52 protein-coding genes (1 of these 52 cut by a window edge) are annotated in these 57,187 nt (G+C 64.1%); 23 read left to right on the top strand and 29 right to left on the bottom strand.

The window, feature by feature from the left end; genetic code table 11:
* The 4 genes in view from ACK8OU_RS08780 to ACK8OU_RS08765 are tightly spaced (at most 58 nt apart) and all read right to left on the bottom strand, a layout consistent with a single transcriptional unit that may run on beyond the window.
* A protein-coding gene (locus ACK8OU_RS08780) for a glycine betaine ABC transporter substrate-binding protein (protein WP_410303000.1) crosses the window boundary here: on the bottom strand, nt 1-781 show its 5' portion. The gene continues 104 nt to the left of window position 1, outside the view; only the first 781 of its 885 coding nucleotides appear in the window; its start codon is at nt 779-781; its stop codon lies off the left edge, out of view.
* A 58-nt stretch (nt 782-839) separates the two neighbouring features.
* Nucleotides 840-1,550: an ABC transporter permease gene (locus ACK8OU_RS08775; RefSeq protein ID WP_410302999.1), complete on the bottom strand. Its 711-nt coding sequence runs from the start codon at nt 1,548-1,550 to the stop codon at nt 840-842.
* A 27-nt stretch (nt 1,551-1,577) separates the two neighbouring features.
* The gene (locus tag ACK8OU_RS08770) at nt 1,578-2,705 is read right to left on the bottom strand and encodes an ABC transporter ATP-binding protein (protein WP_410302998.1); all 1,128 of its coding nucleotides are present in this window, start codon (nt 2,703-2,705) and stop codon (nt 1,578-1,580) included.
* Between the two features lie 32 nt (nt 2,706-2,737).
* A complete protein-coding gene (locus tag ACK8OU_RS08765; protein ID WP_410302997.1) occupies nt 2,738-3,391 on the bottom strand; it encodes an ABC transporter permease in 654 nt (217 codons plus the stop codon).
* Between the two features lie 675 nt (nt 3,392-4,066).
* Between ACK8OU_RS08765 and glnH the strand changes: the two genes are divergently transcribed.
* The 5 genes from glnH (at nt 4,067) to ACK8OU_RS08740 (ending at nt 8,166) form a co-directional block, all read left to right on the top strand.
* Entirely contained in the window at nt 4,067-4,804 is a 738-nt protein-coding gene (gene glnH / locus ACK8OU_RS08760; RefSeq protein WP_410302996.1) for a glutamine ABC transporter substrate-binding protein GlnH, read from the top strand.
* A 70-nt stretch (nt 4,805-4,874) separates the two neighbouring features.
* Nucleotides 4,875-5,531, top strand: a complete 657-nt coding sequence (gene glnP / locus ACK8OU_RS08755) for a glutamine ABC transporter permease GlnP (protein ID WP_410302995.1) — start codon at nt 4,875-4,877, stop codon at nt 5,529-5,531.
* Entirely contained in the window at nt 5,528-6,256 is a 729-nt protein-coding gene (gene glnQ / locus ACK8OU_RS08750; RefSeq protein ID WP_458524350.1) for a glutamine ABC transporter ATP-binding protein GlnQ, read from the top strand. The genes glnP and glnQ overlap by 4 nt, the downstream gene beginning before the upstream one ends.
* Nucleotides 6,246-7,271, top strand: coding sequence for a C45 family autoproteolytic acyltransferase/hydolase (locus ACK8OU_RS08745; protein ID WP_410302994.1), 1,026 nt, complete (start codon nt 6,246-6,248; stop codon nt 7,269-7,271). The genes glnQ and ACK8OU_RS08745 overlap by 11 nt, the downstream gene beginning before the upstream one ends.
* Entirely contained in the window at nt 7,222-8,166 is a 945-nt protein-coding gene (locus tag ACK8OU_RS08740) for a MurR/RpiR family transcriptional regulator (protein ID WP_410302993.1), read from the top strand. Before ACK8OU_RS08745 ends, ACK8OU_RS08740 begins: the two co-directional genes overlap by 50 nt.
* A 53-nt stretch (nt 8,167-8,219) precedes the next feature.
* On the opposite strand, the gene ACK8OU_RS08735 is transcribed toward ACK8OU_RS08740, so the two are convergent.
* From ACK8OU_RS08735 to ACK8OU_RS08690, 10 genes are all read right to left on the bottom strand, one after another.
* Entirely contained in the window at nt 8,220-9,902 is a 1,683-nt protein-coding gene (locus ACK8OU_RS08735; RefSeq protein ID WP_410302992.1) for a chloride channel protein, read from the bottom strand.
* Between the two features lie 173 nt (nt 9,903-10,075).
* A complete protein-coding gene (locus tag ACK8OU_RS08730; protein WP_410303113.1) occupies nt 10,076-11,506 on the bottom strand; it encodes an aldehyde dehydrogenase family protein in 1,431 nt (476 codons plus the stop codon).
* Between the two features lie 87 nt (nt 11,507-11,593).
* Entirely contained in the window at nt 11,594-13,135 is a 1,542-nt protein-coding gene (locus ACK8OU_RS08725) for a tripartite tricarboxylate transporter permease (RefSeq protein ID WP_410302991.1), read from the bottom strand.
* 17 nt (nt 13,136-13,152) lie between these two features.
* Nucleotides 13,153-13,608, bottom strand: coding sequence for a tripartite tricarboxylate transporter TctB family protein (locus tag ACK8OU_RS08720; protein ID WP_410302990.1), 456 nt, complete (start codon nt 13,606-13,608; stop codon nt 13,153-13,155).
* 53 nt (nt 13,609-13,661) lie between these two features.
* The gene (locus ACK8OU_RS08715) at nt 13,662-14,600 is read right to left on the bottom strand and encodes a tripartite tricarboxylate transporter substrate binding protein (protein WP_410302989.1); all 939 of its coding nucleotides are present in this window, start codon (nt 14,598-14,600) and stop codon (nt 13,662-13,664) included.
* A 23-nt stretch (nt 14,601-14,623) separates the two neighbouring features.
* Nucleotides 14,624-15,529 (bottom strand): NAD-dependent epimerase/dehydratase family protein, encoded by a 906-nt coding sequence (locus tag ACK8OU_RS08710; RefSeq protein WP_410302988.1) that lies wholly within the window; start codon nt 15,527-15,529, stop codon nt 14,624-14,626.
* Entirely contained in the window at nt 15,526-16,293 is a 768-nt protein-coding gene (locus tag ACK8OU_RS08705; RefSeq protein ID WP_410302987.1) for an SDR family NAD(P)-dependent oxidoreductase, read from the bottom strand. The genes ACK8OU_RS08710 and ACK8OU_RS08705 overlap by 4 nt, the downstream gene beginning before the upstream one ends.
* Nucleotides 16,294-16,296: 3 nt before the next feature.
* Complete coding sequence (locus tag ACK8OU_RS08700) at nt 16,297-17,985, bottom strand: alkyl sulfatase dimerization domain-containing protein (protein WP_410302986.1); 1,689 nt, start codon at nt 17,983-17,985, stop codon at nt 16,297-16,299.
* Between the two features lie 14 nt (nt 17,986-17,999).
* A complete protein-coding gene (locus tag ACK8OU_RS08695; protein WP_410302985.1) occupies nt 18,000-18,836 on the bottom strand; it encodes an alpha/beta fold hydrolase in 837 nt (278 codons plus the stop codon).
* Nucleotides 18,829-20,472: a GMC family oxidoreductase gene (locus ACK8OU_RS08690; protein ID WP_410302984.1), complete on the bottom strand. Its 1,644-nt coding sequence runs from the start codon at nt 20,470-20,472 to the stop codon at nt 18,829-18,831. The genes ACK8OU_RS08695 and ACK8OU_RS08690 overlap by 8 nt, the downstream gene beginning before the upstream one ends.
* Before the next feature lie 155 nt (nt 20,473-20,627).
* On the opposite strand from ACK8OU_RS08690, the gene ACK8OU_RS08685 reads away from it, so the two are divergent.
* Complete coding sequence (locus ACK8OU_RS08685; RefSeq protein ID WP_410302983.1) at nt 20,628-21,326, top strand: GntR family transcriptional regulator; 699 nt, start codon at nt 20,628-20,630, stop codon at nt 21,324-21,326.
* Here the strand turns inward: ACK8OU_RS08685 and ACK8OU_RS08680 are convergent.
* Nucleotides 21,308-22,246: a LysR family transcriptional regulator gene (locus ACK8OU_RS08680; protein WP_410302982.1), complete on the bottom strand. Its 939-nt coding sequence runs from the start codon at nt 22,244-22,246 to the stop codon at nt 21,308-21,310. The genes ACK8OU_RS08685 and ACK8OU_RS08680 overlap by 19 nt on opposite strands.
* 66 nt (nt 22,247-22,312) lie before the next feature.
* Between ACK8OU_RS08680 and ACK8OU_RS08675 the strand changes: the two genes are divergently transcribed.
* On the top strand, nt 22,313-25,159 hold the full coding sequence (locus ACK8OU_RS08675; RefSeq protein ID WP_410302981.1) for an FAD-binding and (Fe-S)-binding domain-containing protein: 2,847 nt from the start codon (nt 22,313-22,315) through the stop codon (nt 25,157-25,159).
* 173 nt (nt 25,160-25,332) lie between these two features.
* On the opposite strand, the gene ACK8OU_RS08670 is transcribed toward ACK8OU_RS08675, so the two are convergent.
* From ACK8OU_RS08670 to ACK8OU_RS08620, 11 genes are all read right to left on the bottom strand, one after another.
* Nucleotides 25,333-26,310, bottom strand: a complete 978-nt coding sequence (locus ACK8OU_RS08670) for an acyl-CoA dehydrogenase family protein (RefSeq protein ID WP_410302980.1) — start codon at nt 26,308-26,310, stop codon at nt 25,333-25,335.
* 5 nt (nt 26,311-26,315) lie between these two features.
* Nucleotides 26,316-27,440 carry an acyl-CoA dehydrogenase family protein gene (locus tag ACK8OU_RS08665; RefSeq protein ID WP_410302979.1) on the bottom strand — a complete coding sequence of 375 codons (1,125 nt, stop codon included), beginning with the start codon at nt 27,438-27,440 and terminating at the stop codon, nt 26,316-26,318.
* A complete protein-coding gene (locus ACK8OU_RS08660; protein WP_410302978.1) occupies nt 27,440-28,651 on the bottom strand; it encodes a CaiB/BaiF CoA transferase family protein in 1,212 nt (403 codons plus the stop codon). Before ACK8OU_RS08660 ends, ACK8OU_RS08665 begins: the two co-directional genes overlap by 1 nt.
* 11 nt (nt 28,652-28,662) lie before the next feature.
* A complete protein-coding gene (locus ACK8OU_RS08655) occupies nt 28,663-29,955 on the bottom strand; it encodes a TRAP transporter large permease (RefSeq protein ID WP_410302977.1) in 1,293 nt (430 codons plus the stop codon).
* A gap of 3 nt (nt 29,956-29,958) precedes the next feature.
* The gene (locus ACK8OU_RS08650; RefSeq protein WP_410302976.1) at nt 29,959-30,516 is read right to left on the bottom strand and encodes a TRAP transporter small permease; all 558 of its coding nucleotides are present in this window, start codon (nt 30,514-30,516) and stop codon (nt 29,959-29,961) included.
* Nucleotides 30,517-30,531: 15 nt separating this feature from the next.
* Complete coding sequence (gene dctP, locus ACK8OU_RS08645) at nt 30,532-31,527, bottom strand: TRAP transporter substrate-binding protein DctP (RefSeq protein WP_410302975.1); 996 nt, start codon at nt 31,525-31,527, stop codon at nt 30,532-30,534.
* A 64-nt stretch (nt 31,528-31,591) separates the two neighbouring features.
* Nucleotides 31,592-33,250 carry a urocanate hydratase gene (locus tag ACK8OU_RS08640; RefSeq protein WP_410302974.1) on the bottom strand — a complete coding sequence of 553 codons (1,659 nt, stop codon included), beginning with the start codon at nt 33,248-33,250 and terminating at the stop codon, nt 31,592-31,594.
* On the bottom strand, nt 33,243-34,343 hold the full coding sequence (locus ACK8OU_RS08635) for a DUF917 domain-containing protein (RefSeq protein ID WP_410302973.1): 1,101 nt from the start codon (nt 34,341-34,343) through the stop codon (nt 33,243-33,245). The genes ACK8OU_RS08640 and ACK8OU_RS08635 overlap by 8 nt, the downstream gene beginning before the upstream one ends.
* A gap of 13 nt (nt 34,344-34,356) precedes the next feature.
* Nucleotides 34,357-35,580 carry a Zn-dependent hydrolase gene (locus tag ACK8OU_RS08630; RefSeq protein ID WP_410302972.1) on the bottom strand — a complete coding sequence of 408 codons (1,224 nt, stop codon included), beginning with the start codon at nt 35,578-35,580 and terminating at the stop codon, nt 34,357-34,359.
* Complete coding sequence (locus ACK8OU_RS08625; RefSeq protein WP_410302971.1) at nt 35,580-36,962, bottom strand: dihydroorotase; 1,383 nt, start codon at nt 36,960-36,962, stop codon at nt 35,580-35,582. Before ACK8OU_RS08625 ends, ACK8OU_RS08630 begins: the two co-directional genes overlap by 1 nt.
* Nucleotides 36,963-37,122: 160 nt before the next feature.
* Nucleotides 37,123-38,124 (bottom strand): LysR family transcriptional regulator, encoded by a 1,002-nt coding sequence (locus ACK8OU_RS08620; RefSeq protein ID WP_410302970.1) that lies wholly within the window; start codon nt 38,122-38,124, stop codon nt 37,123-37,125.
* 285 nt (nt 38,125-38,409) lie between these two features.
* Between ACK8OU_RS08620 and ACK8OU_RS08615 the strand changes: the two genes are divergently transcribed.
* The 3 genes from ACK8OU_RS08615 (at nt 38,410) to ACK8OU_RS08605 (ending at nt 42,221) form a co-directional block, all read left to right on the top strand.
* A complete protein-coding gene (locus ACK8OU_RS08615; RefSeq protein ID WP_410302969.1) occupies nt 38,410-38,562 on the top strand; it encodes a hypothetical protein in 153 nt (50 codons plus the stop codon).
* A 394-nt stretch (nt 38,563-38,956) separates the two neighbouring features.
* Nucleotides 38,957-39,937, top strand: coding sequence for a TAXI family TRAP transporter solute-binding subunit (locus ACK8OU_RS08610; RefSeq protein ID WP_410302968.1), 981 nt, complete (start codon nt 38,957-38,959; stop codon nt 39,935-39,937).
* 58 nt (nt 39,938-39,995) lie between these two features.
* A complete protein-coding gene (locus ACK8OU_RS08605; protein WP_410302967.1) occupies nt 39,996-42,221 on the top strand; it encodes a TRAP transporter permease in 2,226 nt (741 codons plus the stop codon).
* Nucleotides 42,222-42,298: 77 nt separating this feature from the next.
* Here ACK8OU_RS08605 and ACK8OU_RS08600 read toward each other — a convergent pair whose 3' ends face one another.
* From ACK8OU_RS08600 to ACK8OU_RS08590, 3 genes are all read right to left on the bottom strand, one after another.
* Nucleotides 42,299-43,468: a CaiB/BaiF CoA transferase family protein gene (locus tag ACK8OU_RS08600; protein WP_410302966.1), complete on the bottom strand. Its 1,170-nt coding sequence runs from the start codon at nt 43,466-43,468 to the stop codon at nt 42,299-42,301.
* Nucleotides 43,461-44,669 (bottom strand): 3-sulfinopropanoyl-CoA desulfinase, encoded by a 1,209-nt coding sequence (gene acdA, locus ACK8OU_RS08595; RefSeq protein ID WP_410302965.1) that lies wholly within the window; start codon nt 44,667-44,669, stop codon nt 43,461-43,463. The genes ACK8OU_RS08600 and acdA overlap by 8 nt, the downstream gene beginning before the upstream one ends.
* Before the next feature lie 91 nt (nt 44,670-44,760).
* Complete coding sequence (locus ACK8OU_RS08590) at nt 44,761-45,615, bottom strand: nitroreductase family protein (RefSeq protein ID WP_410302964.1); 855 nt, start codon at nt 45,613-45,615, stop codon at nt 44,761-44,763.
* A 202-nt stretch (nt 45,616-45,817) separates the two neighbouring features.
* Here ACK8OU_RS08590 and ACK8OU_RS08585 point away from each other — a divergent pair, with 202 nt between their 5' ends.
* The 13 genes from ACK8OU_RS08585 to ACK8OU_RS08525 all read left to right on the top strand — a co-directional run bounded on the left by ACK8OU_RS08585 (nt 45,818) and on the right by ACK8OU_RS08525 (nt 56,979).
* Nucleotides 45,818-46,549, top strand: coding sequence for a succinate dehydrogenase/fumarate reductase iron-sulfur subunit (locus ACK8OU_RS08585; RefSeq protein ID WP_410302963.1), 732 nt, complete (start codon nt 45,818-45,820; stop codon nt 46,547-46,549).
* Nucleotides 46,549-46,881 (top strand): succinate dehydrogenase, encoded by a 333-nt coding sequence (locus ACK8OU_RS08580; RefSeq protein WP_410303112.1) that lies wholly within the window; start codon nt 46,549-46,551, stop codon nt 46,879-46,881. Before ACK8OU_RS08585 ends, ACK8OU_RS08580 begins: the two co-directional genes overlap by 1 nt.
* Nucleotides 46,878-47,219: a succinate dehydrogenase, cytochrome b556 subunit gene (locus ACK8OU_RS08575; RefSeq protein ID WP_410302962.1), complete on the top strand. Its 342-nt coding sequence runs from the start codon at nt 46,878-46,880 to the stop codon at nt 47,217-47,219. Before ACK8OU_RS08580 ends, ACK8OU_RS08575 begins: the two co-directional genes overlap by 4 nt.
* A gap of 2 nt (nt 47,220-47,221) precedes the next feature.
* On the top strand, nt 47,222-48,988 hold the full coding sequence (locus tag ACK8OU_RS08570) for an L-aspartate oxidase (RefSeq protein WP_410302961.1): 1,767 nt from the start codon (nt 47,222-47,224) through the stop codon (nt 48,986-48,988).
* A gap of 25 nt (nt 48,989-49,013) precedes the next feature.
* Nucleotides 49,014-49,970 carry a fumarate hydratase gene (locus tag ACK8OU_RS08565; RefSeq protein WP_410302960.1) on the top strand — a complete coding sequence of 319 codons (957 nt, stop codon included), beginning with the start codon at nt 49,014-49,016 and terminating at the stop codon, nt 49,968-49,970.
* Complete coding sequence (locus ACK8OU_RS08560; RefSeq protein ID WP_410302959.1) at nt 49,967-50,635, top strand: fumarate hydratase C-terminal domain-containing protein; 669 nt, start codon at nt 49,967-49,969, stop codon at nt 50,633-50,635. The genes ACK8OU_RS08565 and ACK8OU_RS08560 overlap by 4 nt, the downstream gene beginning before the upstream one ends.
* A 14-nt stretch (nt 50,636-50,649) precedes the next feature.
* Nucleotides 50,650-51,675, top strand: a complete 1,026-nt coding sequence (locus ACK8OU_RS08555) for a YeiH family protein (RefSeq protein ID WP_410303111.1) — start codon at nt 50,650-50,652, stop codon at nt 51,673-51,675.
* 38 nt (nt 51,676-51,713) lie between these two features.
* Nucleotides 51,714-52,028, top strand: a complete 315-nt coding sequence (locus tag ACK8OU_RS08550) for an NIPSNAP family protein (protein ID WP_410302958.1) — start codon at nt 51,714-51,716, stop codon at nt 52,026-52,028.
* A 243-nt stretch (nt 52,029-52,271) separates the two neighbouring features.
* Nucleotides 52,272-53,180 carry a LysR family transcriptional regulator gene (locus ACK8OU_RS08545; protein ID WP_410302957.1) on the top strand — a complete coding sequence of 303 codons (909 nt, stop codon included), beginning with the start codon at nt 52,272-52,274 and terminating at the stop codon, nt 53,178-53,180.
* A complete protein-coding gene (locus ACK8OU_RS08540) occupies nt 53,180-53,947 on the top strand; it encodes a sulfite exporter TauE/SafE family protein (RefSeq protein ID WP_410302956.1) in 768 nt (255 codons plus the stop codon). The genes ACK8OU_RS08545 and ACK8OU_RS08540 overlap by 1 nt, the downstream gene beginning before the upstream one ends.
* A gap of 95 nt (nt 53,948-54,042) precedes the next feature.
* Nucleotides 54,043-54,210, top strand: a complete 168-nt coding sequence (locus ACK8OU_RS08535) for a hypothetical protein (protein WP_410302955.1) — start codon at nt 54,043-54,045, stop codon at nt 54,208-54,210.
* 268 nt (nt 54,211-54,478) lie between these two features.
* Nucleotides 54,479-55,612, top strand: coding sequence for an HPP family protein (locus ACK8OU_RS08530; protein WP_410302954.1), 1,134 nt, complete (start codon nt 54,479-54,481; stop codon nt 55,610-55,612).
* Nucleotides 55,613-55,827: 215 nt separating this feature from the next.
* Entirely contained in the window at nt 55,828-56,979 is a 1,152-nt protein-coding gene (locus tag ACK8OU_RS08525; RefSeq protein WP_410302953.1) for a cytochrome c3 family protein, read from the top strand.
* Nucleotides 56,980-57,187 lie beyond the last annotated feature (208 nt).

The following is a 57,187-nucleotide window of genomic DNA, read 5'->3' as shown; positions in this document are numbered from 1 at the left end:
GCCTGGCAGAAACAGCATTCAGCAGTTCACCCACTTCCGGATGGGCGTCGAGGATTTCCTTGCGGATCACCGGGGCAAGCGCATAGGCGGGGAAGTAGCCTTTGTTATCCTTGAGCACCACGAAATCGAAGGCAGGGATACGACCGTCGGTCGCAAAGACCAGTCCCACATCGACCTGCGCATCGCGCAGCGCCTGATAGACGAGGCCAGAGTCCATGCGCTTGATCGCGGCGCGGGCGAACTCGAAGCCATAGGCTTCCTGCAGCGGCTTGAGGCCATCGGGACGCGCATAGAACTCGGCGTTGGAACCGAAGCTGAGCGGCTCGCCGGCATTCACCTTGGCCGCCAGATCGGAAAGGGTCACGATGCCCTGGTCTTCAGCCTGCGACTTGCGCATTGCGAATGCATAGGTGTTGTTCGCTTTCGATGCGTCGAGCCAGACGATACCTTTCCCGGCGTCAAGTTCCTTGACCTTCGCATAGGTCTGATCGGCATCCAGCTTTTCCTCGACCTTGTTGTAGGTGATCAGCGAGGTGCCGGTATATTCCCAGTAAACATCGACCTGCCCGCTTTCCATTGCCTGGCGCACCGCAGCCGAACCCATGCCCGCACGGTTATCGACGGTAAGGCCCTTGGCTTCAAGAAGCTGCTCGGTGATCGAGGACAGCAACTGCTGTTCGGTGAAGTTCTTGCCGCCGACGACAACGTCGGCAGCCTGGGCGCCAGTGGCCATCCCGATCAGGGCAAGACCAGCAAGCGTCGCCTTGAAGGAATTCATCATGATTTAGGTTGCTCCGTGTTGGATTGTTCTAGTGTTGGATTGTTCTGGTTTGCCGCGTTCAGCGCAGCGGGTTCACGCCTTTGGGGACGAGACGAAGTTGTGCCTGGCCGGTCAGGAAATCGACGAAAACGGCAAGGAATGCGGTCGGGATGGCCCCAGCCAGCAGCATGCCGGTTTCCATCAGATCGATGCCGGTAAAGATAAGCTCGCCCAGCCCGCCGCCACCGATCAGAAAGGCCAGCGGCGTGGTGCCGACATTGATCGCAAGCGCGGTGCGTACGCCGGAAAAGATGACGTAGAGCGCATTGGGCAATTCAACCCGAAACAGGATCTGCGCCGGGGTCATGCCCATGCCGGTCGCGGCCTCCCTCAGGTGCGCGGGAACCGCAAGCAGGCCAGTGTAGGTATTGCGCACGATCGGCAGCAGAGAGGCGACGAATAGCCCGAAGAACGCCGGCGTAAAGCCAATGCCCAGAAACGTCATGGACAGAGCGATCACCGCAAGTGTGGGGATCGTGGTGCCGATGTTGAACACTTGCATGAAGGTCTCGGCATAACGTTCCATCGACGGACGTGACAGCCAGATACCAGTCGGAATGCCTACCGCAATCGCCGCCCCGCCCGAAGCGGCAACGAGTATGATGTGTTGGCGCGACAGGTAAACCATGTCGCCCCAGTATTCCGCCATCTGTCCCGGCAGTCCCGAAGCGCATAGCCAGATCCCCAGGCCGAAAGCCAGCAGCAGCGAAAGATAGCGGCGCAGTCCCATCTTGTTTTGCATCGCCCGCCTCCGGTTTCAGTTCGCTCGTGGCTGGCCGCCGCTCTGCCCGAGCGCGGCCGTCACGGCGGGTTGTGTCACCACTCCGGCAAAACGGCCTTTATCGTCAGTGCAGGCCAGCCACATGATGTCATGAGCAAACATTTCAGAGACGACAGCACGCAGATCGGCGCGCGCCGGCACCGTTGCCGGCAGAGGATGCGCGAAATCCGCAACCGCGCCGCCCGCACCGCTTAGCTCGTCGGCGGTCACATAGCCGACAGGCCTGTGATCCGCGTCGATGACGATCACGATCCGGCTGCCGTGCGCGCGCGCCGCCTGCACCGCGTCTTGCGGCCTTGCGCTGCGCGCCACCACAGGCGCTGCGTGATCGGCGACCTCTTCAGCGGTCACGAGGCGCAGACGCTTCAGCGTACGGTCGGCGCCGACGAAATCGGCGACAAACGCGTTCACCGGGTGGGCAAGGATACGGTCGGGCGAGTCGTACTGCTCGATTTTGCCACTGCGGAAGATGGCGATCTTGTCACCCATCTTGACAGCCTCATCGATGTCATGGCTGACGAACATGATCGTCTTCTTCAACGCCGCCTGCATCTTGAGGAATTCGTTCTGGATGATTTCGCGGTTGATCGGGTCGATCGCGCCGAACGGTTCATCCATGAGCATGACCGGAGGATCAGCCGCGAGCGCACGGATCACGCCGATGCGCTGCTGCTGCCCGCCCGAGAGTTCTTTGGGATAACGCCGCAGGAAAAGATGCGGATCGAGCCCGACCAGGTCGATCAGTTCGGCCGCACGCGCCGTGGCGCGCTTGGCATCCCAGCCCAGCATCCGCGGCACGACACAGATATTTTCCTCGACCGTCATGTTCGGGAACAGACCGATCTGCTGGATCACATAGCCGATATTGCGGCGCAGTTCGATCGTGTCGATCTGCGTCGTATCCTCACCATTGATCAGGATACGGCCGCTGCTCGGCTGAATGAGGCGATTGATCATTTTGAGCGCGGTGGTCTTGCCGCAACCCGACGGCCCAAGCAGGATACAGATTTCACCGGTCGGGACCGTCATGTTCACCTTGTCCGCCGCCACGATCTGACCTTGGGGCGTATCAAAGGTTTTCGTGAGATTTTCGAGCTGGATCATAAGAGACTCCGCAAAGTTTGACGGCGCCGAACTCAGCGCGTGAGGCCGCTGGGGGTCAGGAGCTTTTGCACCCGCAGCAATCCCCAGTCGGCCAGAATGGCGAGAAGTGAGACGGCAAGCGCCCCGGTGATCAGCTGCCGGGGATCGGTCTGGCTGATCCCGCGCGAGATAAGGACACCCAACCCACCCGCACCGATATAGGCGGCAATGGCCGCAACGCCGATATTCATGACAACGGCCGTACGCACACCCGCCATGATGACCGGGATGGCTATCGGAATCTCGACCCGGAACAGCCGCTGGAACGAAGTCATACCCATACCGCGGGCGGCCTCGCGCAGGGCAGGATCGACATTGGTGATAGCCGTGTATGTATTACGGATGATCGGCAATTGCGAGTATAGCAGGATGGCGATCACCGCCGGCAACCATCCGATGCCCTGCCCGATCTTCGAAAGAACAGGGATCATCAGACCAAAAAGCGCAATGGACGGGATGGTGACGATGATCGACGCAACATAAAGCACGACGTTCGCGACCGACTTGTTTTGCGTGATCGCGATGCCTATTGGGACGCCGGTCAAGATGGCAAGACCAACGGCCACACCAACGATTGTCACATGTTCGACCGCCATCCCTGCAATCGAGACCCAATTCCCCAGAATGAACCGGATGACGTCCATCATCTCCCCCTCTTGTGAAACTCTGGCCAAGCCCTCCTGCTACGCCGTAGTTCCTGTATACTTGTAGAGGATGCCGGGGGCCTCGACCTTTCATATGTTCGCCATTTTCTATCATCATTCCGCCATATGTGGAAAACAGGCTTCTGGCACTGCTTTGGCGGATTTCTCGCAGGGTACTCTGCGATGTGTCTTGCACAATAAGGGCAGCGTATTGGTGGCGATCTTGCGAATGCGTCAGGAATGGCTTGCCTGAGGGCGGGCAGCAGAATGTGACCACCGCGCTGGCCATCGATGCCGCCGCCCGTCGGAGAGCGGATCAGCCCGGATTCGAAAGCCGCAGCCTTGATCCGAGCATGCAGCCTGCGCGCCGGATCGAAAGCGGCCTTGGCCGCCCGGACATCGGGGTCGGGATGACCAAGGCAGGACACCGCCCCCCCCACCGGCCCCGTCGGGAAGCGTTTTCCTGTGCTGTCAATCAAATAGCCGGCGTTGCCGCGGACTGCGCGGTTGGCAAGGCTCCATTGGTGAGCGTCAGAAAATATGACCGGGCATCGGGTTCTTCCGCTATGCGACAAGGAGTTCGCAAAATAATTGCATTGTACTTCTTTATGTGCAAATATTTTTGCATGGCTGGACAGTCGCAGAACCGGCCTTCGACAAACCAACAGGAGAACCACCATGAAATCCCTTGTCCGGCTTGCCGGCGCCGCCGTCTTTGCGCTGAGCGCCTCTTTCGCCTCTGCCGAAGGGCTGATCGTTGCCACAGACACGGCCTTCGTCCCCTTCGAGTTCAAGGAAGGCGACAAATATGTAGGCTTCGACATCGACATGTGGGAGGCGATCGCAACGGAACTCGGGCTGACCTACGAACTGCGCCCGATGGACTTTGCCGGCATCATCCCCGCACTGCAGACCGGACAGGTCGACGTGGCGCTGGCCGGGATCACCATCAAGCCCGAGCGTCAGGAAGTGATCGACTTTTCGGACGGCTATTATGACAGTGGCCTGCTGCTGATGGTCCCCACCGACAGCACGATCACGGGCGCCGCGGATCTGGCCGGCAAGAAGCTGTCGGTGAAGACCGGCACCTCGTCCTCGGATTATGCCGAAGAAAACTTCAAGGACACCGAGCTGCGCAAATTCCCCAATATCGACAACGCCTATCTTGAGCTGCGCGCCGGCGGCGTGGATGCGGCAATGCACGACACGCCCAATGTGCTGTATTATATCGCAACCGCCGGTCAGGGTCAGGTCAGGGCCGTGGGCGAACAGATGATGGCGCATGAATACGGCATCGGCTTTCCCAAGGGCAGCGAGCTGACCCCGAAGGTCAACGAGGCGCTTGCCAGGATGAAGGCCGACGGACGCTATGACGCGATCTATGAAAAGTGGTTTGGCAGCAAGCCCGCCAAGTGATCCGATCCGGGCCGGGCGGCGGTTTGCCCCAGCCCGGCCCCCGTTTCGTCCCTAGCATGAGGAGGCCGATGTGCAGACCGACTGGTCCGTTGTCCTGACCTTTCTTCCACAGCTGATCGCCGGTGCCAGGATCACTGTGCAGATCACCATCATCGGCCTTCTGGGCGGCATCCTTCTGGGCACCATTGCCGGGCTGATGCGCGCCTATGGCGGCCGTGTTCTGAACGCCATCGCCTTTGTCTATATCGAATTGATCCGCGGCACACCCATCGTGGTGCAGGTGATGTTTCTTTACTTTGCCATGCCGGTGCTGACCGGGCTTCGGGTCGATCCGATGGCGGCTGCGGTGGTGGCGATCGTGGTCAATGCCGGCGCCTATATTGCCGAGATTGTGCGCGGTGCCTTTTTGTCCATCTCCAGGGGGCTGAGCGAGGCGGGGCTGGCGCTGGGTCTGCCCCAGTGGAAAGTTCTGGTCTATATCCTCGGGCCGCTGGCCTTCCGCCGGCTGATCCCGCCCCTGGGCAACCAGTTCATCGTCAGCCTCAAGGACACCTCGCTGTTCATCGTGATCGGTGTGGGTGAACTGACCCGGACCGGACAGGAAATCATGGCCTCGAACTTTCGCGCGGTGGAGATCTGGGCTGCCGTCGCCGTGATCTACCTGCTTTTGACCGGCAGCATGACGGTTGCCCTGCGCGCCATCGAAAAACGCATGAGGATCTTGTGAGCATCATCGAATTCCGCAAGACGTCAAAGCACTTCGGCGATCTGAAGGTGCTGGACGGGGTAGATCTTTCCATCGACACCGGCGAGGTGGTCGTGCTGATCGGGCCGTCCGGCTCGGGCAAGTCCACATTGCTGCGATGCATCAACGGGCTGGAGCAGATCACCGGCGGCGATCTGATCATGGACGGGATCAGCGTACGCGAGGGCAAGAAGCAGCTGCGCCTGATCCGGCAGGAAGCCGGGATGGTGTTCCAGCAGTTCAACCTGTTCCCACAGATGAGCGCCTTGCAGAACGTGGCCTTCGGTCCGCGCAAGGTGCGGGGGCTTGGTCGCGCCGAAGCCGAGGCGCAGGCGCTGGTGCTGCTGGAAAAGGTGGGGCTGAAGGACAAGGCCGGGCATTACCCGTCGGAACTGTCGGGCGGCCAACAGCAGCGCGTGGCGATCGCCCGGGCGCTGGCCGTGCGGCCCAAGGTCATGCTGTTTGACGAACCAACCAGCGCCCTTGACCCCGAATTGAAGCAGGAAGTGCTGAACGTCATGCGCCAGTTGGCCCGCGAGGGCATGACCATGGTCGTTGTCACCCACGAGATGGCCTTTGCCAAGCAGGTCGGCACGCGGCTGATCTTCATGGAACACGGCAAGATCTCGGTCGATGGCGACCCGCGCGAGGTGATCGAAAATCCGCCCAGCGAGCGGTTGAAGGACTTTCTGCAACATGTCGAATAAGAAGAACGACCTCGGCTGGCACACGGCTGGTGGCAGCCCGCGCGATATCGGCCGGGCGCTGGGACAGGCAGGGCGTGCGGCGGTCAATCGTCATCTTTTGCCCGCCCCGATCTGGCAACTGGTCACCGCCCCGGCACATGCCGGCCGCGTGGCGCGGATGGCCGGGGCGGTGCAGCAGCGTTTTCCGGCGATCTGGGCCGAGATCGAGGGGCTGGCCGAAGGGCTGGGCCTGCCGGTGACGGACGTCTTCGCCTGGAACTGCCGCGGCGATCTGCTGGCATCCACCCCGGACGGCTGCACCACCGTGCTTTTGCCGGGCGGTGTGCCGGTTCTGGGCCATAATGAAGACGGCCTGCCGTTCTTTCGTGGCCACGCCTTCATCGCCGATATTCGCCCGGATGGCGCGCCGGGCTTTCGGGCCTTCTGTTATCCCGGCTCGATCCCCGGCCATACCTTTGCCTTTACCGATGCCGGGCTGGTCCAGACGGTCAACAACCTGCGCTTGACCGGGGTTGAACCCGGCCTGCCACGCATGGTGCTGGGGCGGGCGGTGCTGGGTGCGGAAACGCTGGACATGGCAATTACGATCCTGCGCGACCGGCCCGACAGCGGCGGCTTCCATTTCGCCCTGAGCCATCAGCGTGACCGGCGCATCCTGTCGGTCGAATACGGGGCCAGCGAGATTTCGGTGCGGGAAATCACCGCCCCTGCGGTCCATGCCAACCACGCGCTGCATCATGTCTACGGCTTGGGTCATCAGATCATCACACAATCCTCAGGCGACCGGCAAAGGCGCGGTAATGCCCTGATCGCCGCGGGTGTGACCGATCCACTCAGCATCCTGCGCGACGAGGATGGGCCGGGCCTGCCGATCCGCCGCGATGCCGCCGACGACCCGGATGATGAAAACACCCTTGCCACGGCCATCTTGCGTGTTGAAAAGATGGGGATCGACTGGAGGATCCATGACCGCCGATCCGGAGACGCCACCTATACCGGCATCACCCCCCGCTGATGCCCCCCCCACCACGGTGGCCGAACTACGCCGCCTGATGATCGCCATCGCGCGTGGCGAAGTGACGGTATCACTGGGGGCCAAGACACGGGCGGCGCTGGAACGCATCCTTGATCTGCAGGGCAGCCCGGCGCTCTTGTCGATCACCGCGCTTGCCGAGGTGCTGGAGGTCAACCCCTCAACCCTGACGCGGCTGGCACACAGTCTGGGTTATTCGGGTTTCCCGGCCTTCCAGCGCGTGCTGCTCTCGCCGGGTGCTGAGGGCCCCGGCCAGTTCTACACCCGCCGCGCTTCGCTGGCGCTGGAGGGGGGCGAAGGCACCCCGATGGCGCGGGCGGCGCGGCTGTGCCGCGAAAATCAGGACAATATCGAGCGTTTTCTGACCGAGCTTGATCCCGAGGCGTTCGCGGCCGCAGTCGAATGCATCATGTCCGCGCCCCGTGTCGCGGTCTATGGCATCCGCCAGTTTCACGCGCTGGCAAGTTTTCTGGTCTATGGGCTGCGGATGATCCGTTCGGATGTGACCCTGGTCGACGCCAACAGCCTTGGCACCGCCGAAGGGCTGGCATTGCTGACGCGCGGCGACGTGCTGATTTCGGCCAGTTGCGCCCCCTATTCGGCGCAGGTGGTGCAGGTGGCCGAGGCCGCGCGACGGATCGGGCTTTCGACAGTGGCCATCACCGATCGCGCCAGCTCTCCCTTGATCGAAAGCTCGCAGGCCGCACTGCTGGTTCCGCATGATTCAAGCTTTCTGTCCAACAGTCTTGGCGCCTTCATCGTGGCGGCAGAATGCCTGATCAATGCCTGCGCAGCCGCCCGCCCAGAGCAGGCCCGCCAGGCCCTGCGCATACGCGACCGGATGATCGACCTGCTGGATATCGAACTGCCGGGCTGAGGCCGGCGGCTGCGGATCACGCCACGCTGGCAGGCGGACCTGCAGCGCCGCAATCAGTCTGCGCCCTCAAGCAGGGTCTGCCTTTGCCTTTCCAGTTCTTCGCTGTAACGGCGCAGAGTGTGCGCCTCGGACAGCAGGCCCAGCACGCGGCGTTCGATCCGGTCGCTGACTACCGCGAGCGCGTCGGCCCTGGCCTTTTCAAACAGCCCTGCCGCCTGGCGGGCATTCATGTTGGGTAACAGGATTTCGCTCTTTTGCCGATAAAAGCTGCTCAGATCTGATTGTGGTGCAATCTCAAGCGCATCGGCATGAACCTCGGCAACCGAAATCATGGCCTGATAGCGGTTTTCCGCATCGACGACGACGACGCTTTGGGTTGAGCCCAGTGGAAACGCCTTGCGAAATTCATCCGGGCTGAGGCCCGCTGTCGCCTTGCGTAAATCGTGGCGCATCAGGCGACCGACGGTAAGGTTCTGTATCCAGCCGACGTCATGCGCACTGCGGATGGTTTGGCCCCGCAGGTGGAAACGCCAGGTCGAGAAGGAATAGCCAAAGGTTTGCCGCGCCACCACCGAGGCGGTGATGGAGGCCGCCAGCACCAGGGCAGCAATCGAGAATTGCCCGGTCAGCTCCAAAGCCAGAAACGTCATCGCCAGCGGACAACCGATCACCGCAACGCCAAAGGCGCTCATGCCGATCAGGGCAAGGGTTGTGGGGGCCAAGGTGCCGGGCAAAAGCCATTCGACCGGCACCGCCAGCGCCTTGCCGATCAGCCCCCCAAGCAACAGCGAGGCAAAGAACAGACCGCCCCGAAACCCGGAACCGATGGTCAGCGCAGAACTGGCCGCCTTGAGCAGGAACAGCGTCAGTAACGCAACAAGCGGAACATCCTGTTCCAGGTTCAGGTGCATCGCCCCATGCCCCGCCGACAATACCTGCGGATTGGCCAGCGCAATGCAGCCCACCAACAACCCGCCAACCGCCGGTCGAAGCACCTGGGGAATGCGGCTGGCCGAGACCAGGCGTTCAGTCTGCACCACGGCTTTCATCACGACAATGCCCAAGAGGGCACAGATCATGCCGACCGCGATCGCAGGAATGAAATCCTGCGTGGAAATTGCATCAACCGCGGTAACCTCCAGTGCGAATTGCTGGCCGCTTAGGGCGCAGGAAACCAGCGCCCCGGCTATGGCTGCCGCGATCACCGGCGCAAGCGAGGCCGAAGTATAGGTCCCGATGATCACCTCGAACGCATAAAAGGCGCCGGTCAGCGGCCCGCCGAACGCCGCGGCGATGGCGCCTGCCGAACCGCATCCGACAAGAACGCGCATGTCTTCACGCCGCAGCTTCAGCCGGATTCCGAGGGTGGATGCCAAGCCCGCGGACAACTGCGTGTAGGCCGCCTCAAGCCCTGCCGAAAGACCGAAACCGTTCGAGGCAAGGTTCTGGATTGTCAGCCACAAACTGTCCGTCAGCGACATCCGGCCGCCATAAAGGGCGTTCGCCTCGATCGGGTCTATGATGCCCCCCCGACGGCGGCGCACAAGCACCAGAACCCCGGTCAGCAGCCCCCCGGCAACAGGTACGATGACAAGAAGCTCTGATGCGCCAATCTGCGAACCGCTCAGTCCGGCGGCAAAGGGCACCGAGAAAAGCAGATAATGCAACAGATGCGCCGCAGCAGCAATCGCGCTGACTGTCGCCCCCGCCAGCGCACCAACGGCGATGGCAAGCAACAGAAATCCAATGGCATTCCCGCGCGCAAATATACGTTGGCGCAGCAGGGTGATACGCGCGGACGCAGCCAGGCCGTGACGTCGAACGGTGGACATGGGGGACTCGGACAAAGGTGCTTGCACGACAGGTGCCGCGCAAGCCGATGGATTGGGATAAACGGGAAAACGCCGGGTCAACCGGCAGAGAGATAGGCGGTCTTGACCGAGGTGTAGAACTCCATCGCCATGGGCCCCTGTTCTCGCGCGCCAAGGCTGGACCCCTTATTGCCGCCAAACGGAACGTGATAGTCGACGCCCGCCGTCGGAAGGTTGACCATCACCATGCCCGCGCGCGATTTGCGGCGGAACTGTGTGGCATGACGCAGCGAGCCAGTGCAGATGCCCGATGACAGGCCGAAGGGCGTATCATTCGCGGTTGCCAGCGCCTCATCGAAATCCGACACCCGGATGACCGAGGCGCAGGGCCCGAAGATCTCTTCGCGCGAACTGCGCATCGCATTCGTGGCGTTGAGAAACAGCGCGGGCACCTGAAAATTACCTGGCCGGTTCAGCCGTTCGCCGCCGCGCACCTCGCAGCCTTCGGACGCCGCAAGCGCGACATAGGACATGTTGCCCTCAAGCTGGGCCGCGGAAACGACCGGCCCCATCTGGCTGGCCGCATCCAGAGGGTCGCCCACGATCATCGCGGCACGGGCCTTGTCCAGCTTTTCGACAAAGGCATCGTGAATCGCGTCCTCGACGATGATCCGGGACGAGGCTGTACACCGCTGCCCTGTCGAAAAGAATGCCCCGTCCAGGCAGACCCGCACCGCAAGATCAAGGTCGGCGTCCGCCATCACCACCATCGGGTTCTTGCCGCCCATTTCCAGCTGCACCTTTTTCATGCCCTGTGCCGCCGCCACCGCAATTCGCTGCCCGACACCGACCGACCCCGTGAAGGACACCGCCCGTACATCGGGGTGGTCGACAATCCGGTTGCCAACGGTTGAGCCCGAGCCCATCACAAGATTGACCACACCCGGCGGCAGGCCCGCCTCCTCAAGGATGCGAACCAGTGCCACCGCCGAGGCCGGAGTAATTTCGGCCGGCTTCATGACTACGGAATTCCCGGCTGCCAGAGCAGGGGCCATTTTCCAGGCCGGAATGGCAATCGGAAAGTTCCACGGCGTAATCAGCCCGACAACCCCGACGGGTTCGCGCGTAACCTCGACCTCGCAGCCGGGACGGACCGAGGCAAGCTTTTCACCGCCAAGGCGCAGGGCTTCGCCGGCAAAGAAGCGCAAGACATGGGCGGCGCGCGTGACTTCGCCCTCGGCCTCACGGCGCAGCTTGCCTTCTTCGCGGGCCAGCAACTCGCCCAGCGGCCCAATGCGGTCAAAAATCAGCTGCGCCGCACGGTGCAGAACGTTCCCGCGCCCTTCGGGCGACAGCTCTGCCCATGCGGGTTGTGCCGCGCGGGCGGCTTCGACCGCCTGGTCCACATCATCGGCGGTACCGCGCGCATAAAGGCCGATCACCTCATCGGGGCGCGCGGGGTTTCTGTTCTCGCTTGCCTCGGTGGCCGGTCGCCACGCCCCGCCGATATAATTCCCGACGATTTCCATCATCTTGCTTCTCCGTGTCTTGCATCAGGGAAAACGGGGCCCGGCCCCCGGCCTGCGGCGGCGGAACAGATTCCCCGAAATCCCGTTTCAGTGTTTGGGTCCCGCAGGATTCCCAGAGGCCCCAGCACTATCGTCCTGGCTCGTTTTTCGTAGCAGCCCCATGATGGACAGCCCCGCTGCGACCAGCACGATCAGTATGGTGAACGACAGCAGTGCAGCCGCGATCGGCCGACTGAAAAATCCTGACAGGTCGCCATCGGTCAGGATCAACCCCTGTCGCAGACTTTCCTCGACAAAGGGTCCCAGAACCATGCCGATCACCACGGGCGCAGCCGGTATCGCCGCCAGCCGCATCAGGTAACCGACCACCCCGGCGATGACCATCACATAGAGGTCGAAGACATTGCCACGCACCCCATAGGCACCCAGCACCGACAGGATCAGCACCAGTGCCGCAATGATCGAATCCGGCAGATGCAGGATACGGCTGAAGATACGCCCGAAGGGGCCGGCGGCAAAAAACATGACCACGTTGATAACCAGCAGGGCTATGAAGCAGGCATAGATCAGTTCGGGCGTTTCGACGAATAGCCGGGTACCCGGCTGAATGCCATGAATCACCAGCGCCGACATCATCACCGCCGTGACCGGATCGCCCGGAATGCCCAACGCAAGCGTCGGAACCAACGCCCCACCAGTAACGGCGTTGTTTGCAGCCTCAGAGGCCACGATGCCTTCGGGTTCGCCATCGCCGATATTCTTGCGGAACCTGCCGGTGCGCTTGGCCACGGCATAAGAGATGAACGAGGCCGTGGCAGCGCCGGTGCCCGGCAGAACCCCGACGAAAGAGCCGATCACGCTGCTTTTCAGCAATGTGCCGGACCGTGCCACCCAGTCACGCATCGGCGCGATACGAAACCCGGCGGCGATCTTTTCGACAGGTTCGCCGTCGACCGGCCCAACCGAGGTCGCCCGCGCAAACACCTCGGCGATGGCAAAGATGCCGATCAGTACCGGAATCAGCTCAACCCCCGAAGACAGGTTGAAGAATCCAAAGGTCATGCGCGTTTCACCCGACAGCGGGTCAACACCAACCGACGCAATGAACAGCCCGATCAGCCCGGCAATGATGCCCAGGACAAAGTTGCGGCCGGCAACACCCGCAATGCAGGTCAGCGCAAGACAGGTCAGCGCAAAGTTCTCGATTGGCCCGAAGCTGAGCGCAACACGCGCCAGCGGCGCCGCAAAGAACAGCAGGACCAGCGTTGAAAAAAGCCCGCCGATCACCGATGCCCCGGTGGCCCAGCCTAGCGCCAGATCGGCCTTGCCGCGCCGCGCCATGGCATAGCCATCCAACACCGTCGCCGCCGATTGGGGTGTGCCCGGCGTATTCAGCAAAATCGCGGAATAGGATCCGCCAAAGACCGAACAGCAATACACCGCCAGGATCAGGCAGATTGCCGGAACGGTATCCATGGTAAAGCTGAACGGCAATACCAGCGTGATTGCCACTACCGAACCAAGTCCGGGCAAGGCGCCAACCACCAGTCCGATCACCGTGCCGGCAAGAATTGCCAGCAGCGCCGCCGGCGTAAAGACAAGAGACGGGGCCGTCAGAAGATATTCCATGTCTTACCTCGCGCCTTTCAAAACAGCGTGGGTTGTGGCAGGGGAATGCCAAAGACAAACTCGAACATTGCCCAGGATGTGACCGCCAGGACCGTGCCCCAGACGACCGGCATCGCGGTGATGCGGCGGTTCGAAATCCACTGGATCGTGATACACAGCAGGATGCTGTCGAGCAGAAATCCCAGCGGCTTCAGCAATAGCAAGAAGGCGATCAACGCCAGGGTCATGGCGACCGCAGGGCCGTGGCGCCGCTGTTCCGCGATGGCTTCGCGCAGGGCATCCGGGATCACGATGACCGACAGAACCGCCAAGGCGATCCAGCTGTACAGCATCAGTTGCGGGAAAAAGACCGGGCCCACATTAAGCCCCGCCATGGTTTCCGCATATTGTGGATCGAACGTATGGATCAGCAACGCCATGGCGATCACCAGCAGTACGATGCCCGGCAATCTGATCTTCAGAGCAGTCCGCATCCAAACCTCCTTTTGATACCCCCGCCGGGTAGGCCGACGGGGGCGGATTGCGTTCATTCGATCTTGGCGTTCGCCAACAATTCAGACAGTGCTACGTCCTGACCCTTGACGAAAGCATCCAGTTCGGCCCCGGTCAGGATATCGACTTTGCTGTTCATGTTCTCGAACGCGGTCGCTACAGCCGGGTCCGACAACGCCGTGGTGCAGGCATTGGCCAGTTTGGCGCGCACGTCGTCCGGGGCGCCCTTGGGCATGTAGATCGCCTGCCAGTTGGATTGCACCAGATCGACCCCCAGTTCGCGGAAAGTCGGCACATCGGGCAACCCCTGCGAACGCTCTTCCGACGCAATGGCCAAGACGCGCACGTCAAAGCGGGCGGCGTGGTCCTCGGTTTCAGGGGCCGCGCTTACGATATTGCCCAGCAGGTTCTTCATGGCATCCGCCGCACCCTTGGCCGGCAGGTGTTTCAACTGAATCCCATAGCCATGCGAAACCCCAAGCCCGACCAGATGCGGAATGGTGCCAACACCAGCGGTGGCATAGCTGAGCTTGCCCGGCGCGGCCTTGGCGTCATCGACAAATTGCTGCATGGTCTTGTAGGGCGAATCCTGCGCCACCATGAAGATCAGCGGCACCAGATCCATCCGGCAAACAAAGTCGAAATTGTCCAGCCCATAGGGCAGGTCGCGCAGATGGGGCTGGATCACGGTCGGCCCAGCCGGCGTCAATAGCAGGGTATAGCCATCGGGTTTTGCATTGGCGACTTCATTGGTGCCAATGGTCCCTGCGGCCCCTGCGACGTTGCGCACAACGACGCTCTGGCCCAGGATTTCCTCGAATTTCGGTGCCAGAACGCGGGCACGCGCATCGGTCGAGCCCCCCGCAGTCCATGGAACGACGAACTCGATACGCTTTTCAGGATATTCGGCGATGGCCGGCCCTGCGATCACCCCCAGAGCGGTCATTGCCAAAACGGCAGCTTTCATGGTCATGGTTTCCTCCCTTTTGATCATGTTCAGATTGTTGTTGCCCGGCTTAAGCCCGTGATGGTGCGCCGGACGCCCTCTGGCAGAGGGATGCGCAGCCAGTCACCCAGAAGGTCGATCAGGCCGCTGTTATCGAGATTTCCGGGCGCCGAACGCAGGTTGACCGATGCGGCAATATCAGCGCCCGGCACAGCAGCGCGGATCGCCGCGATCAATTCATCCATGGTCACGGTGTCAGTCGTGATGTCGGAAACGATCGCCGCCCGGGGCCGGCTGTGCAGTGCCCGGACCAGCACATCGACAACCTCGTCGACATGCTGCAGGCACATCCGACCGCTGAACGGCAACTGATAGGCCTCGCCCCGTGCGGCCGCGGCGATTGCCGCGGACACAAACGCCGTCTCGCCCACTGTGCGGCCCGGGCCATAGACCACGTTGGGCCGCAGCCCGACCGAAGCGATGCCATGATCCAGGTGATAGACCTTGGCGATTTCCTCGCAGCAGTGCTTGTAGACTCCATACAGGTTGACCGGGGTGTCATGCGGCGGGCGCGGTTTGGCGGCAATGGTGCTGGTATAGACAATCCTGTCTATGCCATTGCGGCGGGCCGCTTCGAAGGCATTGATATGACCAAGAATATTGACCTGTGCCCCCAGAACCGGATTGGCCTTGCAGGCCGGGATAATCAGCGCCGCAAGGTTGATAATGGCACGCACGCCATGGCGTGCGCAGGCATCGTCCAGCGTTTCGGGGCGGGTGATGTCCCCTGCGACGGGCGTCACCCGATCGGTCCATCCGCGACGGTCGGCCAGCGGCACCAGATCCAGGGCGATCACATCTTCGCCCCCGGCCCGCAACCGTTCGATCAGGGCGCGTCCCAGAAAACCTTCGCTGCCAGTGACCAGAACCGGGCCGATCATGTGCGTGCCGGTCATGACGACATCCCCTGACCGCCGTTGATGTCCAGCATCTGCCCGGTGACAAAACCGGCCTCTTCCGAGGCAAGAAACGCAACCGCCGCCGCAACATCCTCGACCTCGCCATGGCGCCGCATGGGAATTGATGCCTCGACCGCCGCGCGCTCTTCGGGCGACATGCGCTGCGCCAACAACCCGCGCAGCCGTTCCGTCAGGATCGCACCGGGGCAAACCGAATTGCATGTCACCCCGTAGGGGCCGAACTCTTGCGCAAATTGCAGCGTCATGGCGTTCACGGCGCCTTTCGCCGCAACATAGTTGCTGCCGGTGAACAGGCTGCCATAGCGCGCAGCCTTCGACCCCATGTTGACAATACGGCCATAGCCCCGCGCGCACATTCCGGGAACGACGGCGCGCGTCACCCGCATCGTGGTCAGTACGTTGATTTCCAGAACGCGCGCCCAGTCGTCTTCTGTTTCGTTGGCCAGCAGTTGCGGTGTACCCAAAGAACCGCCCGCGTTGTTCACCAGAACGTCAAAGCCGCGCCCATCTTTCAACAGATCGGTCAGGATCGCCTCGGTCGGGCTGCGTTCAGCCAGATCGGCCTGATGGAACCGGATTCCCGCCGACCGGGGATCCGCCTTTGCGATCTTCAACGATTCCGGCGAGCGACCGATCACCGTCACCTCGGCCCCCTCAGCCGCAAGCCGCTGAGCGATACCCAGGCCGATGCCTTTGCTGGCCGCAGTAACCAGCGCGCGCCTGTTGTTGAAACGTTTCATTCCTCAAACCTCAAGGCTACGGTTGTCAAAGACCGACAGCACCTCGCGCACAACCTGCGCGTCGCCCGTGATCCGGGCGCGACCGGCCGCCAGCAGATCGTGCAAACACCCGTCACCCCCGATCACCTCGGCCCAGTCCGCGAAGGCCATCAAGAGGGTTGGGGCATCTTGTGCCGCAGGGGCGGGCGTGATGCGCGCAACCGTATTGGCAAGTTCGATCATGTAGCCGCGCGAAAGATCATCGAACTGTATCAGCATCCTGCCGCGTTTGCCCGCCGCGCGGGTCGGATCGACCTCATAGCGCAACAGTTCGACATAGGTGCCGGGATCGCTTTCCAGCACCTTGCCGACCGAACGATGCGGCACCTTGAAAGTATCGGCCTTGCCTTCCAGTTCGCGCGCCTGAGTCAGATAGTAGTTGCGTGTGATCGAGGAACGCTGCCGCTGCCCCATATGGCGCAACGCATCCGCTTTGAATTGCCGATAGTCGGCATTCTCGGGGTCACAGCGCAGCAGATAGGTTACCAGTTGCGCCGCCCAGGACGCATCGCCCTTATCCAGCCAGTGCCGGGCATCCTGAAACACGGCTTCCGGCCCGCCCATACGCTCGACAAGGCGCGCGGCCTCGACCTTGCGGGGCACCGGCTTCAACTGCGCGGTATCGGTGCCATACCACCCCATGATGCCATTGTAGACGCCCCGAATGCCAAACTGAAACTCGCCGTAATGTTCCTGAAGAACGGGGTTGTCACGCAGGCTGTCAGGCAGCCGGATACGTTCGACCATCTCATCGGCATCAAGCCCCAGATTGATGCCCCGGATCGTCTGGTCATAGAGGTACAGGATGGCGTCGCGATAGTCCGACAGCATTTCCTGGATCTTGTCCTCACCCGAATAGGGAATGCCGTGGCAACCCAGGATATGTTCGGGGTGTAGCTGGCGAATTTCCTCGACGCTTTGCGCCCACAGCACGGGCTTGCGATAGAATTCGCCGCGGATTGCACCAAAATTCGGATAGAGACGCCAGAAGATATTCTCGATCACGACGCGCTGCCCAGGCAACCAGATCGTCAGGCAATCATCGGTATCCGAGATCGACGGGATCAGGCGGAACTCTACCCCGTCGATGGTGACATCCGTCGGCTCTGACACAGTATGCGTGGGACTGACATAGCCATAGCGCCCCGCCGATGTATGATATTCTCCGCCCAGCCCCGCATTTGGCGGTGCATCGGGTCCCTCGGGCGGACAATGGTTGCCCATCTGGGTCGAGATCTTGCGCACATAGGTCGGAAATATCTCGGGCCGGCCGTGCTTGTAATTGTGGTCAACTTTTTCATGGCCCCAGATCTGTACGGCCCCGGGATTGTCCGCAGGAAGATAGGCCGAGGCACCACGGCAATAATGCGAATGGGTGTACAGCACCGCGACGATCGGTTTGTCCGTAATCTTGCGGAACTCGGACACGAAGGCTTCGGCATCATCAATGGAAGAGCCGCTGTCGACAAGGATGATGCCGGTTTCACCCTCGATCATCGTACAGTTCGCGATGCTGCGAACACCGACCAGGTGCCATACATTTTCGGCAATATGGCTCAGCTTGGGCGCGAATTGTTCGCCGTGCCGCAACAGATCGGGATGTGCGATTTCGCCTTTGGGGCCGGTCGCAACCTGAATGGGGGTATCAGTCATCGTATCTTGCCCGCTTACTTGAGAAATTCTAGGATCAGCCAGTTGACGTGATCCGGTCGGTCAAGCGGCACCCAATGGCCCGCCCCATCCACGCGTTCGTACTGCCAGCCGTTTTCGACCCATTTGTCCGAGCCGATCATGCGGATTTCCTGCAACAGCACGTCATCCTTGCCAAAGATACCCAACGCCGGCCCCTTCACCGATCCGACGTCCATTGGCAACGCAAAGCCGTTGGCCGGGGAATAGTTGGCCCGATACCAGTTCATCGCCGAGGTCAGCGCACCCGGACGGGCAAGATCGGCAATCCAGCGCGACGTTTCGGGATGGTTGCGAACCAGTTGCCGGAACAGCGAAAAGTTGTTCCGCGCGATCGCCTCTTCGGCAACGCCGGCGAACTGGAAGAAGAAAACGTACCAGCTTTTCTCATTGCCTTCGATGGTGCGGTTGAACTTGGGATGCCCCGATGAGATGGGAACGAAACGATCCACCCGCTCAGGGTGGCTGGAGGCCAGTGCCCACCCCACGTTCGCGCCCCAGTCGTGGCACACGACATGCGCCTTTTCGATGCCAAGGTGATCCAGCACACCGATCGCGTCACCGACAAGGGTCTGCATCAGATAGGCTTCGACCTCTTGTGGTCTGTCGCTGTCGCCAAAACCGCGCTGATCGAAGGCGACGACACGAAAGCCGGCGGCAGCCAGTGTCTGCATCTGATGACGCCACAGTTCCCACCCATCGGGAAATCCGTGTAGAAACAACACCGCAGGACCTGTCCCGCCGCCATCGACCAGATTGATTTCGATATCTCCGATGCGGACTTTTTTCTGAAGAGACTGAAAATGTTCAAACATGTGCCGGCTCCTCCCGGTGACGGGGTGTACAGTTCGCCGCCCTGCGATCCTCCTGGATCAGGTCGGCCGCCTTTTCGGCGATCATGAAGACCGCGTTCTGGATATTACCCGAAATGATGTCCGGCATGACTGAGGCATCCACCACGCGCAGCCCGTCGATCCCCTGCACACGCAGGCGCGGGTCGACGACCGCCTGATCATCGCTGCCCATGCGGCAGGTGCCGCAGGCATGATAGATTGTCTGGCCATCGCGCCGCGCGAACTCCAGCCACTCGGCGTCACTTTGAATCGCGGCGCCGGGGCTCAGTTCCTGTGCACGAAAGGCGTTCATGGCTGGTTGTTCCATGACGGTACGGGTGATCTTCATGCCCGCCACCATGCAGGTGCGATCGTATTCCGTGTCCAGGAAATTGGGCCTGATCGCAGGCATGTCGCCAATATCGCCCGACCGGATATGCACCGTTCCGCGCGACGTGGGTCGCATCTGGCTGACACCAACGGTCATGCCCGGTTCCCGGTCCAGCTTGCGTTCGGAAGCATCGGCATAACTGGCATGCATGAAGAACAGCTGCGTATCGGGATGTACCGCCCGGGGATGCGCGGCAAAGAAGCCATGCGCCAGGCCCGTCGCATAGGTCAGGATTCCGCGCCGGGCGATCGCGTATTGTGCCACCGCAGCCGCCAGTCGTAACCCGCGCGTCTGTTCGTTCAGCGTCACCGGCTGACTGACACGCCAGTTCATGCGGGTGCAATAATGGTCGATGTAATTTGCACCAACACCCGGCAGCGCATGGCGCACCTCGACCCCCCGCGCGGTCAGGATCGCCGGATCGCCGATGCCCGACAGTTCAAGGATCTGCGGGCTGTGAAGCGCACCAGCCGCCAGGATAACCTCTGCGGCGCAGAAATGTTGTTCCGCCTGGCCACCCCGGCGCAAGGCAACGCCGACGGCACGACCGTCACGCAACAGAATCTGGTCGACCAGCGCGCCGGTGATGACCTTGAGATTGGGCCGTGACAACGCTGGCTTTAGATAGGCATCTGCGGCGCTGACCCGGCGACCCGCCTTCTGGTTGACCTGATACCAGCCGAACCCGTTCTGGTCGGCGCCGTTGTAATCGGGATTCAGCGGATAGCCGGCATCCTGACCCGCCCGGATGAAGGCTTGTGCGATTTCGGGTCGGTCGGCCACCGGCATCACCGGCAGCGGCCCGGCCTGCCCGCGCAGCCCGTCGGGATCATCGTCGGCAAAGGTTTCGACCCGCCGGAAATATGGCAGAACATCCTGCCAGCCCCAGCCCGAGGCCCCCAGGTTGCGCCAGTTGTCATAATCTTGCGGCTGGCCGCGCACCATTATCATCCCATTGATAAGCGTCGAACCGCCCAGCCCCTTGCCCTTTGGAATGGAGATGACACGGCCCAGGGTGCCTTCCTCTGGTTCGGTTGCCAGGCGCCAGTTGTGGCGCGTATTGACCAGCAATTTGGTAAACCCGGCAGGAATGCGCACCCAGGGGCTTTCGCGCCCGGGACCCGCCTCGATCACAAGTACCCGGCAGGCCGGATTTTCGGTCAGCCGCGCCGCCAGGATGCAACCGGCAGTTCCGCCTCCGACGATGATGTAATCAGGTTTGCTCATGCGGCCACTTTCTGTGATTCAGATAGCATCGAGATTGGGGGGTGATCGGGTGCGATCAGATCAGGAACATGTGCGCAAAAGACCGGAACAGCGTTGCGCACCGCGCTGGTTTGAGTTATTTGTTATAACACATAAAACACAACAAGGACGATCCAATGTCAAGTGCCGATGATGGAAATAATGGCGAACGCCATGGCGGCCAGGATTGGCGGCAGCCGCTTCAGCGCGAAAACCTGAGCGACATGGCATATTTGGCTGTCCGCGATGCGCTGATGCGCGGGCTGCTGAAGCCAGGCGAAAAGTTGCGGCTGCGACCGCTTTCGGAACAGTTTGGCATCAGCATGACGCCGATGCGCGAAGCCCTGTTGATGCTGGTTTCAAAGGATGTACTGGCACTGGATTCGCGGGGCACGGTGATTGTGCCCTTCCTGTCACGCAAAGGCCTGGCCGAAATCCACGAAGTTCGCGTGTTACTGGAAGGGCACGCCGCAGCAACCGCCGCGCTTGTGGCCGAACCGGACGCCATCGCTGAACTGGAGAGTATTCACGAAAGCCTGACCGCCGCGCAAGAGAACGGCGATTTCGAGCTGGCGGTAAAGATGAACACCGATTTTCATCTGACCCTGTGCCGGGCGGCGGGCCTGACGATCATCACCGAAGTGGTAGAGATGATGTGGATGCGTTGCGGCCCGATCCTGTCACATCTGTACGATGGCGGGTCGCCCTTTGACGGCGTGCACCCCCATGTCATGCTGATTGAAGCCCTGCGCCAGAAAAACGCCGATGGCGCGCGCAAGGCGATGGAGGAAGACATCATCCGCGGCGGCGAGAAGCTTTATCGCATGGTCCGCTGATCGTCTCTGCCATCTGGCAGATGCCGTTCCAGCGCGTCGCGGAAAGCCTGCGCCGCAACGGAAAGCGGTCGGCGCGCCGATTGCACAAGGAACAACGTGCGCCATAGCGGCAGGTCATCGATCGGGCGAAAGCAGATCGTGGGGTCGCGGAACAGCAAGACCGCATCGCGCGGCAAAAGCGCCACACCCATGCCGGCGCGGATCATGCTCAGCTGGGCAACCGTGGAATAGGCGCGCAGCCTGGGGGCCAGCATCTCTGGTGGTAGCAGGCCGCTGTTGTGCAGCAACCGGGTGGTGCCGGTGTTCGCATCCAGTCCGATCAGGGTTTCGGCGGGAATGTCGTACAGGTGCAGCCGCTGTTGACGCAGCAGCGGGTGATCGGCGCGGCAGGCCAGACCAAACGGATCGTGCGTGATCGTGCGCTGTGTCAGTTCATTGGTCTGTTCGGCACGGCCGGCAACCGCCAGATCCAGCCGCCCGTCGGCCACCATGGCCGCCAGATTCTCGGCAAGGTCATCGTGCAAAACGCAGGCGATCCCCGGATGGGCCGACAGGAACTGCGCAAGGACCGGCGCAACCAGCCCGGAAATCGCCGAGGGCGCCGCACCCACCGCCAGCGAACCGCGTTCCATGCCGGCACTTTGACGCAAACGGGTGATCGCGCGGTCCATGCCATCAAGGAACGGTTCGGTGTCGGCCAGGAATTCACGCCCCAGGGGGGTGATCGCAGGCGGCCGCGTGGCGCGATCGAACAGCGGCGCGCCGATCTGCGCCTCCAGCTGGCGAATCACTTCGGACAGGGCCGACGGCACGATTCCCAGCGCCGAGGCCGCCGCACTGAAGCTGCCGTGCTGCACGATGCTGTGCAGCGCCCGGACGTGGCGCAGGTTTATATTCAGATTTTCAGAATTTACCTTCATTTCTTTGTATTATTATGAACTTTCTGAATGTGGTTCAATACCGGGATCGAACCACAGGAGATTTCGATGCTGGACACCCCGGTCGCCGCCCTTGCCCCCGATCTGGTCACGCGCCTTGCGGGGGCTTTGCACCAAGCCGGATTCGGCGGCGAGGTTGAGACCGACAGCGCGCTGCGCGCAGCTATGGCGACCGACAATTCGGTGTACCGGCTGATGCCCGACCTGATCGTGGCGCCGCGCGACAGCGATGATCTGGTTACCTTGTTATCGGTGCTGGAGCGGCAGGACTTTGCGGAAATTCCACTGACAGCGCGTGGGGGAGGCACGGGGACCAACGGCCAAAGCCTGAATAGGGGTATCATCGTCGATCTGCGACGGCACATGAACGGCCTGATCGCACTGAATGCCGAAGAGGGCTGGGCGGATGTTCAGCCGGGCATGGTGCTGGACGACCTGAACGACCGTATTCGTGATACCGGCTGGTTCTTTGCGCCCGAGGCGTCGTCCTCGACGCGCTGCACCATTGGCGGCATGGTGTCGACGGACGCATCGGGCAAGGGCTCGCGCATATACGGCAAGACTTCGGACAATATACTGGGGCTGGAGATCGCGCGGCCCGAGGGGCTGCTGTCAAGCCTGGCGCCGACGCCCGACTGGGCATTGCCGATGCTGCACAAGGCCGAGGCCGCTGCCAGAAGTGGCCGACAGGCGTTCATCGACAACACTCCGCAGCTGAACCGGCGCTTCACCGGCTATGATCTGGAACGCGCCTGCGGCGATGACGGGCGCTTTGACTGGTGGCGCCTGTTCCCGGGGGCCGAAGGCACGCTGGGCCTTGTCAGTCGTATCCGCGTAAAGCTGCGCCGGATAGAAGCGGAAAAGCGGTTGATTGTGGCCTGCTTTGACAGTTTTCGCGCGGCGCTGGCGGCGGCTGTGCCGTTGGTCGCGGCCGATCCGACGGCGATCGAGGTCATGGATGAAACCGTGCATGCCATCGCGGATGCGGCGGGCATTCTGAATCGCCTGCCGGCGCCGCTGCGCGTGTCGGACGGCCAGCGGGTCGCGCTGGTCTTTATCGAGATCAACGGCAGCACTCCCGCCGCAGTGGATGCGCGTGTGCGGCATTGCCGCCAGATCCTGTCGGAGTTACCCGGCGCGGGGGCCCTGCATATCGCCGCCGATCTGGCCGAAATCCGCGAACTATGGGCCATACGGTCTGCCGGCGTCGGGCTGCTGGCCAAGATCGACGGCACCGCCAGGCCGGTCGCCTTTGTCGAGGATACAGTGGTTCCGCCCGAAAACCTGCTGGCCTTCGTCGATGAATTCCTGGAAGTTCTGTCGCGGCATGGGCTGGGCTTTGGCATCTACGGCCATGTAGACGTGGGGTGTCTGCACATCCGGCCTGCACTGAACCTGGACAGCGATGGCGACCGCCAGCGGCTGTCGGACATTTCGGACAGCATCTTTGCGCTGACCCGCAAACACGGTGGCATTCTGTGGGGCGAACACGGCAAGGGCGTGCGCGGCGCTTATCTGCAAGACTGGATCGGCCCCGAAGCCTATCGCGCCTTGCAGGAGGTCAAGGCCGCTTTTGACCCGCGCGGCCGCTGCAACCCCGGCAAGCTGGTCAGTTCGGGCCGACCCGTCATGGGAATCCTGACAACGCCGTTCCGGGCCTTCAACGCGCCCGATGACGACCCGCTGGTCAGGGCTTTCCGCTGCAATGGCAACGCGCAATGCCTGAGCTATCGCAAAACAACCCCGATGTGCCCCAGTTTCAAGGCAACCGCCGACCTGCGCCACAGCCCCAAGGGCCGGGCCGATGCCCTGCGCGACTGGCACGCGGCAAGGCGTGGCGATGCGCCGGATCTGGCCGCATGCGAAGCCGATCTGATGCGGGTTCTGGATAGCTGCCTTGGCTGCAAGGCTTGCGCCTCGGATTGCCCGGTACAGGTCGATATTCCGGCCATGCGCAGCGCATTTCATGCCGACTATTTCAAGCGGCACGCAAGGCCGCTGTCCGATCGGCTGGTGCTTGCCACCGAACGGCACAGCCGCCTGATAGCGCGGATGGTGCCGGCATTGGCACCGTTCTGGGCGCTGGCAGCCCGGGTGGGTGAATGGATGACAGGCACTGTGGACATGCCGGCACGGCTGGCCAAGGCACCGCCACGCGATACCCGGCTGTGTGTGGCAGATCTGCGCCGGCCCCTGCCCGATGGCACCGTCATTCTGGTGCAGGACTGGTTCACCACACTGTTCGACCCCGGGTTGCAACGCGATGTCATCGCAGGGTTTCGCGCCCTTGGGTATAGGCCGCGCCTGCTTGACATGCACCCTGCCGGCAAGGCCGCGCATACGGGCGGCGATCTGGTGGGATTTCGCCGGATGGCCGGACGGCTGGCCGCGGTGCTGCATGCGGCGGCCGCAACCGGCGCCCCCCTGATCGCCATCGAGCCTGCGCTTGGCATGATGCTGCGGCAAGAATATCGCAAGGCCGGAATTGACCTGCCGCCGGTGCTGATGCCGCAAGAGTTCCTGAGCGCCGAGATCCGGTCAGGCCGCGCGATGCCCCGCGCCCTGCGCCCCGCCACGGCAAAGCTGTTCGGCCATTGCACCGAGAACACCGCGTTGCCACAGAGCGCACGGCAATGGACCGAGGTTTTCGGCGCTATCGGCGCCGAACTTGCAACCCCTGCGACGGGGTGCTGCGGCATGGCCGGGCTGTTCGGGCATCAGAAGCGCCATCAGGAAATCTCGGTCAGGTTGTTCGACCTGTCCTGGCGGCCCGAAGTTGCCGACGAAGGGGTGGGCGTGGCGACCGGGTTTTCCTGTCGCTGCCAGACCGAACGCCTGGCGGGAAAAACCCTACGCCACCCGCTGGGCCACTTGGCAGAGCTGCTGGCCCGCTGACCGCGACCGAGAAGGGGCTGAACACCCAAGGCGGGGCACAGGATCACCATTGCGGACTGAGGCCTGCATGACGTGCCAGAGACGATCGGTTACCGGCGCCACGCCTTCCGTTTGCGCACCCTCAGCCCCTCTTCTGGGTCGAGCCTGCAGATCCGGTTGATGCCTGAGGGTTCTCAGGCCACATTCCCTTGATGGTATCTGCTGACAGGCCCGGCCTCGTTGCGCAGGATGCGTTTGACATAGGCGCCGACCCGGCATTCCTCGGTCATGCCGATCCCGCCATGCATCTGAATCGCCTCTTCGGCGATCTTCGCACCCGCGCGGCGCGCGCAGTCCCATGCCGCCGTCGCCAGCCGCGCGGCATCGGCGCGCGCTGCCGTGGCCGCCATCGCCGCGGCCATGGTCAGCGCGCGGGCCTCTTCCAGTGCCACGAACATGTCCACCAGACGGTGCTGCAAGGCCTGGAACGCGCCAAGCGGGCGGCCGAATTGCTGGCGTGTGCGCACATAGTCCAGCGTCATGTCCATCAGCGCCTGCATCGCGCCCAGATGATCGGCCGCCGCGGCGATGCGGGCCGCCGTATCCAGCCGCCCCTCAAGTGCGGCGGGAAGGGCAAGGCTGCGCAGCCCGGTCGGATCGACCCGAAGATTGCCGCGTGACGGGCCGTCGCGCCGAAGCGCCGCCGCCCCGGCAAGCGCGACATGGCCCTGCCCGCCCTTGCGATAGCGCAGCAGGACCAGCCCGATTTCCGGCCCCTCGGGCACCCCCTCCAGAACCAGCGCCCCGGCGGCGGGCGGCGCGTCCAGATACGCGCTATGCACCGCCAGATCACCGGCCAGGAAGTGCTCCAGCCAGTCCGCGCAATCGGCCTCGCCCTCGTCGGCGAGGGCCGCAAGCGCCAGGGCCGGCACCACCGCCGCATCGCGCCACGACAGCGCCGACAGCGCCGCCCCAAGGCTTTCGGCGATCAGCATCGGGCCGACAAGTCCCATGCCGAAGCCGCCCTGCGCCTCGGGCGTGGCCGCCGCGTGCCACCCCATCGCAACCGCATGCCCCCAGTCCTGCGCCGCATCGCGCGGCGCCTCGGCCTGGACAAAGCGCAGCAGGCTGTCGTGCAAAAGCCGTTCGGTTTCGTTCAGTTCAAAATCCATGCCCCTCAGCCCCCCAGCCCCAGCACGGCCTTGGCCATGACATTGCGCTGAATTTCGTTCGAACCGCCCCAGATCGTCAGCTTGCGCAGGTTCAGCCACATCTCTTCGGCATTGTGCAAAACATCGGGCAGCGGGCCGCGCGTGGCCCGTGCCATGTCCAGCCGCAACCGCGAGATCGCCTGCGCGATCTCGGTTCCGCGGATCTTGAGCGCCGAGGCGCGCGGTCCCGGATTCTGCCCGGCATTCATCGTCGAAAGCAGCCGCAGCTCCAGATATTCCAGCGCCAGCAGATCGGTATCTAGCCGCGCGATGCGGTCCGCGAACGCGCCCGCCGCATCCAGCACCCGAAGCGCCTCAAGGTCGCGGCGCGACCGGGCGGCACCGGACATGATGAACCGCTCATGCTCCAGCAGGACCTTGGCATAGGTCCAGCCGCCGCCCTCCTCTCCGATCAGGTTTTCGGCGGGCACCCGGACGTTATCAAGGAAGACCTCGTTGACCTCGGCATCGCCGTCGATGGTGCGGATCGGCCGCACGGTGATGCCGGGCGATTTCATGTCGATCAGCAGGAAGCTGATCCCGGCCTGCGGCTTGACGCTGCGGTCGGTCTTGACCAGGCAGAACATCCAGTCCGCCCATTGCGCCCATGTCGTCCAGATCTTCTGCCCGTTGACCACATAGCTGTCGCCATCGCGTTCGGCAAAGCTGCGCAGCGCGGCAAGGTCGGACCCGGCCTGCGGCTCGGAATAGCCCTGGCACCACCAGGCGCGGTTCTGCCGGATGTCGGGCAGGAAACGCTCTTTCTGCGCGGGCGTGCCATAGGTGAAGATGATCGGCCCCACCATCGTGATGCCGAACTGCACCGGCGGCGGGGCATAGGTCGCGCCATAGGCCTGCTCATACAGGTAGCGCCGCGTGGGCGAAAAGCCCGGCCCGCCATATTCGGCCGGCCAGCCTGCCGCGAACCAGCCATGACGCACAAGAACGTCCTGCCAGCGGACATAATCGGCGCGCTCCAGCACCTCGTTGCGGCGCACCTTTGCCGCGATGTCGGGGGGCACTTCGCGGGCCAGCGTGTCGCGCACCTGCGCGAAGAAGGCCTGATCCCCGGCGGAGAATGCAAGATCCATCAGTCGGTCTCCTTCAATGCCGAGACGAGATCCACGAAAGCGGCGATCCGGGCCTGGTCCCAGCCCGCCACGGTGGCAAGGATCTCGGCGGTGTCGGCGCCCAGATCGGGGGCCGGGGCCTGCGCGCCGCGCGCATAGCTTGCGAAAAGCGCGGGCTGTTCGGGCAGGTCGATCGCGCCAAGCGCGGCGGTTTCCCGGCGGCACAGCAACTGGCGCGCGGCGATCTGCGGGCTGCGGGCGGCCTGCGCCAGATCCCAGATCGGCGCGGCGGGGATGCCCTCGGCCTCCAGCCGCGCGATCGCCTCGGCGGCGCCTAGCGGCGCGGCCCAGGCCTCGATCACGGCACGCAGCGCGGGTTCGTTCGCGCGCCGCGCCTGATCCGAGGCGAAACGCGGATCATCGGGCAGGTCCGGCGCACCGATCGCGGCCGACAGCTTGCGGAACAGCGCGCCATTGGCCACCGCCAGAACGAAATAGCCATCCCCCGCCCGATAGGCGCCGAAGGGCGCGGAAAGCGGATGGTTCGCCCCCGTGCGGGGCGGGGCCTTTCCGGTCAACTGGTATTGCGACAGCGCCGTGGGCAGAAGCGAGAACAGGCTGTCGAACATCGAGATGTCGATCCGCTCGCCCTGCCCGGTTCTTTCGCGGCGGAACAGCGCCGCGCAGATCGCCCAGGCCGCGTAAAGCCCCGGCACGGTATCGCCGATGGAATCGCCGGCGAAGACGGGCGGGCCGTCGGGCTCTCCGGTCACGCTCATGAAGCCGCTCATGGCCTGGGCCACCACGTCATAGCTGGGTCGCGCCGCCAGCGGGCCCGCCTGGCCGAAGCCCGAGATCGAGCAATGGATCAGGTCGGGGCGCAGCGCGCAAAGCGCCTCGGGGCCAAGCCCGAGGCGGGCGGCGACGCCGGGGCGGAAATTCTCCACCACCACATCGCAATGCGGCACCAGATCGGCAATGGCCGCCTGCCCCGCCGCGGATTTCAGATCGGCGCAGAGGCTTTTCTTGTTGCGGTTGATCAGCTCGAAATTGATCGAGCGGCCGTTGCGCATCGCCCCCATATGGCGCTGATCGTCGCCCGCGGGGCTTTCGATCTTGATCACCTCGGCGCCGATATCGGCCAGAAGCGCGGTGCAGAACGGCCCCGAAAGCACCCGCGTGAGGTCAAGTATCCTCACGCCGTCCAGAGGGCGGCGGGTCACAGTGTTCATGTCAGGTTCCTTCAGACGAAGACCAGCATCAGGCTGGGAAACAGCAAAAAGATCGCGATCCGCACCACATCGACCACGATGAAGGGCACGATGCCGCGATAGATCTGCGCCAGTTTCAGGTCCGGCCGCATGCCGTGCAGCACGAAGATGTTGATGCCGACGGGGGGCGTGATCATGCCGATTTCGATGATCATCACGTTCATGATGCCCCACCAGACCGGATCGCAGCCAAGCTGCCCCACGACCAGCGGAAAGACGAAGGGCATGGTCAGGATCATCGCCGCCATGGCGTCGAAAACGCAGCCAAGCGCGATGTAAAGCACGATCACCACCGCCACGATCAGCATCGGCGGCAGATCAAGCCCGCCCACCCAGGCCACCGTGGCCGCAGGCAGCCCCGACAGCGTCAGGAAGCTTTTGTAGATCTCGGCGCCGATCAGGATGAGGTAGATCATCCCGATATTCGAGGCCGCGCGGATCAGCGTCTGCACGAAATTCTCGCGCGTCAGGCGGCGGCGCAAGAGGCAGGCGACAAAGACCAGCAGGACGCCCACCGCGGCCCCCTCGTTCACCGTGAAGACGCCCGAATAGATGCCGCCCAGCATCACGCCCGCCACCATCAGCGTCAGCCGCGCCTGCCCCGTGGCCGAGGCCCGCTCGCGCCAGGTGGCGCGGGGCAGGACCTGCCCGTCGCCGGGGTTCCACAGCATGAACATGCGGATTGCCACGAAATACAGAAGCACCGCCGCGATGCCCGGCACGATGGCCGCGCGGAACAGGTCCAGCACGCTTTGCTGCGTCAGGATGGCATAGACCACCATGATCACCGAGGGCGGGATAAGCGAGCCGAGCGTGCCGCCCCCCGCGATCGACCCCGCGATCAGCGCATCGGAATAGCCGCGGCGCCGCATCTCGGGCAGCGCCACCTGCACCATGGTCGCGGTGGTGGCCACGGACGAGCCGCAGATCGCGCCGAACACCGCGCTGGTGCCGACCGTCGTCATCGCCAGCCCGCCGCGCAGATGCCCGAACCAGGCGTGGGCCAGGCGGTAGATCTCGTTCGACAGGCCCGCCACGATGGCAAAGCCCCCCATCAGGATGAACAGCGGAATGACGATCAGATCCTGCGAGGACAGCGCCTGCACCGTCGCCGTCCCGAACAGCGAAAAGACCGAGGCATGGGCATCGAGAACCAGCGTTCCCACCGCCCCCACCAGCGCCATCGCCGCCGCGATCGGCACGTTGAGCAGGATCACCGCAAGCAGGACCACAAGCCCCAGTGCACCGACAAGAATTGAAGACATGGGTTACTCCATTTCGCCGGCGCTGTGCGGCAGGGGTTCGGGCTCGGTTCCGGCAAGCATCCGCGCGATCTGTTGCACACAGACCAGCACCTGAATGACCACGCCGATCCACAGGCAGGCGCAGGCGATGGCGAAGGCGGGCCAGCGGGGGATCTCCAGCAGCCAGGTGGTTTCACCCGAGCGCCACAGATCGGCGGTATAAAGCCCCAGCCACCAGGACATGAGCGCGAACATCGTCAAAAGCAGCAGCGCCCCCGCCGTCTCAAGCGTTTCGCGCAGCCGCCAGGGCAGGGCCTGGGCTATGAAGCGCACGGTGATCGCGCTGCGCGTGGCCAGCATCGCCGGCAGGCAGGCGGCAACCGCGACGATGCCAAGGGGGGCATATAGATCGGACAGCCCGTCCATCCCCCAGCGTCGCAGCACCGTGTCCAGCCCCGGCAGCGCATCGCGCAGCGCCAGAACCGGACCCGTGCGCAACAACACTTCCAAAAGCACCAGCCCGGTCACCGCAAGCAGGGCGGTAAGGCCGATCACTGCGATCATGTTGGCCAGTTTCAGCACCGCCCCGCCCTCCGGTCACATGCCAAGCGCGGCGCGCGCGGCCGCAAGGATCGCCGGGTTTGCGTCGGAGCGGGCTTCCCAGTCCTCGGCAACCTCGGCCAGAACCTCGTCGGCATGGGCAAGGTCTTCGGCGCTCAGCTCGACGAAGTGGTGATCGCCCGCTGCCTCAAGGCGCGCGGTCACATCGGCGGTCTGCTGGTCCATGTTGCGGCCAAGCTCGGTCGTGTACCACTCGCCCTTGATCTGGTCGATCGCGGATTTCGCCTGTTCGGGAAGGCTGTCATAACGCGCCTTCGACATCCCGAACAGCACCGCGAAAGACCCCAGCGGCAGGTTGGTCACATGGTATTTCAGCAAATCGCCCACACCGAAGTTGTAAAGGTTGCCCGTATCGACAAGCGCCCCGTCGATCAGCCCGCGGCTGACATTCTCGGCCATCGCGTTGGCGGCGATGTTCGAAACGGGAACCGCGCCAAGGCGGCTGACGATCTGCGCCTGGGTCTTGCCCGAGACGCGCAGCTTCAGCCCGCGCAGGTCGGCCAGACCCTCGATCGGGTCCTTGGTGTGGATGTAGTAGGGCCCCGATTGCAGCATGCCAAGCGCCACCAGATCATCCATCCCCCCGATCAGGCCGTCCTCGATCAGCTTGATGCTGGCAAGCGCACCGTCCGAGTTGCTTTTGGCAAGGTTGGGCAGTTCGAACACGTCCAGCCCGCTGATGCGGCCGGGCGTGTAGGGGATCGGGATCTCGGCAATATCGGCCACGCCGTCCTGCACCAGTTTCAGCTGCACCTCGCCGCCCGACACCAGCGAGCCGCCGGGATAAAGCTCGATCTTCAGCGTGCCGCCCGAAAGCTCATCGGCCTTTGCCACCAGCGCGGGCGCCGAGAGCGCATTGTTCACCGTCGCCGCGGGCAGGAAGGACGAATATTTCAGCGTCACCGTATCTTCGGCAAGGACCGGCGTGGCCATCAGCATGGCGGCCGTCACGAATTTCGCAAGTTTGGACATCTTGGTTCCCCGTTGTCGAATGTTGGCGGCAGCAGGCGGCTTATGTCGCCTGCCACCCGTTCTGTCAGGTCGGAATGTGACCGATCTTATTTTTCCGGGCCTCGTCGAGCGCCTCGGGATATCCTGCATCGGCATAGCGCACGACCCCCAGCGCGGTGTCGTTGCTCAGCGCGCGGTCCAGCCGCAGGTCGGCGGCATCGGTTCCGTCCGCGATGACCGTCACCCCGGCCGAGGTCATGTAGCCGGCATAGCCGCCCCCGCCCGAATGCACCGCGACCAGATCCGCCCCCGACGCGCAAAGCGTCATCGCATCAAGCAGCGGCCAGTCTGCCACCGCGTCCGATCCGTCGCGCATGTTCTCGGTCATGATGTTCGGGTGGGCCATGCCCCCCGCATCAAGGTGATCGCGCGAGAACGCGACCGGACCGGCCAGCGTGCCATCGGCCACCAGCGCGTTCACCGCGCGCGCAAGGGCCGTGCGTTCGCCATGGCCCAGCCATGCGATGCGTGCGGGCAGCCCCTCGAAGGGCACATGGTCGCGCGCAAGACGGATCCAGTTCGTAACGATGGCGTTCTGCGGGAACATTTCAAGCACCAGATCGTCGATCCGGGCAATGTCCGACGGCTCGCCCGACAGCGCCATCCAGCGGAACGGGCCGATGGCGCGGGCGAAAAGCGGGCGCAGATAGGCCTCGGTGAAGATCGGGATGTCGAAGGCATCTGCAACCCCGCCCTGCTGGGCCTGCGTGCGGATCAGGTTGCCGTTGTCGAAGACCTCGGCGCCGCGCTTCTGGAATTCGAGCATGGCCGTCACATGGCGCGCGATGCTTTCGCGCCCCGCCGCGATCAGCTCGTCCGGGTTCTGTTCGCGCAACCGGCGCACCCGCTCCAGATCATAGCCCGCGGGCACATAGCCGAAGACGAGATCGTGGGCCGAGGTCTGATCGGTGACGATGTCGGGCGTGATGCCGCGCGCGGCAATCTCGGGGTAGATCTCGGCGGCGTTGCCCACAAGGCCCACCGACAGCGCCCGCCCCTCGGCCTGCGCGGCGGCGATCCGGGCAAGTGCGGCATCGAGGTCGGGCGCGATCTCGTCGAGAAAGCCGATCTGCTGGCGCATCCGCGCGCGTTCGGCATCGACATCGACGCACAGGATCGCCGCCCCCGCCAGCCGCCCGGCCAGCGGCTGCGCGCCGCCCATCCCGCCAAGCCCGGCGGTCAGGATGAAACGGCCCTTCAGGCTGCCCTCGAAGCGGCGCTCGGCGATGCGCATGAAGATCTCGTAGGTGCCCTGGATCACGCCCTGGCTGCCGATATACTGCCAGGCGCCGGCGGTCAGCCCGCCCCAGCAGATCAGGCCCTTGCGCTCCAGCTCGTAGAAGGTGTCGGCCTTGGCCCACTGGCCCACGATGTTGCAATTGGCCATGATGACCTTGGGCGCGGCGGTTCCGGTCTTCAGCCGCGCCACGGGCTTGCCGGACTGGATGATCAGGGTTTCGTCCTCTTGCAGATCGCTCAGCGTCTGCACGATGGCCGCATGCGCGGGCCAGCTGCGCGCCGCCTTGCCAAGGGCGGCATAGACGATCAGCTTCTCGGGCGCCTCGCCCACGGCAAGGACGTTCTCCAGAAGCCGCAGAAGCCCTTCGCTGCGCCAGTCGGCCGCGCGCATTTCGGGGCCGCCGGGGATCGGGAAATCGGGGTGACGCGGGTTCGGCTTAGCCATTTTGGCCCTCCAGCGCATAGGTTGCAAGATCAATGCCCATGGCCTTTTCCACCGGCGGATAGACGGCCGGGTCCAGAACGCCCGCCCCCAGCGGGATCAGTGTCTTGGGCACATGCAGGATATGAACGCGCATGCCCACCCGAAGCTGACCCACGGACAGCGGCTCGGCCTCGGCCGACAGGGTGGTGATGACATCGGGGAAGCTGGCGATGCGGTTGCCGCCGGCATCGTCGATCGCCATGTATTCGTTCATGACATGCAGCGTCAGCGCCTTGTCGCCGTGGCCCACGACGACCTGCCCGATATCGAAGGCCTCGTTGGTATAGCGCACGTCCTTGCGGGTGATCTCGGCCTCGATCAGGATCGCGCCGCGGGTCTTTTCCACGATCGCGTCGATCATCGCGCCCGGCCCCTTCGGCTCGGCCGCAAGGATCGCCTGCCCCAGATCAAGCGCCATCGAGATCCCGCCAAGGGCCGCGTTCTGCGCCACATAGGACGCGCGCAGCGGGTTGCGCGCCGAGGCGATGAACCCGCCCGACATGTCCGACGCCGTGCGCAGCACCGGCGAGACCTTGGCCGTCGCGCCCCGCACCACCAGTTCGATATAGCGGTTCTCGGCGCGGTTGCCGCCCACCGCCGTCTGGATCATCTGCGCGTCCGACCCCGCCATCCCGATCGAGCCCATGTCGCCCGTCGGATGGGCGCGGATGTCGCCCACCGCATCGACCACCTTGCAGCCCAGGATCGCGGCCGGCAACCAGCCGTTCAGCGTCGAGGATTTGCCGTTCTGGCCCACCATCAGCCCCGCGACCGGGGTTCCCAATGCCTCGTTGAGAAGCCGCACCGCCTTGACGTAATCGACGCCCTGCATCTCCCAGGGGGTGGTCGAGGCCGGCGCGCCGATGGCTGCGGCCGTAGCGATCCAGTCCTCTTCGCGCAGCTCGTCGACCGAGACCAGCTCGGGCGTGCCCGCCCCCACCGCGGCATAGCCCAGCCTGCGGCCATGATCGGCCCATCCGCCGCCGCCCGCGGCATAGACCGAGCCGCCACGAACCGCGGGTTCCACATCCTTTTCGGTAAGTATCCGGCGCATCCTGTTCTCCTGCTTATGCCTGATCGAGCGCGATGACCGCCTCGGCCAGCACCTCCGCCCCAAGGGCGATATCGTTCGTTTCGGCCCATTCCTCGGGGCAATGAGAGCGCCCGCCCCGGCACGGGACAAAGACCATCGCGGCGGGGGCGATGCGGGCCATGAAGGCCGCATCGTGCCCCGCCCCGGACACCATGCGCCGGCCGCTTGCGCCGCAGCGCCCGGCCGCCGCGCCCAGCAGATCGACCAGCCCCGCATCCATCGCCACCGGGGGATTGTCGGACAACACCTTCACCTGCGCCGACACGCCTTCGGGCAGCGCACCCGCACGGGCCGAAAGCCAGCCCAGGAACCCCTGCATCTGTTCGCGTTCTGCCGCACGGGCGTCGATCAGCATGCGCGCCCGCGAGGGGACGACATTGGCCGCGCCGGGTTCGATGGCGAACTCGCCCACCGTCGCGGTGAAATGGCTGGTCGCTTCGGCGCGGCGGCGGGCCTCGGCCTCGATCGCGCCGACCAGCGCGGCGGCCGCGACCAGCGCATCCGCCCGGCCGGTCATCGGCGTGGTGCCCGCATGATCGGGCCGCCCGTCGATGACGATCTCGATGCGCGTGATCCCGGCGATGGCCGTGACGATGCCGATATCCTCGGGGCTGTTCTCCAGCACCGGCCCCTGCTCGATATGCAGCTCCAGAAAGGCCCTTACATCGTCGCGCGGGGCGATGCGCGCGGCATCCCCGCCGACATCGCCAAGGGCGCGGGCCAGGTCGCGGCCCTCATGGTTCAGCGAAAGCCAGTCCTGCGGCAGCACGCCCGCCATCGCGCGTGAGCCGATGCAGGACACGCCAAAGACCGAGACCTCCTCGGCCAGGAAATCAGTCACCACCAGATCGTGGCGCAACCGGATGCCCCGCTCTTGCAACGCGCGCGCCACCTCAAGTGCGACGATCACCCCGGCGATCCCGTCGAACCGGCCGCCATCGGGCACCGTGTCGGAATGCGACCCCAGCATGATCGCGCCGCAGCCCGCGCTTCCGGCCAGCCGGCCCAGCAGATTGCCCCCCGCATCGACCGAAACCGCAAGCCCGGCCGCGCCGAAACGGGCGCGCAGCCAGTCCCGGCCCGCATCGAAACGCGGCGAAAAGGCGCGCCGGGTCCAGGGCCGGCCGGGATCGGTGATCGCGGCCATGGCCTGAAGATCGGCCTCGATCCGCGCGGGGCTGACACGAAGGTTGCGCATCAGTGCACCGGCTTTCTGAGCGCCAGCGGAAGGCCCGGCCGGACGAACCGCCCCGAGCCGGGCGCGGCCAGAACCTCGGCCCCGTCGAAGACCTGCGCGCCGCGCCGCCAGCTTGCCGCCACCGTCCAGGGCAGCTCGATCCCGTCATAGGGCGACCACCCGGCCACCGAATGGCGCGACGCCGCGCCCTGATAAACCCGCGACACGGGTTCAAGCACGACAAGATCGGCGTCGCGGCCGACCGCGATCCCGCCCTTGCGGTCGTCGATGCGGAAATGCCGCGCGGGGTTTTCGGCCAGAAGCCGCGCCGCCCAGGTCAGCGGAATGCCGCGCGCCTCGGCGCCCTTCACGAACAGCGGTACCATCACCTCAAGGCCCGGCACGCCCGAGGCGTTGCGCAGCATCTCGGGGTCGGTCTTGCGCTCCTCGGTCCAGCTGACGTGATCGGTGGACACCATGCTGACATTGCCCGCCGCGACCTGCCGCCACAGCGCCTCGACCTCGGCGCGCGGACGGATGGGCGGGTTGATCTTGGCCTTGCCGCCCAGTCGGGCGACATCGTTTTCCTCGTCCAGCACCAGATAGTGGATGCAGCATTCGACGGTGGCGTGATGCCCCTCGTCGCGGTAGCGCCGCGCGATCTCGTATCCGCGCGAAAGCGAGCAATGCACCACATGCGCGGGGCAGCCCGTCGCGGCGCCGGTTTCATAGATCTGCAACAGCGCGAGGATCTCGGTCATTGGCGGGCGCGACAGGCCATGCGCGCGCCAGTCGGTGATGCCCGAGGCCGCGACCGCGGCCATCGCCTCGCGTACGAAGGCGTCGTCCTCGTTGTGCACGCCCGCCGCAAGGCCGGTGCGCGCCACGGCGGCAAAGCAATCCATCAAAAGCTGCGGCGGGATGCGCGGAAATCGCTTCGGATCGGTCCCGAAGGTCGAGAATTTGAAGGCCGCAACCCCGGCCTCGGCCTGCTCGGCAATCCGCGCGGGGCCGTCCTCGGGCGCGATCGTGCCGTACAGGGCCACATCCACGCGGGCCTCGGCCTCGGCCTCGGCCGCCTTGCGCCTGACCGCCTCGGCCGAACAGACCAGATTGCCTTCGTCATAGGGCATGTCGACGATGGTGCTGACCCCCCCTGCCGCCGCCGCCGCGGTCGAGGCCGCGAACCCCTCGGCGCCGCGTTGCGACAGGGAATGGACCTGCGCATCGACTGCGCCGGGCAGGATCAGCGCGCCGCCCAGATCATGCCGTTCCCGCGCCGCAGGGGCCGCCCCCTGGCCAAGCATCGCCACACGGCCATCCCGCACGGCGACAAAGCCGCCCTCGACCTCGCGGTCGGTCAGAATTACCCGTCCTGTCAGAACCAGATCGAAGTCGGACACGTTCGCACACTTTCATTGCCAGTGGATGACAGAAGGCTAGCGAGCCGAAAGAGAAGATGGCATATCCCAAAATGTGAACACCCGATGCGATGTTACGCGCAGCGCATTCGGCGGGCCGGAATCCGGGCGGGAAAGATCGGGCACAAGGCCCCCTTTCCCGTCAGAACAGTTCCAGCAATCTGTCAATGAAACGAAGGCTTTGCGCATCGGTGCGCGAAATCAGCGAGAGCGACTGCAAATAGCCGGTGGGCAGGATCCTGCGCTGCACATCGACCCCTTTGGGAAGGATCAGCGATGCGGGAAGGATCGAATTCACCCCCTGATACAGCACCGCGTTCAGCGTGACGGGAACCGAGTCGATTTCCATCAGCGGGATCCGCCGGCGCCAGTCCGGGCCGCAGACATCCTCAAGGAACTGGGTCGATCGTTGCCGCAACCCGCTGCGCAGGCTTTGCATCGCCATGGGGCGGCGCGACAGCGCCTCAAGCAGGCCCGGATCGGTTGCCTCGTCGGGAAGCTCATGGCCGAACAGCGCCAGCCGTCCGGCCAGGAAAGGCGTGCAGTGATAGCGCCGCTCGACCGTTTCGCCATCCAGCAGGACCGCATCGAAACGCCCCTCGTCCAGGCCCGCCATCAATTCCTCGGCCGTGGCCGAGGCCACCAGCAACGAGGTGCTGTAACGGTGGTGCCATTGCAGCGAGACGCGCGCCATCATGTCCGCGATCTCGCTATGCGCGCCCGACGGGATGACCGAGCCGAGCGAGCGTTCGCGCAGGCTGCGCTCAAAGCGTATGTCCGAGGCCGCGCGCAGGCGGTTCCAGCTTGTGCGGATATCCTCGATCGTATCCATGAGCGCGACTCCGGCCGGTGTGGGCCTTGTGCCCTGCGGGGTGCGCAGCAGGAACTGGCGCGCAAGGCGGGCCTCGATCTGGGTGACGGTGCGCGTCAGTTGCGGCTGGCCCATCCTGAGGATCTGCGCGGCCTTGCGGATGCTGCCGCTGCGCAGCACCTCTTGCAGGCGGAACAGCGCCTCGAAGGTGACCGGGTTTTGCAGCGCGGCTTCCACAGGGGCCTCGGGGCTTAAATGATAAACCCTGCGGCACAAAAGGGCGAGCTTGTGCAACTGCGGCCGGATTTGTTCGGCCTGTATAGACAAAGACATTCCCGAATGACCGCGCCGGACCAATGCGACCGACAGTTCTTTTTCCAATCGCGCAAGCGCCGCAGCGACAGTCGATGGCGGCGCCACACTCAGCCGCCCCGCGGCCCTTATACCGAATTGCTGCAGAACCACATCGCACAATAGTATTGTTGAGAGACGCATTACAGGCTCGTCCTCGAAAAGGGGCTGTCACTGGACTGTGGGAAGTTATGCGCGAAAATGCGTGACGCGTGGTCAGACAACTGCCTGAAGCTGGCGGATCCAGTCCAGAATTCAATCCCTTGTATGATCTTGCGGCTTTTCACCAATGGCGGCGTCTGGAACGGCATGGCTATCCTGATCGGTGTCTATGATTCCCTCAGCATTCTGGCGGGAATGATCGGCTTTACCATGCCTCAGACGCTGATTGCCGCCTACGGGTCTATTCCGCCCGCCTGAAGGTTTTTTGACGCGGATCGCAGCGCGGCCGTCGCCACCGGGTGGCAGTGATCCACGTTGACAAGCCTTGGAAGAACGCAGCCGCGCGGGGCGAGGCACAGCCTATGGCCGCGGGCGCTATCGGCGTGCGCAGCTGCGACACGGGCGGGCCGGTGAAATAACCCTCATGCGGGCGCGCGGTTGTGGGTTGTGGTTGCTGTGGTTGGCGCCATCGATCCCGCGCCGGATAGTGTTAGATCAGGTTACAAAAATGGAAATAATTTATAGGTAATGATAGTCCATCTTTTCACCTAATCTGTTTTCGCACATCTGCAAGCTCCATGAGCTTCAGAAGCCTAGGTGGAGGACCTAGAGGAGTCGATCTTGGGCAACCGGCCCAGTCAGGGAGAAAAACATGAAAATGAAGAAGCGCGTTCTCGGCGCCGTCGCGGCCATGGTTTTTTGCGGGGGTGTCGCGCATGCCCAAGCAAGGGAGGGATGGCCTGCCGATATCAAGATCGGCACCGCCAGCCAGGGTGGCACCTTTGCGATCGTGGGCAGCGGACTGGCCAGCCTGCTTAACGACAAGCTGGGGGTGAACGCCTCGGCCGAGATCACAGGCGGGCCGGTGCAGAACGTCACCCTGCTGCAGACCGGCGAACACCAATTGGCGCTTACGACGCTTGGCCCGGCAAAAGAAGCGTGGGACGGGGTCAGCCAGCTGGCGCCCGGCCTTGAACACCATGACCTGCGCGCGCTGCTGCCGATGTATGTCACCCCGTTCCAGACGATCGCGCTGAAATCCGCAGGCATTGCCTCGCTCGCAGACATGGAGGGCAAGCGGGTCAACTTCGGCCCCGCCTCGGGCACGTCGGGAACCTATTTTCCGCAGATCTACGACGCGCTCGGCCTCAAGGCCCGGGCGAGCTTTTCCGGCGGCGCCGATGCGGCGGGCCAGCTGACCGACGGGCTGATCGACGCGATCTCGTTTGCCGGCGGCGTGCCGATCCCGTTCTTCTCGCAACTGACGGTCGAGGCCGATGTCACGATGTTCGGCCTGACCGAAGACGAGCGGGCCAAGGTGCTCGTGGCGCTTCCCGCGCTCTCGGAATTCACGATCAAGGCTGGCACCTACAGCGGGCATGACTACGATCAGCCCACGGTCGGGATCTGGAACTTCGTGCTGGCCAATGCCGCGATGCCCGAGGATCTGGCCTACGAAATCACCAGGACCGTGCTTGAAAACAACGATTACATGAAGCAGGTGCATTCGGTGACCAGCGACATGATCGCCGAAAACTGGGCCGCGAACAAGGTAATCCCCTTCCATCCCGGCGCCGCGCGCTATCTGCGCGAGAAAGGCTATGACGTCCCTGATTCCATGATTGGACAATGACCTCATCCGGCGGGCGTCATTGCCCGCCACCTTTCACCATTCCCAATTGGAGCATCCGATGAACGATCATCCGGAACGGTCCGGTGCCAACGGCCCGGGCGACGGCGTGCGACAGACACCGCCCCCCACCCCGCCCGCCGAGGCCGCGCCCGTGATCCTCGCATCGGGTACCGATATCGAGGCGACCGCCGCAAACGAGCGCATCTTCGGATCACACCGGGCGCTTCTGTTCGCCGCGCTGTGTATTCTCTATACCGGCTTTCACCTGATCGTGATGAACGCCTATCCGCTGGAACAATGGACCTATCGGATCGTGCATATCGCGGGCGGGCTGGTTCTGGGCTTCCTGCTGATCGCGCCCAGACGCTGGGGGGATCAGGACGACGGACAGGCGGTGCCGCTTCCGCAGCGTCTGATCTTCCTGGGCAGTCTTGCACTCGTCGGTGTGGCGCTTGCGACGCAGCTTTATGCCACCGTCGTGCATCTGGCCGATCCGATGCAGCGCATGCCCGGTTTCGTGATGAACGGTTACGGGCCCATTCTGCTGGCCGGGGTCGTGCTGGCGATGATCGGCTGCTGGCCCATCGCCGGGGGGCGGCGCGATCGTTTCCATTGGTGCGATGTCGCGCTGGCCCTGGCCGCGGTGACGGTCGGGCTCTACCTGATCGACAATCTGACGATCATCCGCATGCGCGCGGGCACACCGCTGGCCACTGCGGGCGATATCTATGCCGCCGCGATCGGCGCGCTGCTGATCGTTGAACTGACCCGGCGCGTTGCAGGGCTTGCCCTTGTAATCATCGCCAGCGTCTTTCTGGTCTATTGCTTTGTCGGGCCCTGGATGCCGGGCTTTCTGAACCACAGCGGCTATCAATTCGGCCGGGTCCTGACCTATATCTATTCGGACAACGGTATCCTGGGCCCGACGACGGCCATGTCCTCGACCTATATCATCCTGTTCGTGACCTTCGCCGCCTTCCTGCAGGCCTCTAAGGTGGGCGACTATTTCGTCAACTTCGCCTTTGCCGCGACGGGCCATGCCCGGGGCGGCCCGGCCAAGGTGGCGGTCTTTGCCAGCGGCCTGATGGGCATGATCAACGGCACCTCGGCCGGGAACGTGGTTTCGACCGGATCGCTGACCATCCCGCTGATGCGCCGCGTGGGCTATCCCCGCCAGACCGCCGCCGCGGTCGAGGCCGCCGCTTCGACCGGCGGACAGATCATGCCGCCGATCATGGGCGCCGGGGCCTTCATCATGGCCGAGATCACCGGCATCCCCTATTCCGAGATCGTCATCGCGGCGATCATCCCCTCGGTGCTCTATTTCGCGTCGATCTATCTGACGGTCGACTTCGAGGCGATGAAACGCGGCATGAAGGGGTTACCAACCGAAGAACTGCCGAAATTCGCGGTTCTGGTGCGGCAGGTCTATCTGTTCATCCCGATCGTCATCCTGATTTATGCGCTGTTCATGGGGTATTCGGTGATCCGCGCGGGCACGCTCGCGATGGCCGCAGCGGCGGTGGTGAGTTGGCTGACCCCGAACCGGATGGGGCTGCGCGCGATCCTGCATGCGCTGGAACTCGCCGCCCGGATGTCGATCCAGCTGATCGCGGTCTGCGCCTGTGCGGGCATCATCGTCGGTGTCATTTCGCTGACCGGGGTGGGCAGCCGCTTCGCCTCGATCCTGCTGTCGGTCTCGGCCAACAGCCATGCGCTGGCGCTGTTCCTGGCGATGATCCTCGCGATGATCCTGGGGATGGGAATGCCGACGACGGCGGCCTATACGATCGCAGCTTCGGTCATCGGCCCCGGGTTGGTGCAATCGGGAATCGAGCCGCTGACCGCGCATTTCTTCATCTTCTACTTTGCGGTGATGTCGGCGATCACACCCCCGGTCGCGCTTGCGGCCTATGCCGGGGCGGCGCTGGCCGGATCGAACCCGATGAAGACGAGTGTCGAGAGCTTCCGCATCGGGCTTGCGGCCTTTCTCGTGCCGTTCATGTTCTTCAACTCGCCCGCGTTGCTGATGCAGGGAAGCTGGCTTGACATCGCCCATGTCGCGGTCACCGGCCTGATCGGGATCGTGATGCTGGCTTCGGCCATCAGCGGCTATTGCTACGATCGTCTGCCGATCGGTGCGCGCATCGCGATGTTCGTGGCTGCCGTCTCGATGATCGAGGGCGGGATTGTCACCGATCTGGCGGGGCTGGCCCTTGGGGGTGTTGTCCTCGCGTTCCAATTGCGGCGGCAGGCGCAGATCCCGCGCCAAGAGGCGGCCTGACCCCACGCCCGCGGTAAAACCCGAACGGCCCGCCACAGGCGGGCCGTTTTGCTTTGCCGGACATGCAGGAACGACGCTCAGCCCGGGTCGTTGTCGGCCCCGCAGTGCGGCGGTGCCCGGCGATAGGTGACCGGGGTCTTTGAGAGCTTCAGCGGATTTCCAAGCAGCGGGATCACCTGTCCCTGTGCGCCGTGCATCTGCACCGTCATGCCACGGGCCGCGACCTGATCGCTGGCAAAGACCTGATCGAGCCGGTTCACCGGCCCGGCGGGAACCTGCGCCTGATCCAGCCGGGCCAAGAGCGTGGCTGCGTCGCATACGGCCAGCGCGGGTTCCAGAACCGTGTTCAGCGCGGCCAGATGCGCAACCCGCGCGGGATTGGTGGCAAAGCGGGAATCTTCGCAAAGCCCACCAAGCCCCAGAACCCCGCAGAAACGCGCGAACTGGGTATCATTTCCGACCGCCACGATCACATGACCATCGGCCACGGCGTAGACCTGATAGGGCGCGATATTGGGATGGGCATTGCCGCGCCGGACCGGCACCCGCCCCGAGATGAGCGTGTTCGTCCCCTCGTTCACCAGCCAGGCGATCTGGCTGTCGACGAGTGCAAGGTCGATATGCTGCCCCTCGCCGCTGCGGTCGCGGTGGCGCAGCGCGGCCAGAATCCCCGCGCAGGCATACATCCCGCACATCACATCCGCGACCCCGACCCCCACCTTCATCGGTGCACCGTCGGGTGCGCCGGTCAGGCTCATGATGCCGCCGAATCCCTGCGCCAGAAGGTCATATCCCAGAAGATGATTATTCGGGCCGGTCTGCCCGAACCCCGAGATCGAGCAATAGACGACGCCAGGATGACGCCCCAGAACCGTCTTGGCATCAAGGCCGAATTTCCTCAGGCCCCCGGCCTTGAAATTCTCGACCACCACATCGGCATCGCGCAGCAGCCGCCGGACCAGTGCCAGGCCCTCCGGCGTCGCCAGATCCGCCGTGACCGAGCGCTTGTTGCGATTGGCGCAGAGGAAATAGGCCGACAGATCGGTGGGCGTGCCATCCGGCGCGGCGACGAAGGGCGGGCCCCAGCGACGGGTATCGTCGCCCTGCGGGGCCTCGATCTTGATGACGTCGGCCCCCAGATCGCCCAACAACTGCGTGCAGGTCGGCCCGGCAAGGATGCGGCTCAGATCCAGCACCCGCAGCCCGGCGATCGCCCCACCCTCGGACTGTTCCAGCCAGTCAACCATCCGCCCGCCCCGCATAGCCTGCGCGCGTCTGCGGCGTCTTGATCCCCAGAAGCGCGCCCGCGACCTGGGTCTTGAGGATCTGCGCCGTCCCGCCACCGATCGTAAACATCCGCACATCGCGATACATCCGTTCAAGCGGCTCGCTGTCGCCATAGCCGCGTGCGCCGAACATCTGCAGCGCGTCGCTGACCACGCGGATCGCGGCCTCGGTCGCGAAGGTCTTGGCGCGCGCGGCCATCATCATCTCGGGGAAGCCCGCCGGGCCCGAGGACAGAGCCGCCTCGCGCAGCATCAGCCGCGAGGCATGGACCGCCGCGTCCATATCGGCCAGCATCCATTGCAGACCCTGAAACTCGGCCAGCGGGCGGCCGAACTGATGCCGCGTCAGCAGATAGCGTTTCGCATGATCAAGCGCCCCCGCCGCCACGCCAAGCGCCACGGTCCCCGCCCCGACCCGCTGGCTGTTATAGGCCCGCATCAGATCGGCAAAGCCGCGTTCGATCCCCGAAGGTGGACGCAGCATCATCCGCGCCTCGATCTCCAGATCGGTGAAGGCCAGCTCGGCCTCGGGCATGCCGCACAGGCCCATCGTGTATTCGTGGCGCACGATCTCGAACCCCTTCGGCGCGATGCCGGCCGCCGGGTCATGATGCAACAGGAAGCCGCCGATCCCCTCGGGGCGGCCGTCCTGGTCCAGAACGCGCGCGAAGATCAGATAGAGCTTGGACACCCCGCCCCCGGTGATCCAATGCTTGCGCCCGTTCAGCACATAGCGATCGCCATTGCGCCGCGCGGTCGTCGTCATCTCGGTCGCGGCGCTGCCGGCCTCGGGTTCGGTGATGCAGATCGCGGGCTTGTCCCCCGCCAGCACAAGTTGCGCGGCGAAGGCGCGCTGCTCATCGGTGCCATAGGCCATGACCGCCGCGATGCCGCCCATGTTCGCCTCGACCACGATCCGCGCGCTCAGCGTGCAGGTCTTGGCGATCTCTTCGATGACGACACAGGCGTCATGATAGCTTGCGCCGCGCCCGCCATATCGGGTGGGCAAGGTCATGCCCATCACCCCGGCCGCCGTCAGATCGGCGACGTTGGTCCAGCAATAGCTGCGCGTGCGGTCCCATTGCGCAGCCCGCGGCGCGAAACGATCCGCGAGTTCGCGCGCCAGTTCGAGATAGCATTGTGAGGATGTTGTATTCGGCATGCTGTTCTCCTTTTCACAGCAGCCTGCGGAATAAGCCCCTCGCAAACAAACAAATTAATATTCAGATTATATTAAGAGAAACTGAACATCGTCAGTCGAGTGAGAAACCCTTGCCCCGTATATATGCCCCGAAACCGGCCCGTTCGGGACGCGCGTACTGGCGCGCCTTGTCCTCGATCCAGCCATAGGGCCGTGCGTTTCCCGGCCCCGGGTTTGCACCCGGAACGAGACGTTCGGTCGCATAGGGCTGATGGCTGCGGCGCTCTGCGTCGTAACGTTCGATCGCCCCGGGATCGCCCGAACCCCACCCGTTCCATCGCAGCGTTTCACTTAGTGGCAGGCGCTGCGAAACCGGGGCGGGGACTGCGGGATGGCCAAGCGCCAGTCCGGCGACCGGAAAGACGTGCCGCGGCAGGCCGAGCAGACGATCCACCTCATCGGGCCGGTTGCGCAGCGCGCTGATCGGACAGGCGCCAAGCCCCGCCGCCTCGGCCGCAGCGACGAAACCGGCCAGCACAATCCCCGCATCGACGGCGGCATTGAAGAAGGCGTCCAGATGGTCGTTGGTGAAGGTGTGCCCCGCCAGATCGTGCAGCTGCCGTTGCCGCGCGTGATTGCCACAAAAGACGATCAGAACGGGCACCTCGCCCTGCGTCCAGGGCTGATCGGCTGCAATCCCCAGCAAGGCCGATTTCAGACCCGGTTCGGTCACCACGATGATATCGCGCTGTTGCAGATCGCTTTTCGTCGGGCCGGACAGGGCCACCGCGCAAAGCGTCTCAATCAGATCCGGCGCAACAGGATCATCCCGGAATCGTCGGCAAGACCCGCGGGCGGCCATCTGGCAAAGTGTGGTCTCACCTTCCAGCGCGTCGGGCACGCGCACCCGATGCCTGAACCGACCGGCGAGCAAGGCGGACAAAGGCGCCTCGGAAGATGTCGTCATGAACCCCCCCATCGTTGCCGCACCAGGCTATCGGCAAAGGGCGGTCCCGGCGGCACGAGAAATGCTTACAGGCCGTGCAAGAATATCTTGCATCACCCAGTTATGTAAGATTTTTCTACATTAAACATAAATATTAGTTCCTTTGTGTTAGCGATTGCACCGACTAACCTGTCCAGACACGAACGGCCAAGACAGGTGACCCGTGAGCAATTCAGAAAAGACCCTCCACGTCTCGGTCTGGCGCGGAGAGGGGTCAGGGGGGCGGTATGAAGCCTTCCAGGTACCCCGGCAAGACAACCAGACCGTGCTGGATGTGGTCAGCTGGATCCAGCAGAATACCGACCCCTCGCTAAGCTATCGCTACGCCTGCCGCGTCGGCATGTGCGGCTCCTGCGCGATGATGGTGAACGGCCAACCGCGCTGGACCTGTCGGACCCATGTAAGCCGCGTGGCCGACGGCGACCGGCTGCAGATAGGCCCGTTGCGCAACCTGCCCGTTATCAGGGATCTGGCGGTCGACATGGACCCGTTCTTCGAGAAATGGGTCAAGGCCGGCGGCGCCCACCGACCCAGCCGTTCGCGCAACGAACCGATCATGCCGGTCCCCCCGCTGGAACCCGGCCGGGTCGAGGCGAACAAGGCCATCGAATGTATCAACTGCGCGGTCTGTTATGCAGCCTGCGACACGGTGGCTGGCAATCCCGAATACCTGGGACCCGCCGCGCTGCAACGCGCCTGGACGCTCTATAACGACGTCAAGGTCGACGATCGGCAGGCGGCACTCGATCGCGCCACTGCGGTCGGCGGCTGTCAGAATTGCCATTCGCAGGGCAGCTGCACCCGCTTCTGCCCCAACGAACTTGACCCGCTTTCGGCCATTGCCGGGCTCAAGCGTGCCGCGGCCGTATCCTATTTCAAGCGGAGGTCCGGGTGATGCAGGGCATGGGGTTCTATATGGCGCAGCGCATCAGCGCGATGGTGATGGCGCCGCTGGTTCTGGGCCATATCGCGGTGATGATCTACGCGATCCAGGGCGGGCTGAGCACGGCCGAGATACTGGAACGCACACGCGGCAGCCTCGCGTGGTTCGCCTTCTACGGCGGTTTCGTCGTGGCCGTCTCGGTCCATGCGGCGATCGGGCTGCGGGTGATTGTGACCGAAACGCTGAAGCTGCGCGGGGTGGCGCTTGATCTCTTCACCTGGGGCGTGATGATCGTCCTGCTGTTCATGGGGGCGCGCGCTGTTTCGGCCGTGACGATGCTGTGATCCGCCCGCACCGCAAACATCCGCTCTGGCTTGCCTATGCCGCGCATCGGCTCTCGGGGCTTGGCCTCGCGCTGTTCCTGCCCGCGCATTTCCATGTCCTGTCGCTCGCGATCACCCGCCCGAAGGATCTCGACACGTTCCTGAGCTTCGCCGAGGCACCTCTGGTGAAGCTCGCGGAATTCGGACTGGTCTTCCTGCTGGCGATCCATTTCTTCGGTGGGTTGCGCCTGTTGGTCCTCGAATTTCTTCCGTGGCCGGGGCGTCAGAAGAACCTGGCCGCGGCCACCGTCGCCGGCGCCTTTCTGGTGTCTGGCCTGTTTTTCCTGAGGGCGATCTGACCATGCCATCGAAATTCGACATCGAGAGAGAAGACACCGATATCCTGATCCTGGGCTCTGGCGGCGCGGGGCTGTTCGCGGCGCTGCATGCCCAGCAAAGCGCGCCGCCGGGCACCCGGATCACGCTGGCGGTCAAGGGGCTGATCGGGAAATGCGGCTGCACGCGCATGGTGCAGGGCGGCTACAACGTCGCGCTTGGCGGCGGCGACACGGTTGAGCGGCATTTCATGGACACGATCAGGGGTGGCAAATGGCTGCCCAACCAGGACATGGCCTGGCGGCTGTGCGAACAGGCCGTGGTGCGCATCCGCGAGCTGGAAAACGAGATCGGCTGCTTCTTTGATCGCAATGCCGACGGCAGCCTGCACCAGAAGGCCTTTGCCGGCCAGACCGCCGACCGGACCGTTCACAAAGGCGACCTGACCGGGATCGAGATCATCAGCCGGCTGATGGAACAGGTGCTAAGCCGCCCGATCCAGAAGTTGCAGGAACATCGCGCCATCGGCCTGATCCCGACGCCCGACGGCGCGGCGCTGTCCGGGGTGCTGTTTATCGACATGCGCACCGGGCGCTTCCGCTTCGTGCGGGCGAAATGCGTGATGATGGGCACCGGCGGCGGCCCGACGATGTACAAATATCATACGCCCTCGGGCGACAAGACGATGGACGGTCTCGCCATGGCGCTGCGCCGCGGGCTCGATCTGCGCGACATGGAGATGGTTCAGTTCCACCCCACCGGGCTGCTGGCGGGCGATCACACCCGGATGACCGGCACCGTGCTGGAAGAGGGGCTGCGCGGCGCGGGCGGTCAATTGCTCAACGCGCGCGGCGAGCGGTTCATGTTCGACTATGACACCCGCGGCGAACGGGCCACGCGCGATGTGGTCAGCCGTGGCATCTATGCCGAGATGCGCAAGAACAACAACCCCGAGCAGGTCGGCATGTTCATCTCGATGGGCCATCTCGGCCCCGACAACGTGCGTGCAAAATTCGCCGGCATGGTCAAGCGTTGCGCGGACTCGGGCTTTGATCTTGCCGCGGGCAAGGTCGAGGTGGTGCCGACGGCGCATTACTTCATGGGCGGCGTGGTGGTGGATGCCGATACCCGAACCGCCCTGCCCGGTCTCTACGTCGCGGGCGAAGATGCCGGCGGCGCGCATGGCTCGAACCGGCTGGGCGGGAATGGTGTGGCCAATTCCACCGTCTATGGCGGGGTTGCGGGCGACACGATGGGCCTCGACATCCGCACGATGCGCCGCCTGCGCGACCCGGACGAACAGATCCTCGCGGCTGAGGTCGAACGCGCGGTGCATCCGCTCTCGAAACGTCCCGGCAACATCCAGGCCCTGCGCGCCAGGTTGCAGGAAGCCATGTGGGAAGATGTCGGCGTCCTGCGTACCGGCGCGGGGATGGAACGCGGCCTGCGGCGCATCGCCGAGATCCGCGCCGAATTGTTGGAAACCGGCGTCGACCCCTCAAACCTGGCCTTCAACCTGACCTGGCACGACTGGCTCAACATGGCCTCGCTGGTCGAGATTTCCGAGGTTATCGCACGGGCCGGATTGCTGCGCGAAAATTCGCGCGGGGCCCATTACCGTGAGGATTTCCCCGAGGAGGGCGACCTTGACAGCTCGTATTTCACCGTCGCCCGCAAGGCCACGGACGATGCGCTGGGGCTGCACCGCGAGCCGGTGAAATTCACCATCGTGCGCCCGGGCGAAACCATCCTGCCCGAAGGCGAACCCGAAACGCTGGTCGCATCCCAGTGACGCGCCGAACCGAAGGACGACCCCGATGATCCCCGTATCGTTGATCGAGAGCACCGCCGATACCCTGATGGCCAAGGCCGCGATCGAAATTCCCGACGACTATCTGATCGGGCTGAAGGAAGCCGCCGGCACCGAGGATGGCGATCTGTCCAGCTTCGTACTGCAGGCGATGCTGGAAAACTACGAGGCCGCGAAACAGGACCGCCGCGCGATGTGCGGCGATACCGGCGTGCCGCGATGGTTCGTCAAGATGGGCAACGAGGCGAGGATCGAGGGTGGCCCGGTCGCGCTTGAGGCGGCCCTGCGAAGGGCGACGGCCTCGGCCACCTCCTCGGTGCCCCTGCGCCCGAACCGCGTGCATCCGCTCTGGCGTACCGATCACAACAACAATGTCGGCATCGGCGCCCCCGAGATCGAATATGGTTTCGAGCCCGAGGGCGACTGGATCGACCTGATCACCGTCCACAAGGGCGGCCTCTTCGGTACCGATTACCGGATGCTGTTCCCCTCGGACGGCATTCAGGGGATCAAACGCTTCTACCTCGACAGCCTGATGGCCTTCGGCAAGCGCGGACTGGCCTGTCAGCCTGCGATCATCGGCATCGGGCTGGGCGGCAGCAAGGACACCTGCATGGTGCTGGGCAAACGCGCCGCCTGCCTGCGCACCGTCGGCAGCCGCAACCCCGACCCCCGGATCGCCGCGCTGGAAGACGAGTTCAAGGAACTGGGCAATTCGATCGGCATGGGGGCGATGGGCTTCGTTGGCAAGAACATGGTGATCGATGCCCATATCGAGGTCGGCTATTGCCACACCGGGGGCATGCAGATGTCGGTCCATGCCTTCTGCCTGTCCTCGCGCCGCGCGGTGGCGCGCATCCATGCCGACGGCCGGGTCGAGCATCGCACCGACCCGGACTGGTTCACCCCCTATCAGCGCCGCGAGACGGTCGAATGGGAACCCGCGCAGGAGGCGGCGAAATGAAACTGCGTGAAGTGATTCTGAGCACCACCCCAACCCCCGGGGAGATCGCCGATCTGCGGCTGGGCGATGTCGTATACCTCAACGGGCTGATGTATACCGCGCGCGAGGGCGTCTACATGCGCGCGCTTGAGGAAAAGGCGAATATCCCGATGGAACTGCCGCGCGACAGCGCCGCGAATTTCCATTGCTCGCCTGCCGCGACGATCCGCCCGGACGGCAGCTTCGACATGGGGGCGGTGACCGCTACCGCGAGCTTCCGCTTCGCCAAATGGCTACCCGAATGGATGGCCAAAACCGGCGCCAAGCTGATCATCGGCAAGGGCGGCATGACCTCAAAGGACTACAAGAGCTATTTCGTCCCCAATGGCGCGGTCTATCTGTCGACCGTGGGCTATGGCACGGGCGCCCTGCTGGGCCGCGGCGTCGAGAACGTCGAGGCCGTACACTGGAGCGACGAACTGGGCCTGGCCCAGGCGATGTGGGTGATCCGCTGCAACCGCATGGGGCCCTTCCTCGTCGCCTCGGACCTTGAGGGGAACTGTCTTTTCGAGCGCGAGAACGCCAGGATCGTGCAAAACATCGACCATATCTACGAGGGCACGAAACCCGCCGTGCTCAAGCGTTTCGGCGAGACCGACGACCGCAGCGAAGAGTTGATCGGATGAGCGCGGAAAACGGAATGACGCGGGGGCTCGGGGCCTCGCTCGGGGTTGATCGCCTGCGGCCCCTGCTGCCCGGGCTGATCGCGGCGATGATCGTCGGCCTTGCCGCGCGCTTCCTCTCCGAACATTACGGCGCCCCGGTCATGCTGATGGCGCTTTTGCTGGGCATGGCGCTTGCGTTCCTGTCGGATGCGGGCAGCCGCACCGCACCGGGGATCGAGTTCACCGCCAGGACCGTGCTGCGCTTCGGGGTCGGTCTGTTGGGGCTTGGCATCACCGCGCAACAGATAGCGGGCGCGGGCCTCGGGGTGCTGGCGCTGACGGTGGCGGGGGTCGCGCTGACGCTGACGCTCGGCATTGTGGGCGCGCGGCTGCTGGGGAAATCGGTGCATTTCGGCATCCTGTCGGGCGGCGCGGTGGCGATCTGCGGGGCGTCCGCGGCCTTGGCGATTGCCTCGGTCCTGCCCAAGGACAACAAGGATCTGGAACGCGACACCGTCTTCACCGTGATCGCGGTTACCGCGCTTTCGACGCTCGCGATGATCCTTTATCCGATCGTCGGATCGGCGCTTGGTCTGTCGGATTACACGATGGGCGTGTTCTTTGGCGCCACAATCCACGACGTCGCGCAGGTCGTGGGCGCGGGCTATTCCGTCTCGGACCTCGCGGGGTCGACCGCGACCTTCGTCAAACTGCTGCGCGTGGCGCTTCTGGTGCCGTTGGTGGTGGCGTTGTCACTGGTCTTTGCCCGGTCCGGTCGCCCGGCGGGCACGCCCGCGCCGCGCCTGCCGATCCCGTTCTTCGTGCTGGGCTTTGCCGCGCTCGTGCTGATCGGCAGCACTGACATCCTGCCACCCGAACTGGTCTCGGCGTTGCTCGATCTGTCGCGCTGGTGTCTCGTCACGGCCATCGCGGCGCTGGGGATGAAGACCTCGTTGCGCAAGCTCGGCGATGTCGGCCCGCGGTCAATCATCCTCGTCTGCGCGCTCACGTTCATGCTGGCGGGCTTTGCCCTTGCCGGGATTCATCTGTTCCTGAGCTGAGCCGGCCCATTTTCACGATCGAGCCGGGGAGGGCTACGATGTTTGTCGACATGAGAACCTATACGCTGAAGAACGGGAACGTCTCGAAGTTCCTGGCGCTCTACGAGGCCGAGGGGCTTGACGTTCAGACCCGCATCCTGGGGCGTATGGTCGGTTATTACTTCACCGATATCGGCCCGCTGAACCAGATCGTACATATGTGGGGCTATGACAGCATGGATGACCGCTGGGAACGTCGCAAGGCCTTGCAGGCCTCGCCCGAATGGCAGGCCTATGCGGTGCAAATGCGACCGCTGGTCGATCATATCGAGAACAAGATCCTGATCCCGGCCCCGTTTTTCACCCCTGCATAGGACGTGAGCATGCCTATGTTCACCACCTATTCCAGCGCGCGCCCCCCGGGTCACGGACCCATGTCGGGAACTTTATCCGATGGCCGCCTTGAAGAGGTCCTTCAATTGCGCCTGAGCCCCTCTGTGCTTGACGTTGCGCGCGATCCGAACCGTCCTACAGCCACCGATGAATTGAAAGCGTTGATTTACGATTGCCGACGTGATGAAGTATTATTGAAATTTTTCCTTTCGAAAGATACCAGGATGTCTATCAGGATGCTCCGCACGCTGATCGCCGTGGCAGATCATGGCACATTCAGCGCCGCAGCCGAGGCGGTCTTTGTGACCCATGCCGCGGTCAGTCAGCAGATGAAGACGCTTGAAGAAACCTGGCAGGTCGCGATCTTCGACCGTTCGACCAGGACACCCGAGCTGACGCCGATCGGGCGTGCCATTCTGGCCAAGGCCCGCGAGGTGGTGCGCGATTACGATGATATCGTGCCCTCGGTTCTGGGCGACGACGGCTTGCGCGGGGAATTCGTTCTGGGCGCGGTGCCGACCACGCTGACCGGGCTCGTGCCACTTGGCATTGCCAATCTCAAGGCGCGTTATGCGGATCTGCATGTGGGACTGTCCCCCGGTCTCTCGGCGCCGCTCGTGCTGCAGGTCGAGCGCGCCGCGCTTGACGCCGCCCTCATTTCCAGGCCCGACGTGCTGTCGCGCGGGCTCGACTGGCTGCCGATCGTCGAAGAGCCGCTGGTGCTCATCACCTCGCCCGAGGTCACCGGCGACGACCCGATCCAGATCCTGCGCGACAACCCCTTCATCCGGTTCTCGCGCGATGCGGTGGTGGGGCGCATCGTGGAAAGCTGGCTTCAGGAAAACGGCATCTCAGTCGACGATTCGATGGAGCTTCTGGGGCTCGACATCATTTCCAGCATGGTAATGGCGAACCTTGGTGTGTCGATCGTGCCAGCGCCATGCGTTCAGGCGATCAACCGGCTGCCGCTGCGCCGCGTCGCCCTGACCCCCGCACCACCTGCGCGGCAACTTGGTCTGATCCATCGCCAGAACACGACCAAGATCCGCGTCATTCAGGAAATCGTACGCGCCCTGCGCAATGCCGTCGAGATCGGCGAATTCTCTCCCGACGCGATCCAGAGGGCGATGTGATGACAGGTTGGATACCCGATGTGGGCGATGCGCATTTCCTTGTTTTGATGGCGGCCGGGGCAATCGCGGGCGGGTTCATCAACGGGCTCGCGGGCTTTGGCACCGCACTGTTCGCGCTTGGCTTCTGGCTTCAGATCCTGCCCGCGCCGCAGGCGGTCGCCATTGTCATCGTGATGTCGGTCGCCAGCGGGTTGCAGGGGGCCTGGGCGGTTCGCCACTCGATCGCGGCACAACCGGGCCGGCTGATGATCTTCCTGCTGCCCGCGCTGATCGGCGTGCCCCTGGGGGTACAGATGCTTTCGCTGGTCTCAGCCGAGCAGCTGAAGCTCGTGATCGCGGGGTTTCTGATCCTGTTCGGCGGCTTTTTCTCGCTGCGCCGGTCGCTGCCGAAAATCACGAGGCCATTGCCCCTGATTGACGCGCTCGTCGGCTTCTCGGGCGGCATACTGGGCGGAGCCGCCTCGTTGTCGGGCGCACTGCCGACGATGTGGTGTGCCATGCGCCCCTGGACCAAGCAGGAAACGCGGGCCGTCCTGCAACCCTTCAACATCATCATTCTCGGCCTCACCCTTGGGTTGCTTGCCCTGCGCGGTGTGTACGACCGCGAGACACTGGTCCTCATCGCGCTTGCCTTGCCGCTCACACTGCTTTCGGCACAGCTCGGGCTTTGGGTCTTTCACAGGTTGGACGACATGACCTTCCGGCGCGTGCTGATAGGGTTGATGTTCCTGTCGGGGACGATCCTGGCCGTGCGCGAATTGTTCTGAACTGAAGGGCTGCCCGCCAAGCCGGTTCGCCGGGGCGATCGGCTTGGCGCGCGGGCATCCGGGCCCTGTGCAACGGACACGCATCGGCATCAAACATGGCCGCCGGCCTGGCACCAGAAAAAGACCCGCTGCCCGTGCAGCCCGCCAATTGCAGATCAGGCGTTCTGATCTGCGCATGGTTTTGGATAGATGTTCGTGCATCGCCTGATTTGCTTGATAAATATCCTGTCAAATTCTACTTATTAATAGAAACTTATCCTTGAATTATTGATAATTATCAATCATTAAGGCCGCCGTGCCGGGACGCAGGCGATATTTGCCCCTGCAGGTTTTACCGCAGCAGGCTGACACATCCGCGGTTCGGCCAAGCGATACGCCTGATACCCAAAGTGTTTGGTGGTCATGACAGAAAAACAGAACCTGACGACACGCAACCCGAAGGCACCTGCGGGTATGACATCCACCTGTCAGACCCCGCACCACGGGCACCCGTTGCCCGGCCGGCGCATTCTGCGCGGGGTTGGGCCTGCGATGGCACAACCACGGCCGGCCGAGGCGCTGCGCGCTGCCATTGGTGCCGGTCTTGCCCTGATCCTGTGCGGCCTTCTTTTGATTGCCGCCGAGCGCATCGCCGGAACAGGCGGCGGTTTCTTGTTGATCGCGCCGCTTGGCGCCACGGCTTTCCTTCTGTTCGCGGTCCCGAATTCACCACTTGCACAGCCGTGGTCGGCCATCATCGGCAACACCGTCTCGGCCGCTGTCGCAGTGACCGTTCTGCAGATCGGTGTTCCCCCCGTGTTGGCGGCGGGGCTTGCGGTTGCTGGGGCGATGACAGGAATGGCGCTCTTGCGGGCGCTGCATCCGCCGGGGGCTGCGGTTGCGTTGGCGACGATCCTGGGCGCGTCGATGGGTGGCATGCCAGGCTATGACTTCGTCTTCGCGCCGGTCCTGCTGGACACGGTTGCGCTGGTGCTGATGGCGGTGGTCTACAACCGGATGACGGGCCGGCGCTATCCCTTTCGCCAGCCCGCCGGGACCGGGGCGCATCAGACGGCGGATCCCGCCCCGGATCGCCGTCTGGGATTGACGCCTGATGAACTCTCTGACGTGCTTGCCCGCTTCAACATGAGCGCGAATATCGGCGCAGAGGATTTCGGACGGGTTCTGGCCGCGGCAGAGGCCGAGGCGGCCCGGCGCCACTTTGACGACCTGACCTGTGCGGCGGTGATGTCGCGCGATCTGGTCACGGTGGCGCCGGATGCCCGGCTTGGCCTTGTGGCGGACCTGTTCCAGCGGCACGATTTCAAGACCTTGCCTGTTGTCACCGCCGATGGGCGGCTGGCCGGGATCATCACGCAAAATGACCTTATTCAACGCGCGCGGCGCGCGGCCTTTGGCACAAGCTTCGCGGTTTCCCTGGGTCGGGTTCTGGGCGTGGCGCGCAATGGGGGGCTGCGGGCGCGCGACATCATGCGCCAGGACCTGCCCAATGTTGCCCCGGGGGACGGCGTCGGCGTGTTGGTCCAGTTGCTTGCCGATGGCGGGGTCCAGGCCGCCCCGGTGGTCGATGCCGGCCAGCTGGTCGGCATCGTGACCCGTTCCGATCTGATCGCAGTCCTGGCGCGCCAGACCCTTCTGGCCACGGCCGTGCGTCGCGCCGCCTGACATTCGCCCGAAAACATCCCCGGCGACCCCGGCCACCGGCTGTGCAACGCTATCCGGGCGGTGGCGCATTTTGTCGCGACCAGCCGCGACAGCCTTGTCCGCGGCCCTGCGCAAGGTCTATGCTGCGGGTGGGAAGCGCAAGTATCGTCATGATCGACGGAGTTCCAGATCACCTCAACATCATCTCGCCGCCCCGGTGAGAGGAGGAGAAAGTCATGTGCACCCCGATATATGAACAATCCAGAGCCCGTCGCCCTGTGGCACGGCTGCTGTCAGTCCTGGCGCTGATTGCCGCGCCGATTCTGGCGTCAGGCACCGCGACAGCGCAGGACACCGCCACCGCGCCACCGGAAATGATCCCGGCAGCGCGCGTGCCATTCTTTCACGACTGGCTCGGTTCGCCGCATGCCAAGGCCGATGCGCAGGCCTTCACGAACTGGAATGAGAAGGGCGAGATCCCCGAGGCCTGCGCCCGGTGTCATTCAACCCCGGGCTTTCTGGACTATATCGGCGCCGATGGAAGCCCTGCGGGCAGTGTCGAGAAGAAGGCGCAGATCGGCACCGTCATCGGCTGTTCGGCTTGCCACAATGAAACGACGCGCGCGATGACGGCTGTCACGTTTCCCTCAGGCCATCGGATCGAGGGGCTCGGGGCCGAAGCGCGTTGCATGACCTGCCACCAGGGTCGGGAATCCACGCTCAGCGTGAACCGGGCGACGGCTGGCATCGGCGATGACATGGTTTCGACCGACCTGGCATTCCTGAACATCCACTACCGTGCTGCAGGCGCCACATTGATGGGTTCGTTGGCCCGTGGCGGCTATGAATATGACGGGCGCAGTTATGCCTCGCAGCGTCGCCATGCAGCGCCTTTCAATACCTGCATCAGTTGTCACGACTTGCACACGGTCAAGCCGAAATCCGAACCCTGCGCCGCCTGCCATGAAGGTGTCACGGATCGAAAGTCGCTTGGAAACATCCGGAAAAGTGCGGTCGATCACGATGGCGATGGCGACGTGGCCGAGGGGATCGCCTCCGAAATCACCGCGCTGCACGGGCGGCTTCTCGATGCGATCCGGGCCTATGGCGCGGATGTCGCCGGCAGCCCCATAGCCTATGATGCGCATGCGCACCCATATTTCTTCATGGACCAGAACGGCAACGGCACGGTCGATGAAAACGAGGCGGTGATGCCCAACAAATACGCAAGCTGGACTCCGCGTTTGCTCCGGGCGGCATACAACTATCAGTTCGTAGCGAAGGATCCCGGCGCCTATGCGCACAATGCGCCGTATGTGCTGCAATTGCTGCATGATTCCATTGCGGATCTGTCCGGGGGCACCATTGAGGGGATTGCGCGCCCCTGAGCGCCCGGGCGTTACCGGACAGGGGCCTGAATCCTGCGCGGACGACCACGACGCGGTGGCGCGACAGCACCACCGCAGGATCCGGCGCGGGTCTTCGGCGGGCGGGACGTTCAGGACCCCGGGGCCCTGTCAAACAGGCGCAGACGACACCGCCGTCAGTCCGCACCCCCGCGCAAGTGCGGCATCACATGACGGCCAAAGCCTGTAG

Origin of the sequence: Pontitalea aquivivens, assembly GCF_046507575.1 — a bacterium.
Lineage (GTDB): Bacteria > Pseudomonadota > Alphaproteobacteria > Rhodobacterales > Rhodobacteraceae > Pontitalea > Pontitalea aquivivens.
This window is presented reverse-complemented; position numbering and strand designations above follow the sequence as displayed.

Excerpts from the sequence above, each read along its gene's own strand:
- ACK8OU_RS08775 (WP_410302999.1), bottom strand. The coding sequence starts at position 1,550 with ATGGGACTGCGCCGCTATCTTTCGCTGCTGCTGGCTTTCGGCCTGGGG.
- ACK8OU_RS08770 (WP_410302998.1), bottom strand. The coding sequence starts at position 2,705 with ATGATCCAGCTCGAAAATCTCACGAAAACCTTTGATACGCCCCAAGGT.
- ACK8OU_RS08765 (WP_410302997.1), bottom strand. The coding sequence starts at position 3,391 with ATGATGGACGTCATCCGGTTCATTCTGGGGAATTGGGTCTCGATTGCA.
- glnH (WP_410302996.1), top strand. The coding sequence starts at position 4,067 with ATGAAATCCCTTGTCCGGCTTGCCGGCGCCGCCGTCTTTGCGCTGAGC.
- ACK8OU_RS08745 (WP_410302994.1), top strand. The coding sequence starts at position 6,246 with ATGTCGAATAAGAAGAACGACCTCGGCTGGCACACGGCTGGTGGCAGC.
- ACK8OU_RS08740 (WP_410302993.1), top strand. The coding sequence starts at position 7,222 with ATGACCGCCGATCCGGAGACGCCACCTATACCGGCATCACCCCCCGCT.
- ACK8OU_RS08730 (WP_410303113.1), bottom strand. The coding sequence starts at position 11,506 with ATGGAAATCGTCGGGAATTATATCGGCGGGGCGTGGCGACCGGCCACC.
- ACK8OU_RS08725 (WP_410302991.1), bottom strand. The coding sequence starts at position 13,135 with ATGGAATATCTTCTGACGGCCCCGTCTCTTGTCTTTACGCCGGCGGCG.
- ACK8OU_RS08720 (WP_410302990.1), bottom strand. The coding sequence starts at position 13,608 with ATGCGGACTGCTCTGAAGATCAGATTGCCGGGCATCGTACTGCTGGTG.
- ACK8OU_RS08715 (WP_410302989.1), bottom strand. The coding sequence starts at position 14,600 with ATGACCATGAAAGCTGCCGTTTTGGCAATGACCGCTCTGGGGGTGATC.
- ACK8OU_RS08710 (WP_410302988.1), bottom strand. The coding sequence starts at position 15,529 with ATGACCGGCACGCACATGATCGGCCCGGTTCTGGTCACTGGCAGCGAA.
- ACK8OU_RS08705 (WP_410302987.1), bottom strand. The coding sequence starts at position 16,293 with ATGAAACGTTTCAACAACAGGCGCGCGCTGGTTACTGCGGCCAGCAAA.
- ACK8OU_RS08700 (WP_410302986.1), bottom strand. The coding sequence starts at position 17,985 with ATGACTGATACCCCCATTCAGGTTGCGACCGGCCCCAAAGGCGAAATC.
- ACK8OU_RS08695 (WP_410302985.1), bottom strand. The coding sequence starts at position 18,836 with ATGTTTGAACATTTTCAGTCTCTTCAGAAAAAAGTCCGCATCGGAGAT.
- ACK8OU_RS08690 (WP_410302984.1), bottom strand. The coding sequence starts at position 20,472 with ATGAGCAAACCTGATTACATCATCGTCGGAGGCGGAACTGCCGGTTGC.
- ACK8OU_RS08685 (WP_410302983.1), top strand. The coding sequence starts at position 20,628 with ATGTCAAGTGCCGATGATGGAAATAATGGCGAACGCCATGGCGGCCAG.
- ACK8OU_RS08680 (WP_410302982.1), bottom strand. The coding sequence starts at position 22,246 with ATGAAGGTAAATTCTGAAAATCTGAATATAAACCTGCGCCACGTCCGG.
- ACK8OU_RS08675 (WP_410302981.1), top strand. The coding sequence starts at position 22,313 with ATGCTGGACACCCCGGTCGCCGCCCTTGCCCCCGATCTGGTCACGCGC.
- ACK8OU_RS08670 (WP_410302980.1), bottom strand. The coding sequence starts at position 26,310 with ATGGATTTTGAACTGAACGAAACCGAACGGCTTTTGCACGACAGCCTG.
- ACK8OU_RS08665 (WP_410302979.1), bottom strand. The coding sequence starts at position 27,440 with ATGGATCTTGCATTCTCCGCCGGGGATCAGGCCTTCTTCGCGCAGGTG.
- ACK8OU_RS08660 (WP_410302978.1), bottom strand. The coding sequence starts at position 28,651 with ATGAACACTGTGACCCGCCGCCCTCTGGACGGCGTGAGGATACTTGAC.
- ACK8OU_RS08655 (WP_410302977.1), bottom strand. The coding sequence starts at position 29,955 with ATGTCTTCAATTCTTGTCGGTGCACTGGGGCTTGTGGTCCTGCTTGCG.
- dctP (WP_410302975.1), bottom strand. The coding sequence starts at position 31,527 with ATGTCCAAACTTGCGAAATTCGTGACGGCCGCCATGCTGATGGCCACG.
- ACK8OU_RS08640 (WP_410302974.1), bottom strand. The coding sequence starts at position 33,250 with ATGGCTAAGCCGAACCCGCGTCACCCCGATTTCCCGATCCCCGGCGGC.
- ACK8OU_RS08635 (WP_410302973.1), bottom strand. The coding sequence starts at position 34,343 with ATGCGCCGGATACTTACCGAAAAGGATGTGGAACCCGCGGTTCGTGGC.
- ACK8OU_RS08630 (WP_410302972.1), bottom strand. The coding sequence starts at position 35,580 with ATGCGCAACCTTCGTGTCAGCCCCGCGCGGATCGAGGCCGATCTTCAG.
- ACK8OU_RS08620 (WP_410302970.1), bottom strand. The coding sequence starts at position 38,124 with ATGTCTTTGTCTATACAGGCCGAACAAATCCGGCCGCAGTTGCACAAG.
- ACK8OU_RS08615 (WP_410302969.1), top strand. The coding sequence starts at position 38,410 with ATGATCTTGCGGCTTTTCACCAATGGCGGCGTCTGGAACGGCATGGCT.
- ACK8OU_RS08610 (WP_410302968.1), top strand. The coding sequence starts at position 38,957 with ATGAAAATGAAGAAGCGCGTTCTCGGCGCCGTCGCGGCCATGGTTTTT.
- ACK8OU_RS08605 (WP_410302967.1), top strand. The coding sequence starts at position 39,996 with ATGAACGATCATCCGGAACGGTCCGGTGCCAACGGCCCGGGCGACGGC.
- ACK8OU_RS08600 (WP_410302966.1), bottom strand. The coding sequence starts at position 43,468 with ATGGTTGACTGGCTGGAACAGTCCGAGGGTGGGGCGATCGCCGGGCTG.
- acdA (WP_410302965.1), bottom strand. The coding sequence starts at position 44,669 with ATGCCGAATACAACATCCTCACAATGCTATCTCGAACTGGCGCGCGAA.
- ACK8OU_RS08590 (WP_410302964.1), bottom strand. The coding sequence starts at position 45,615 with ATGACGACATCTTCCGAGGCGCCTTTGTCCGCCTTGCTCGCCGGTCGG.
- ACK8OU_RS08580 (WP_410303112.1), top strand. The coding sequence starts at position 46,549 with ATGCAGGGCATGGGGTTCTATATGGCGCAGCGCATCAGCGCGATGGTG.
- ACK8OU_RS08570 (WP_410302961.1), top strand. The coding sequence starts at position 47,222 with ATGCCATCGAAATTCGACATCGAGAGAGAAGACACCGATATCCTGATC.
- ACK8OU_RS08565 (WP_410302960.1), top strand. The coding sequence starts at position 49,014 with ATGATCCCCGTATCGTTGATCGAGAGCACCGCCGATACCCTGATGGCC.
- ACK8OU_RS08560 (WP_410302959.1), top strand. The coding sequence starts at position 49,967 with ATGAAACTGCGTGAAGTGATTCTGAGCACCACCCCAACCCCCGGGGAG.
- ACK8OU_RS08555 (WP_410303111.1), top strand. The coding sequence starts at position 50,650 with ATGACGCGGGGGCTCGGGGCCTCGCTCGGGGTTGATCGCCTGCGGCCC.
- ACK8OU_RS08550 (WP_410302958.1), top strand. The coding sequence starts at position 51,714 with ATGTTTGTCGACATGAGAACCTATACGCTGAAGAACGGGAACGTCTCG.
- ACK8OU_RS08545 (WP_410302957.1), top strand. The coding sequence starts at position 52,272 with ATGTCTATCAGGATGCTCCGCACGCTGATCGCCGTGGCAGATCATGGC.
- ACK8OU_RS08540 (WP_410302956.1), top strand. The coding sequence starts at position 53,180 with ATGACAGGTTGGATACCCGATGTGGGCGATGCGCATTTCCTTGTTTTG.
- ACK8OU_RS08535 (WP_410302955.1), top strand. The coding sequence starts at position 54,043 with ATGGCCGCCGGCCTGGCACCAGAAAAAGACCCGCTGCCCGTGCAGCCC.
- ACK8OU_RS08530 (WP_410302954.1), top strand. The coding sequence starts at position 54,479 with ATGGCACAACCACGGCCGGCCGAGGCGCTGCGCGCTGCCATTGGTGCC.
- ACK8OU_RS08525 (WP_410302953.1), top strand. The coding sequence starts at position 55,828 with ATGTGCACCCCGATATATGAACAATCCAGAGCCCGTCGCCCTGTGGCA.